The sequence below is a fragment of the Aeromonas enteropelogenes genome, from assembly GCF_000819845.1.
Classification (GTDB): domain Bacteria; phylum Pseudomonadota; class Gammaproteobacteria; order Enterobacterales; family Aeromonadaceae; genus Aeromonas; species Aeromonas enteropelogenes.
Genome location: NZ_CDCG01000040.1, coordinates 168,533 through 224,714, shown reverse-complemented (window position 1 = coordinate 224,714; position 56,182 = coordinate 168,533). Strand labels below are relative to the sequence as shown.

The following is a 56,182-nucleotide window of genomic DNA, read 5'->3' as shown; positions in this document are numbered from 1 at the left end:
TTTTGCCATACCAGAGTTGCTCCATCACTCCTTGTGACCCGCAGCCTGGTTGCCAAACTGGATGGCGCGCAGCTGGGCATAGGTGCCTTGCTGGGCCATCAGGGCATCGTGGTTGCCGCGCTCGACGATATGACCCTCGTCGATCACCAGGATCTCGTCCGCCTTCTCGATGGTGGAGAGGCGGTGGGCGATCACCAGGGAAGTACGCGCCTTGCATAGCTCGTCGATGGCGGCCTGGATATGGCGCTCGGATTCGGTATCCAGCGCCGAGGTCGCTTCGTCCAGCAGCAATACCGGAGCATCGCGCAACAGGGCGCGGGCGATGGCGATACGCTGACGCTGGCCGCCGGAGAGGGACGCACCGTTCTCACCGACCACAGTGTCGTAACCTTGCGGCATCTTGCTGACAAACTCGTCGGCGTGAGCGATGCGGGCCGCCTGGCGGATCTCGTCGCTGCTGTAGCGGTCCTCCGCCGCGTAGGCGATGTTGTTGGCCACCGAATCGTTGAACAGGTGGACATGCTGGGAGACCAGGGCGTACTGCTTGCGCAGCTCGCTCAGTTGGTACTCGCGGATGTTGATGCCGTCCAGCAGGATCTCCCCCTGCTCGATGTCATAGAAGCGGGTCAGCAGGCTGGCAATGGTGCTCTTGCCGGAGCCGGAGCGCCCCACCAGGGCCACGGATTTACCCGCCTCCACCTTGAAGCTGACGTTGTGCAGCGCCGGAGTGTCCTTGGTCGGATAGGTAAAGGTGACGTTGCGAAACTCGATTTCGCCGCGGGCACGCTCCAGAGTACGGGTGCCGGTATCCTGCTCCGGCTCGGTATCGAGCAGGCCAAACAGGCTGTGGCAGGCGGTGATGGCGCGCTGGAACTGGTTGTTGACGTCGGTCAGGCTTTTCAGCGGCTTGAGCAGCATCATCATGGAGGTGATCATGACGGTAAAGGTACCGGCAGTCAGCTCGCTGCGCACGCTGTCGATAGTCGCCACATAGAGGAAGGCGGCCAGGGCGATGGAGGCAACCATCTGGACGATGGGGCTGCCGATGGCATCCGCCGCCACCATCTTCATGGTCTGCTGGCGCATGTTGTTGCTGACCTGGAAGAAGCGTTTCTCCTCCACCTTCTGGCCACCGAACATCAGCACCTCTTTATGCCCCTTGAGCATCTGCTCGGTGGAGGTGGTGATGTCTCCGACCGCCTGCTGGATATGGCGGCTGATCTTGCGAAAACGACGGCTGATGAGGCCGATGATGATGCCCACCAGCGGCCCCACCACCAGGAAGATCACCGACAGCTGCCAGGAGTGATAGAACATCAGGCCGAGCAGGCCAATGACGGTCGCCCCTTCCCGCACCAGGGTCACCAAGGTGGTACTCGCGGCCGAGGAGACCTGGCTCGCATCATAGGTCACTTTGGAGAGCAGGTGACCGGTGTTCTGCCGGTCGAAGAAGCTCATCGGCATCGCCACCATGTGATTGAACACCTGCTGCTGCAGGCGCATTACCACGTGGTTGCCGACCCAGGCCATGCAGTAGTTGGAGAGAAAGTTGGCGAGACCGCGCAGGGCGACGATGCCGAGCACGAAGAAGGGCATCCATTTCAGCACGGTGGCATCGTTGCCATTAATCCCCTGATCGATAAGCGGCTTGATGGAGTAGACGAAGGTGGTATCGACCGCGGCATAACCCAGCATGCCGATGATGCCGCCAATGAGGCCCAGCTTGCGATCTCGAACATAGCCGAGCAGGCGTTTGAATACTGGCCAGCTCTCTTGTGAGGTTTCTTGTTGCATGAATAGCCGTTAGTAATGGAAATGACGGGCTATTCTAGCCAAAGCTTGGGCTTCCACCAAGCATCCCCATCTCGATAAAGGGCCTGGCACGATAAAAAGCGGATCAGGGCGCAGGCCAGAGCCCGGGTCGCCACCAGGCGCCATCACGCCGATACCAGGGGCCCCGGCTGCGCTCGGCACTGACCATCAAGCCTTCTCCCTCAGGCTGGATCAGGATGGCACCATGCAGCCCCGTAACCCACTGGCGGGCGGCCCGATAGCGCGCCACCACTTCGGGGCGGGGAAACCCCCACTGGTTCATGAAGCCTGCGCTGTGCACGACGTAGCGAGGAGCGACCACCGCGACAAAGGGCGGCGTGGAAGAGGTGCGGCTGCCATGGTGCGGACTCACCAGCAGGGTGCTGGCAAGCCCCTCCCCTTCCAGCGCTACCAGCCGCTGCTCCGCCTGGCGTTCAATGTCCGCGCTCAGCAGCACGCTGGCGTGCCCGTCGCGGATACGCACCACGCAGCCATCGTTGTTGCGCCCGCCCCCGGGATGTTCTGGCCAGAGCACAGAGAAATCGAGCCCCTGCCAGCGCCACTGCTGACCCCGCTGGCAAAGCGACGTTCGTTCGTCGAACCGATGGGAAGAGAGCTCGCCGCGTACCATCAGGGTGGTGAGCAATCGCTGGCGGTTACCGGCATGATCCCTGTCCTTGTGGCTGAGGATGAGGCGATCGATGACCCGGATCCCGAGCCGGCTCAGCTGGGGCAGGATCACCGCATCCGCCATGTTGTAACCGCCCGGGTAGCGATCGCCCGTGTCATAAAGGATGGCCCGATCCCCCTTGCTGATCAGCACCGCCAACCCCTGTCCCACGTCCAGCACCCGCAGCTGCCAACGCGCCTCGGTGGGCCAGAGTGTCAGCACCATGGCCAGTACGCCGGGCAACCAGAACCAGCGGGCCGGAGGCCATCGCCAACCCGCCCAGAGCAGCAGCAACAAGGTACACAGGGGCAGCCACCAGTGGGGCAGCGGCCACCACAGTTGCAACCGGGCCGCCAGCCAGGCCAGCAGACTCAGCACCCACTCGAGCCCAAGATCCGCCAGCCAGAACAGTCCGTAAGCCAATGGGGCAGCAAGCGGCGCAAGCAGCACCCCGATCAGGGCCAGCGGTATGATGGCGATGCAAAAGAGCGGCACCGCCAGCAGGTTGATCACCATGGCCAGCGGCGCTATGCCCTCGAACAGCGCCAACTGCAGGGGTAGCAGACCGAGCAGCAACCAGAGCTGGATCTGCCAAAGCCCGGGGCGGGCATGGCAATAGCCCATCAGTAGCAAGATGGCCACCGCCAGAAACGAGAGCCAGAACCCCGCCGAGTAGAGGGCGAACGGATCCCACAACACCAGCACCACGAAAGCCCACAACCAGATACGATAGGCGGGCCACTCCCGCCGGCACCAACGCAGCAGGCTCCACACCAGCACCATGATGAGTGCCCGCTCGGTCGCCACCGCAAAGCCCGCCAGCCAGCTGTAAGTCGCCGCAAACAGCAATGACGTGAGGATGGCGCCGCGCAGCCCGAACAGGCGGCCAAGCCACCAGCCCAGCACGGCCACCAGTGCGATATGCTGACCCGAAATAGCAATGATGTGAGTGATGCCGCTGCCGCGAAACAGGGTCCACTGCTCATCCGTAATCCCGCCTTGCTCGCCAAAGGTGAGCGCCGCCAGCAGAGGGCCATGGGTGAGCGGGCGCCAACTTGTCTCGGCCGCCGCCAGCCAGCGTTCGCGCCAACCAGGTGCCACCGGCTGAATGTCGATGATCCGTCGCAAATTGCCGGTGGCGGTGATCCCCTTGCCCAGCAGCAAGCGACGACCGTCCATCCCCGCCTCGTTGGCAAGCCCGTGTGCCGGTTTGAGGGAGCTGACCAGGGTCAGCCGGCTGCCCGCCGTCAACGCAGGCAGCGCCTGGTAGGCATTGACTCGCACCAGAGGCGCGGGCCAGAGCGGTTGGCCGTCGAGTTGTTCCACCTGCAGCTGCAGGCGCACAAATTTATCGCCCTCGGGCTCTGCACTTTTCAGCTGTGCGGTTATGATGTGGCTCGCCTGATCTCCCAGCAGGTTCAGCCAGGCCAGTCGACACGACAGATTGGCCTGCATCCAGAGGATGCCGAACAGGAGAAACAGCAGCCGCCAGGCACGATAATATGCAAGGGGAAGCAGCAGGGACAGCAAGAGTCCCCCCCATGCGAATGAAGGTAACCATGGCCAGAGCAGTGAGGAGCTTGCCCCCAGGGCAAACGACAACAGACGCAGATCCATGGAGCAAGTATTTAGCAAGGTTACGATATGCCCAAACGACTCATACAGCGCTGGATGCCCGATCAGCAAAGCCTGAAAGAACACAAGCACTTGCGCCTGTTTGGCAAGCTGCTGCTCGATGCCAACCTCTGGCATCTCAACCGGCGCTCCGCCGCGGGGGCCTTTGCGGTGGGCCTCTTCATGGCCTGGGTGCCCCTCCCTTGCCAGATGCTGCTGGCCGCCGGGGGCGCCATCCTGTTTCGGGTCAACCTGCCCCTTTCGGTGGCCCTGGTCTGGCTCTCCAATCCCATTACCATGCCGCCACTGTTTTATGGCGCCTACCTGACCGGCTGCCAACTGCTGGGCCAGCACGCCCAACCCATCGACATCGAATTCACCTGGGTCTGGCTGGTCTCGGTCTTTGAAACCGTGGCCCCGCCGCTGCTGCTGGGCTCCCTGGTGCTGGCACTGCTGAGTTCCCTGATTGGTTATGCCCTGATCCGCACCTTCTGGCGGATCAGCACGGTGCGTCAGTGGCAAAAACGCAAGGTGGCGCGGGCATGCTGAACGGCTGGTTTGAGCGCTTCAAGATAAACCCGGACACCCTGCGCCAGCAGAAGTGGTTTGCCCTGTTTGGTGAGCGCCTGCTCAACCCGGCGCTCTGGCAGACCCAACCCCGGGCACTCTGCGGTGCCGTGGCCGCAGGCATCTTTGCCTGCTGGTTTCCCATCCCCATGCATTCGCTGATCGCCGTCGCGCTGGCGCTGGCCTTTCGCCTCAATCTGCCGCTAGCCCTGCTGGCAGTCTGGTTCAACAATCCGTTGACTCTGCCCTTCATGTATCTTTACGCCTATCGCACCGGCTGTCTGGTGCTAAGCCAGCCGCCGGAGCCCTTCCATCTCACCTGGACGCTCCACTGGATGGAGCAGGAGGCGGCCACCCTGGTGCCTCCCTTCCTGCTCGGCAGCCTGCTGCTGGCCATCATCACCGCCCTGCTCGGGGGCCTGCTGACCCTGCTGGCACTGCAACTGAAACAGAAGTTGGCTCCGCGCTAACACCAGCCGCCGTCATTCCGTGCCGCAGACGGGCCGCCATGGCCCGTCTTGCCTTCATCTGACTCTCCCGCCACACTCCTTGTAAGCCGTTGTTTCCTGCACACAATCCGAAACAAGGAGGCCACCATGGCCGACCCGCTGATCCTGGCCTATGCCGATGGCAAGCCCCTCACCCTGCTGCCCTCCATGGCCAATCGCCACGGTCTCATCACGGGGGCAACCGGCACTGGCAAGACGGTCACCCTGCAAGTGCTGGCGGAGGGCTTCTCCCGCCTCGGGGTACCGGTGTTTCTCGCCGATGTGAAGGGGGATTTGAGCGGCCTTGGCGCCGCCGGTGCTGGCTCGGCCAAGCTGGATGCCAGGCTGGCCCAGCTCGGCATTTCAGCCCCCAACTTTGCCGCGAGCCCGACCCTGTTCTGGGATCTCTTTGCCGAGCAGGGGCATCCGGTGCGGGCCACCGTCTCCGACATGGGGCCTTTGCTGCTCTCCCGCCTGCTCGGTCTCAACGATACCCAGAGCGGGGTGCTGGAGCTGGTGTTCAAGGTGGCGGACGACGAGGGGCTGTTGCTGCTGGATCTCAAGGACTTGCGAGCCATGGTTCAGTTTGCCGGGGAGAATGCCAAATCCCTCACCACCCGTTACGGCAACGTCTCCACCGCCTCCATCGGGGCCATTTTGCGCAACCTGCTGACCCTGGAGAGCGCCGGTGGCGATCATTTCTTCGGCGAACCCATGCTGGACATTCAGGATCTGCTGCAGACCGACGAGGCGGGTCACGGTCATATCAATGTGCTGGCGGCGGGCAAGCTGACCCACTCCAGCCGCCTCTATGCCTGCTTCCTGCTCTGGCTGCTCTCGGAGCTGTTCGAGCAGTTGCCGGAAGTGGGCGATCCGGACAAGCCGGTGCTGGTCTTTTTCTTCGATGAGGCTCACCTCTTGTTCAACGATGCCCCCAGGGCGCTGCTGGAGAAGATCGAGCTGGTGGTACGGCTCATCCGCTCGAAAGGAGTGGGCGTCTACTTCGTCACCCAGAGTCCGGCCGACATTCCCGACAGCGTGCTGGGGCAACTCGGCAACCGGGTGCAGCACGCCCTGCGCGCCTTTACCCCGAGCGATCAGAAGGCGGTGCGGATCGCCGCCAATACCCTGCGCGCCAATCCGGCCTTCGATGCCGCCGGCGTCATCACCGAACTCGGGGTCGGCGAGGCACTCATCTCCCTGCTCGACGAGAAGGGCCGCCCCGGCGTGGTGGAGCGTGCCTTTATTGCCCCGCCGGCCAGCCGGATCGGGCCCCTGAGCGAGGCAGAGCGACAGCACCTGATCCAGGGCTCATTGCTGCATGGCCGCTACGAGACGCCGGAGGATCGCGAATCCGCCTTCGAGCGTCTCAACGGGGACAAGGTGACAACCACAAGCGAACAAGGCAGCGAGCCGTCATCCAGCAGGGAAGGCGGGCTGCTCGATGCCCTGAACGAGATGTTGTTTGGCCGCACCGGTCCCCGTGGTGGCCAGCATGACGGCGTGGTACAGACCGCCGCCAAGAGCGTGGCCCGCACCATAGGCAACGAAGTGGGACGCCAGCTGGTACGCGGGGTGCTCGGCTCTCTCTTGGGGGGCAGCAAACGGCGACGCTGACGCCACCAAAAGCGACGGATACAAAAAAGCCCGCCGGGTCTCCCCGGCGGGCTTTTGTCTGGCCTGGCGCCATCACGACTAATTTGTCACAGCACCTTGGCGATGGCATCGCACAGGGGATCGATGTTGGCACGGGTGATCCCGGCCACGCTGATCCGGCCGGAGCCAACGATGTAGATGGCGAACTCGCTCTTGAGGCGCTCAACCTGATCCTTGCTGAGGCCGGAGAAGGAGAACATGCCATTCTGCTCACGAATGAAACCGAAATCCTGGTTTACGCCACGGGCAGCCAGTTTTTCCACCAGCAGCTCGCGCATCTCGCGAATGCGCACCCGCATGGCGGCCACTTCTTCCACCCACTCGGCATAGAGGGCCGGATCGCTCACCACGGCGGTGACCACGGCCGCACCGTGTGACGGCGGGTTGGAGTAGTTGGCACGAATGACAGTCTTGACCTGGGTGAAGGCCACCTCGGCGATCTCCTTGGTCGCGCTGACCAGGGTGAAAGCGCCAACCCGCTCGTTGTAGAGGCCGAAGTTCTTGGAGAAAGAGCTCGCCACCAGCAGCTCGTCGTGGCACTCGGCGAAGATGCGCAGACCCTCGGCGTCCTCCTCGATACCACGGGCAAAACCCTGATAGGCAAAGTCAAACAGCGGCAGCCAGCCGGCGGCGGCACTTTGTTTGGCCAGGGCGCGCCACTGATCAGCTGTCGGGTCGATACCGGTCGGGTTGTGGCAGCAGCCGTGCAGCAACACCAGATCGCCGGCTTGTGCCTCGGCCAGCGACGCCTGCATGGCGGCAAAATCCAGCCCCTTGGTCGCTGCATCGTAGTACTTGTACCACTTGACGGTCAGGCCCGCTGCCTGGAACACGCTGACGTGGTTGGCCCAGGTGGGATCGGAGATCCAGACGGTCTTGGCGAGATTGTTGCGCACCACGAACTCGGCGGCGATGCGCAGGGCACCGGTACCACCCGGTGCCTGGGCAGTCTTGGCGCGGCCACTGTTGACCAGTGGGGAGTCCTGCCCGAACAGCAGCTGCTGCACGATGCGGCCGTACTCGATATTGCCTTCAATACCGAGGTAATTCTTGGTCTTCTCGTCGGTCAAGAGCTTCTGTTCGGCTCGCTTGACGCAATGAAGGATAGGGGTGGCACCGGTCTCATCCTTGTAGATCCCTACGCCCAGATTGATCTTGTGGCTGCGAGTGTCAGCGCGGAAGGCTTCGGTCAGGCCCAGGATCGGATCCGCTGGGGCGGCAACAACCTTTTCAAACATGGTATTCCCTGTATTCCGTTGATGGCTTGGATGGCAAAGCATGGTGGCAAACAAAAGCGCCCATCCTGCGAGCGCTTCGTCAGCTCTTTATATCACTGCGTTCAAGGAGGGAAAACCGCTTTTTAGCCCATCCGTGCGGCGATTTCAGCCGACGGCATGCCAGCTGGAGGCCAGCGCGCACACTTCGGCAGACAAACCACCATTGGATTCAACCAAAGCGCTACAAACTGCCAACAAAGATCTGGGCAGACGGCTCGTCTCCCAGGGCCGACTCTCCGTCAGCGGCTGGCCATAGGCAGCCATGATGGGAGAGAGGGAAACGGGCAACCACCAGCTGGCCGGACGCCCGAGACGCTGGGCCAGCGCCTGGACCCGATCCACCCCGGCGGGGTCGAGGGCGGTGAGATGGCTCCACTGCACATTGGGCGGCAGGGCCGCCACGATTTGTTGCAGGGCCGAATGTGCCATGGCCGGCGCCCACACCAGCAGAGTGCCATCCGCGAGGGGAAGTTCGGCAAAAGCGCCGATGCAATCCGTGCTGATCACCCGCAAGAGCTCTCCTTCCCCCCACAGGATCTTGCCAAGCCCGGCGAGGGTGCGCTCCGGCAGGGCCACCTCCCCCAGGGTCTGCAACCAGGGCGCGGCATCGAGCAGGGTACCGCCACTGAAAAACAGGCTGAAGGGGGCAGAGGCGCGCAGGCGCAGCAGCTGATCGCTGCAGAGCCGGATCCCCTTGTCCTCGAAGTCGATCTGCTCGACCGGACTGAACCCCGCCCCAGACTTGCGATATAGCGCTGCCAGCACCTGCTCGTTGACCAGCTCCCCCAGCTGCCACCCCTGGGCGTGCAGCCACTCCTCGGGGGCCGGTGGCGCCGTGGCGATCTCCGCCAGCATCAGCTCACGGGTCAGATAGCGTCGTCCCGCCGGCGTCAGCTCATAGTGGTGATTGCCTAGGGCCAGCAACAGCTGGTTGTCCCTGAGCAGGCCCACCAACGGCTGCCATTGGCGGCCCCGGATCGCCAAGGGCGAGTGTTCCAGCAGCTGCCGGGCCAGCTCCCGCCATTCGGGGTGACGAAAATCGATCACTTGCACTCCATCCCTGTGTCGCAACGAGAGCCGGAAATTAACTGATCTTGTGAGCCCCGGCCAAGCCCGGTCGGGGCAATCCGTGACTCAGCGCATGAACAAGGGAAGGCTGGCAGCAAGAATAGGCCCGACACCACCCTCCCCATCCAGGAAGCCGGCAACCCTTGCCCCAAACAAAAAACCCGCCTGCAGGCGGGTTTTTTATGAGTTCGACGGGCTTATTGAGGTTCGTTCAGGCGCAGATCGGCTTCATGCCAGCCAAGCGGCAGCGCCAGCAGCTGATCGATGAGCTCCCGCCGATCGGATTTTTCCAGGTAGGCGAGATAGAGGGGGCGGCTCAGGGGCTGCGCCTCTTCCACCAGATGCAGGGCCCCTTTCTCCAGATAGGGGCTCACCATCCGCCGCGGCAGATAGGCAGCGCCACCATTGGCCAGCACGAACTGCAGCGCCATGCTGGCGGAGCTCGAATGCAGCACAGGCGTCTTTTGCAGACTCTGCAGACGGCTCGGCTGCGGCTCGAAACTGGTGCCCCAATCCAGATGAATATGAGGCATCTGGATCAGGTTGTCGGCATTGGCCGCCGGCTCCCGGCTCACCAGCTCGAACACCAGCTCGCCGATGGGATGCAGGGCGATCTCGTCGATCTTGGTGGGCTCGGATAGCAGCGCCAGATCGAGGGAGCGCTCCAGCAGCTGCCGGCAGAGGTGCTCGCGCGAAGCCGTTTCCAGGCGCACTGCAAGCCCGGGGGCCAGAGCATAGATGTGGTTGAGCCAGTCGTTGAAGTCGAGCTCCCAGAACACCGCCGGCGCCCCGATAGCCAGCTGCTGGCTGAATCCGGGGGAGAGGGCCACATCCTGCTTGGCACGACCCAGGGTATGCAAGATGGCGTCTGCATAAGGCAGCAGACGCTCACCGGAAGCGGTCAGACGAATATTGTTGCGATGGCGGGCAAACAGGCTGACACCGAGTTGCTGTTCGAGTTGGCGGATCCTGAAACTCACCGCCGACTGGGTCAGGTAAAGATTTTCGGCAGCCCGGCCAAAGTGCCGGGTCTTGCTTACCTCAATGAAGGTCCGAAGCAGCTCGGTATCCATTAATCGATGGACTCGTCACTGCCACCGCCGCCGCCCACGTCAAAGCTGCCACCACCGCTGCTCTCTTCGCTGGCACCACCCACAACAGTGCAGAGACGATGAACACGCTTGGGACCGATCACCTTGAGGTACTTGAACCACACCTTGGCATGGGGGTTGGCACCGGCAGCGCCGGATTTGACCTGCTCGATGAAGGCAGACTCAACCTCGTCACGAGGGGCCAGGTTGCCCTGATAGAGTGCCAGCATGGCGGTACCGTACTTTTCCAGACTGTCCGCTTCGGCCACAGTGAATTCACCACTGCGACGCAGGCCACGGGGAAAATGTTTGAAGTCGTTGAAACGCTTGTCTGATTCGAAGCTCATAGTGCTCTTTTTTTCTGGTTAGTTTGACCTTTGCGGGCAAGTATCATCAGGCCATCGCCGAGTGCAAAATCAATTTTTTCACTATGTTAATAAAAAATTTTTATTGATGTCGATTTATCCCGACTCTATTGATGATTTCGTCTCAAAACAAGAAAAAATCATTGATAAATAACGGGCTTATGCCAAAACGATGTCATCCTGACAGGCCGATTTGTCACCGCGACAGATAAAAACAAAGCGCCATATGGCGCTTTGTTTTTATCGCGAGTCAACTCGTGTCGCAGGGCTGCAGAGCGAGTTACTCGATCATGGCCGGTTGAGCCAGGTTGTCGGCACGCCACAGACGATAGCGCACTTCATATTCCTGGGGCACATAGATGACGAATGGCAGCTTGGAGTTGTAGTTCACAAAGAAGCCCTGGCCATATACCTGAACGAAAGACTCCTTCTTCTGTCCATCCGGGCAGGCCATCAGGGTGCTGATGGGGTCGGATACCTTGCCCAGCACCAGGTAGTTGTAGCCCCAGCCCTTGACGCTGTGCTGTTCCAGATTGCCGGCAAAACGTGGCACGTTGCAATCCACCATCATCTTCTTGCCAACCTGCAGCTCGACCATCATGTCGGCTTCTTTTTCGACTTCGGGCAGGCGGATCACCACACGTTCCTGATTCACGTCAGCGGCCGGGAACATGCTGATATCAAATTTTTTCGGCTCGGCAGCGACGGCATGGCCGCCCAGCAACAAGGCGCCCAGCAGGCTAAAACGCAGTACGGTTTTCATCTGTACCTCTTGGGGTTGGTTCAACGCCGCTAGACTAACCGCTCTGCCGATTTCATGCCAGCGCTCTGCGCCGCAAATCTCGCAGGAACCGGCACACAATGACGCTATCTGGTTATTTTCTGACATGGTGCACACGCCCGTTGCGGGAATGTCATGAAAAAGGCGAGGCCAACTGACCTCGCCATGCACCAACTTACTCTTTTTTCACTATTTTTTAGCCGTCTCATGGGCCTGGATGACGGCCACCGCCTTGTCCGGGAAGTCGCTGAACACCCCGTCCACATCCGCCTGATAAAGGAAGATGTTCAGGAGATCGGTGAAGTCCTTGGCATAGGCGGGGATCTGTCCCTCATCCTGACGGAAGGTATAAGGATGCACCTTGAGACCGGCGGCATGGGCCTCTTTCACCATGTTGGTGAAGTCCGGCTTGCCAGGAGTACCCGGCTCGGTCACCACCATCGGCTTCCAGGGACCAATCCCTTCGGCATAGGAGGCGATGGTCTTCATGGCGCCCGGTTTGAACATCCAGTCGTAGTCATAGGGGGTAGCCTTGCCCTTGGCGTCATAGACCATGGTCTCGTTCCAGTCGGTCTCGGCCATCAGCTGCACCAGCTTGAGATCCATCCCCATGGCAGGCATCAGCTCGCTGTTGATGCGCTTGAGCTCGTTGGCATCGAAGCATTGCAGATAGACCTTGTCATCCTTGGTGGTGTAGCCGTACTCCTTGAGCACCTTCAGCACTGCCTTGGAGATGTCCTTGCCTTCGTGGCGAAACAGCCAGGGGGCCTTGATCTCCGGATAGATGCCGACGTTCTTGCCGGTGCTCTTGTTCATGCCCTGGATCATCTCGATCTCTTCCTGGAAGGTGTGGATCTTGAAGTTGGACTTCCAGAGCGGGAAGCGGGCGGGATAAACGGGGACCTGCTTGCCATCCACCAGCTGGAACGGCTCGGTCATGCGCAGGGAGCGCACCTCGTCCAGGGTGAAGTCCACTACATAGTAGCGGCCATCCGGGCGGGCCCGGCCGGGGAAGCGCTCGGCCACGTCAGTAATGCCGTCGAGGAAGTGATCGTGCATCACCACCAGCTGGTCATCCTTGGTCATCACCAGATCCTGCTCGAGGTAGTCCACTCCCATGGCGTAGGCCATGGCCTTGGACGCCAGGGTGTGTTCGGGCAGGTAACCGGAGGCGCCGCGGTGAGCGATCACCACCTTGCCTTCATCGACGGCCAGCGCAGGCAATGACAGGGAGGCCCCAAGGCCCAACGCAATGAGGGAAATAGCGAATTTTTTCATATGTGATGCTCTTTATTATTGTGTAGGTAGTTGTTCTATCAGAGGTTTATTGCAGTTTTAGGGCGGGCTGCCTGGCAGCAGCCCGCTTTTTCATCAGCTTGCCTTGGGCAAGGCGTGATGATGTTGCGCCAACCAGGCTTGCAGTTGCTGCTGTTCGGCGTCGGAGAGGCGCAGCCCCAGCTTGCTGCGGCGCCACAGGATATCTTCCAGGGTAAAGGCCCACTCGCGCTCGATGAGATAGCGCACCTCGGATTCATACAATCCGGCACCAAAGTGCTGGCCACGCTCCTCTTTCAGCCAGAGGCGGGCATGGCTGCCATAGGCTTCAGCGATGCGCAGGGCACTGCGATCATCGAGCCAGTCGAATTCGAGCGCATAGGCGCGCGCCAGTTCGCGTACCGTGCAGTCGAACTCGCCGCCGGGCAGGCGGCTGCTGGCGGTCCAGTCCTCGCCCATCTGGTTGAACCAGGGCTTGAGCTTGTTGCAAGCGGCCTGGGCCAGCTTGCGATAGGTGGTGAGCTTGCCACCAAACACCGAGAGCAGTGGCGCACCGTCGGACTCGCCGGAGAGCTCCAGCGTGTAGTCGCGGGTCACCGCCTGGGGCGAGTCGGATTCGTCATCGCACAGCGGGCGCACCCCGGCATAGGTCCAGAGGACATCTTTCGGGGCAATCTGGCGGGTGAAGTGGGCGTTGACCACTTTGCACAGGTAGTTGACTTCGGCGTCGCTGATCCTGGCCTCGCGCGGGCTGCCGTGGTGCTCCACGTCCGTGGTGCCGATGAGGGAGTAATCCTGCTGGTAGGGAATGACGAAGACGATGCGGTTGTCCTCGTTTTGCAGGATGTAGGCCTCTTCGCGCTCATGGATGCGCGGCACCACGATATGGCTGCCTTTGATGAGGCGAATACCGCGCGGGGATGCCTCGTGCAGGCTCTCGTCATAGAAGGTTTTGACCCAGGGGCCGGCCGCATTGACCAGACCGCGGCAGGAGACGGTGAACTGCTCGCCCCCTTCCCGCTCCAGGGTCAGGGTCCAGTGTTTGGATCCGCGCACCGCCTTGACGCAGCGGGTACGGGTCTGCACGTCGGCGCCCTTGTCCCGGGCCATCATGGCGTTGAGCACCACCAGGCGGGCGTCATCGACCCAGGCGTCGGAATATTCAAACCCCTTGCTGATGCCGGCGGTCAAGCCATCTTGCGGCAGGAAGCGCACGCCGCTGCTGCCCTTGAGCTTGTCGCGCTTGGCCAGATTGTCATAGAGAAAGAGGCCGGCACGGATCATCCAGGCCGGGCGCAGGTGCGGGCGATGGGGCAGGCGAAAACGCATGGGGCGCGCGATATGGGGCGCCATGCCGAGCAGCACCTCCCGCTCCGCCAGCGCCTCTTTCACCAGCCGGAATTCATAATGTTCGAGATAGCGCAGGCCGCCGTGGATCAGCTTGCTGGAGTTGGAGGAGGTGGCCGAGGCGAGATCCTGCGCTTCAAACAGCGCCACCTTCAGCCCACGCCCCGCCGCATCGGCCGCGATGCCGACGCCGTTGATGCCGCCGCCGACGACGACCAGATCATAATGTTCGCTCATGTTCACCTACTTTCATTTTTATGATTGCTATGGCAGCAATGTTTGATTTCGCTCATTTTAGAACATGAAAAACCAACAAACGAACATTTTATGGCGAAAGTGTGATCGCACCATCCCACGGAAAGTGGCAAATATGGCATGACACGCTCACCAATGATGCGCTGCCGGACAGGGAGTAGCGCAGCCCTGGTGAAAACTAGCCATTAAGGGATATAAAAATAGAAAAGCCGCCCGAATGGGCGGCTAATAGTGATATCTGCCGACGATGATCAGCAGATATGGCAGGCGATCTGGTGCTGCGCCATCAGCCGCACCAGCTTCTCCGGCGGCTCCTGATCGGTGAAGAGGGCGTGAACCTGGCTGAGGTTGCCGAGGTTGACCATGGCATTGCGACCGAACTTGGTGTGGTCGGCGGCCAGGAACACCTGACGGGAGTGGGCAATGATGGCCTGGGCAATCTTCACCTCGTGATAGTCGAAATCGAGCAGGGAGCCATCGCTGTCGATGCCCGAGATGCCGATGACGCCATAATCCATGCGAAACTGGCCGATGAAGTCGCGGGTCGCCTCCCCCACTATGCCGCCATCCCGGTTGCGGATCTCGCCCCCGGCGATGATGACGGTGAAGTCATCCTTGGCGGTCAGTATGCTGGCCACGTTGAGGTTGTTGGTGACGATGCGCAGCTCACGGTGATCGAGCAGGGCGCGGGCGATGGCCTCGGTGGTCGTGCCGATGTCGATAAAGAGGGAGGAGCCGTCGGGAATATTGGCCGCCACTTCCCGCGCGATACGCTCTTTCTCCTTGAGCTGCATCACCTTGCGGGCACTGTAGGCGGTATTGACCGTGCTCGAATGCAAAGAGGCACCACCGTGATGGCGCCGGATCTTGTTCTGTTCGGCGAGATCGTTCAGATCCCGGCGAATGGTCTGGGGACTGACGTCAAAATGGCTCACCAGATCGTCGGTCGAGACAAATCCCTGCCGCGTCAGGACCTCCAGGATCTCCAGATGTCGTTGGGTTTGTTTCACGCTTTCACTCCGATGATGAAACGAAAAAAGGCCCCGGCAGATGCGGGGCCTTCTGGCAGTTTACCTGATCCCCTTTGGGATCAATAAGCTGGGGATCACGTTTTATGCCTTATTGGCCGCCGCCTTGGCTGCAACGGCGATGTTCTCGTGCTTGAGGGTCATCGCCAGCAGGATGATGGAGAGCACGCAGGATGCAGTCAGCACCACGAAGCCGCCATCCCAGCCAAAGTGGTCAACGGTGTAGCCCAGCATGGCGTTGGCCGCGACCGCACCACCCAGGTAACCAAACAGACCGGTGAAGCCTGCCGCGGTACCGGCCGCCTTCTTCGGTGCCAACTCCAGGGCATAGAGACCGATCAGCATGACGGGGCCGTAGATGAGGAAGCCGATGGCCACCAGCGCCAGCATGTCGACGGTGGGGTTGCCCGCCGGGTTGAGCCAGTAGACCAGCACGAACAGGGTCACCAGCACCATGAACAGGATGCCGGCCGGGGCGCGGCGGCCTTGGAACATCTTGTCGGAGATCCAGCCACACAGCAGGGTGCCCGGGATACCCGCCCACTCATAGAGGAAGTAAGCCCAGGAGGATTTGTCGACGGAGAAGTCCTTGGCCTCTTTCAGATAGGTCGGGGCCCAGTCCAGCACGCCGTAACGAATGAGGTAAACGAAGGCGTTGGCGATGGCGATGTACCACAAGAGCTTGTTGTGCAACACGTACTTGACGAAGATCTCCTTGGCGGAAAACTCCTGCTCGTGGCTCTCGTTGTAATCCTTCGGATAGTCGTTCTTGTACTCCTCGATGGGGGGCAGACCAACCGATTGCGGGGTATCACGCATCACGAAGAAGGCGATGACCGCGATGGCAGCGGCGGCCGCAGCCGGCACATAGAAGGCACTGCGCCAGTCATTGAACCAGCCCATCCCCAGGATGAACAGCGGGCCTATCATGCCGCCACCCACGTTGTGAGCCACGTTCCAGACCGAAACGATCTCGCCCCGCTCTTTTTGTGACCACCAGTGCACCATGGTGCGACCACAGGGGGGCCAGCCCATGCCCTGCACCCAGCCGTTCAGGAACAGGAGCACGAACATGATGGCGATACTGGAGGTGGCCCAGTGCATGGTCCCCATCATGAACATGATGCCGGCCGACAGCAGCAGACCGGCGGAGAGGAAGTAACGGGCGTTGGAGCGATCCGACACGTTGCCCATCAAAAACTTGGAAAGGCCATAGGCGATGGAGACCCCGGACAGGGCAAAGCCGAGATCCCCGCGGGAGAAGCCCTGCTCCACCAGATAGGGCATGGCCAGACTGAAGTTTTTCCGAACCAGGTAGTAACCTGCGTAACCGAAAAAGATCCCGATGAAGACTTGCCAACGCATGCGTTTATAGAAGGGGTCGACCTTGTCAGCCGGAAGCCTGTCGATGTGCGGTGCAGGCCTGAAGAGACTAAGCATGTTCTGCTTCCTTATTGTTGTTATGGGCGGTTGAGGATGCCCTGACCAAGCTGACGAATCGAGTGAGTCCTCAAATTCGAAAGCGAGCCAATTGTGCGCATAAACGCTCACAAGTTCTGTGACACATGCTCAAATATTGCAGATTTATTACAAACAAAAAGCCTCAAATGAGAAATCAATCATCAAGCGCAACCCCTTGTACGGTAAGGGATAGAGACTACCACCTTGGGGGTAATTGGCCATTATCAGGTTGCTTTACGTCACATTTTCTTAGCAATGAGTGGGATCTTGCCCACATTTCCCATGGCGGGGGGATGGTGAATTCGGCGGGACGGGTTATTTTCTCACACGTCCGATAACGAACAAAAACGAGCATAACGTTTGCGTAAGGTGAGAAAAAACAGGGAAACGTTTCCGGACGCAACAGATAGATAGAAAAACGATAAAACGGAACATCGACAATAACAGAACATCAAACCTCTACTACGGGTGGATACGAGGAATACAGATATGAGCATACAAAGACCCAATACCCTGCTTGGTGAGTGCATCGCCGAGTTTATCGGCACCGGCCTGCTGATCTTCTTCGGCGTAGGATGTGTGGCCGCCCTGGTGCTGGCAGGCGCCAATTTTGGTCAGTGGGAAATATCCATTACCTGGGGCCTTGGCGTGGCCATTGCCATCTATGTGACCGGCGGTATTTCAGGTGCCCACCTGAACCCGGCCGTCACCCTGGCGCTGATGACCTTCGCCGGCTTTGACAAACGCAAGGTGGTGCCCTTCATCATCGCCCAGATGGCAGGCGCCTTCTGCTTCGCCGCCCTTGTCTACTTCCTGTATGGTAACCTTTTCACCCAGTGGGAAGTGACCCATAACGTGGCACGCGGCAGCATCGAGAGCCTCGGCACCGCCGGCATCTTCTCTACCTACCCCAATGCCCTGATCTCCAACCTGCAGGCCTTCGCGGTCGAGCTGGTGATCACCGCCGTGCTGATGCTGGGCATTCTGGCGCTGTGCGACAACAACAACGGTGCCCCCAAAGGTTTCGCCGCCGCCCTGCTGATCGGTATCCTGATCGCGGTGATCGGCGCCTCCCTTGGCCCGTTAACCGGTTTTGCCATGAACCCGGCCCGTGACTTCGGTCCCAAGCTGTTTGCCTTCGTCGCTGGCTGGGGTGATGTGGCCCTGACCGGTGGTCGTGACAACCCCTACTTCTGGGTACCCATCCTTGGCCCCATCGTCGGTGCCCAGATTGGTGCCGCCCTCTATGTGAAAGTATTGGCCCCCTGTGTGCCGGGCAACCGTGTTGCCACCACCGAGCAAGCCACCCAAACCGCCAAAGCCAAAGAAGAGGCCGCCGCGTAAGAGCGGCCCCATAAAACGTGGAGAACATCATGTCTGCTGAAAAGAAATATGTCGTCGCTCTGGACCAGGGTACCACCTCCTCCCGCGCCATCGTCTTCGATCAGGATGCCAACATCGTCGGCACCTCCCAGCGCGAATTCACCCAGCACTACCCGAAAGCGGGCTGGGTAGAGCACGACCCGATGGAGATCTGGGCGACCCAATCCTCCGTCTTTACCGAAGTACTGGCCAAGACCGGCCTGCGCAGCGAAGAGATCGCCGCCATCGGCATCACCAACCAGCGTGAAACCACAGTGGTATGGGAAAAGGCCACCGGCAAACCCATCTACAACGCCATCGTCTGGCAGTGCCGCCGTACCGCGGCCATCTGTGAAGAGCTCAAAGCCCGGGGCCTCGAAGAGTACGTGCGCGAAAACACCGGTCTGGTGCTGGATGCCTACTTCTCAGGCACCAAGGTGAAGTGGATCCTCGACAACGTGGAAGGGGCCCGCGAGAAGGCGATGAACGGCGAGCTCTTGTTCGGCACCATCGACACCTGGCTGGTGTGGAAGATGACCAACGGTGAAGTGCATGTCACCGACCCGACCAACGCCTCGCGCACCATGCTCTACAACATCCGCGATCTGAAGTGGGATCAGCGCATGCTGGACGAGCTGGGCATCCCCATGTCCATGCTGCCGGAAGTGAAACCCTCCTCCGAGGTCTATGGCTACACCACCCGTGGCGGCGGCTCCCGCATCCCCATCGCCGGTATCGCCGGTGACCAGCAGTCTGCCCTGTTCGGCCAGCTCTGCTTCGAAAAAGGGATGGCCAAGAACACCTACGGCACCGGCTGCTTCATGCTGATGAACACAGGCACCGAACCGGTTCGCTCCAATAACGGCCTGCTGACCACAGTCGCCATCGGTCCGAAAGGGGAAGTGAACTACGCACTGGAAGGGGCCGTGTTTATGGGCGGCGCCACCATCCAGTGGCTGCGTGACGAGCTCAAAATCATCCACGATGCCCGCGACACCGACTACTTCGCGAGCAAGGTGGGCGACACCAACGGCGTCTACCTGGTGCCGGCCTTCGTCGGTCTGGGTGCCCCCTACTGGGATCCGTATGCTCGCGGCACCATGGTCGGCCTGACCCGTGGCGCCAACCGCAACCACATCATCCGTGCGGCGCTCGAATCCATCGCCTACCAGAGCCGCGACGTGCTGGATGCGATGCAGCAGGACTCCGGCATCAAGCTGGCAGCCCTGAAGGTGGACGGTGGCGCAGTCGCCAACGACTTCCTGATGCAGTTCCAGTCCGACATGATGCACACCCCGGTAGTTCGTCCGACCCGTATCGAGACCACCGCCATGGGCGCCGCCTTCCTGGCAGGCCTCGCCGTCGGCTTCTGGAAGAGCTCGGACGAGCTGGAAGACAAGTTCAGCGTGGACAGAGAGTTTATCCCGCAGATGGACCGCGACGAACGCGCCAAACGCTACAACGGCTGGAAGAAAGCCGTCGAGCGTTCCCGCCGTTGGGCCGAAGAGGATTGATCGGCTAGCCGACATCTTTTTGGAAACAAACATGCCAAGAGGCCGACAGCGATGTCGGCCTCTTTTTTATCTCGCGCTCTGTGCGTGTTCTGCCTTGATGACCACCTGCGTCATTGAACCATGAAGCCAGCCATCCATGCTCACCTCTAGCCTGCCAGAGGCCGGGAATGGGTTGACACCTATATTCCTCCCAGCCCTGTTCAGCCCTTACAGGGTGTGGCTGCCTAATTGCTCCTTCAAAAAATCGAGCCAGACCCGCAGCCGGATATCCCGCTGGGCATCAGAGTAGAAGACCGCATTGATGGGGCGCGAGGCGCCGCTGTTGCTGCGGGCCAGCACCTCCACCAGGGCGCCACTCGCCCGATCCGGCCCGGTCATAAAGTCCGACAGGCAGACGATCCCCTCCCCCGCCAGCGCCAGCTGGCGCAAGGTCTCGCCACTGCTGGCGCGCAGGGTCGGGGTAATGGGAAAGCGATCCCCCTGCTCTTCACTCAGTAGCGGCCAGTGATTGAGGTGATCGGGATGCAAAAAGCCGAGCAGTTCGTGGCCCGTCAGCAGATCCGCCGGCTGGCGCGGGGTGCCGCGCGCCTTCAGATAGTCGGGAGAGGCCAGCAGCCGCAATCTGGATCGTCCGAGCGGCAGGGCGCGGAGGGAAGAGTCGCTCAGCTCGCCGATGCGAATGGCCATGTCCACCCGCCGCTCCATCAGGTTGATAAAGCCCTCGGAGCTGTGCAGTTGCAGCTCTATCCCCGGATAACGGCGGCGAAACTCGCCGATAATGGGCACCAGTCGATGCAGGATAAAGGGGGTAGCGGCATCGACCCGCAAGATCCCCTCCGGCTGTTCGCGCCGCATCAGCAGCAGCCCCTCCGCCTCGCTCATCTCGGTCAGGATCTTCACCGCCCGCTGATAGAACCAGCTCCCCTCCTCGGTCAGGCTGACCCGCCGGGTGGTGCGATTGAGCAGCACGGTAGCGAGCTTCTCTTCGAGCCGCTTGATGCCGCGGCTCACCACCGAGTTGTCCATGCCGAGGTTCTCCGCCGCCTGGCGAAAACTGCCCGCCTCCACCACGGCCACAAACAGGGTCAGTTCATCAGAATGGGTCTTCATTGATGTTATTCCGGCAAGAGTAATGGGCCTTTATAGGCGCATTGGCCATGCACTGGCAAGGCCAACGGGACGCCACCAGCCGCAAAATCCTCGCCAATAACGTGATGGCCAACCCATCTATCCATCGGGCTTATGGGTAGAATGCTCGCCATCAGGCATCGTATGGCGCCATGCATGCTCACAAGGAAATATCCCATGACATTCGAAGAGCGACTGGCCGCCGCCCATCAGGAGCTTGCCAGCAGGGGCGTATGGCAATCCCATTACGCTCCTCTCCTGTTCAGACTGCTGCGCAGGCTCGGTTATCCGGTCAAGCCACCCCACTATCAGAGCTGGCTTGCCAACCTGCTGGGATTTGGCATCAGCGCCGGGCTGATCTGGGGTCTGTTAATGTGGCTGTTCAGCTGGCATGGCACTGAAATAGAACCCGTTGACGCCCTGCGCCAGACAGCCCTGTTTGCTGCCCTCTTCGGTCTGCTGATGGCAAGCAGCATAGGAATAAGGCGCAAACAGCTGAAATTGACCCCGTGGGAGCAGCTGGCCCCCACGACAACGACCCCCACCATCCATGAGTGACCCCATGTTCAACCAATTTTGTCCCCGCTGCGGGGTTGAGACCGATCACCGCGAGCGGATCCTGCCCAAGATTCAGCACCACGAGGAGTCTCCCCGCGGGGTCCTCAAGGCCTTTCTCAGCGGTCTTTTTTCCGGCTCAAGCATGAGCGGCATCGCCGCCATGGATCAGGTCGACCGCTATCTGGTCTGCACCAGATGCGGGCTCGATACCCTGGCCAATCAGGGCGAAGAGTTTCAATAGGCAAGCTTTCTTCTGCCATCATCAACTCATCGACACCGCGCGGATAAGCCGGCGAACCATCGACCAGCAGGGAGCAACCCAGATGAAAGCCCATGAAAAACTGAACTATGTGGAGTTTGCCGCCAGGGATCTCGCCGCCACCAAGGCCTTCTTTCAGGCCGCCTTTGGCTGGCAGTTTGCCGATTACGGCCCTGACTACTGTGCCTTTGCCGGGGAAGGGCTCGACGGCGGTTTCTATCGCGCCGATCTCTGCAGCCAGAGCGCGCAAGGCGGGGCTCTCCTGGTGTTTTACAGCGCCAATATTGAAGCGACTCAGGCCAAGGTGGCCAGCGCTGGCGGCAGCATAGTACGGCCGCTCTTTGACTTTCCCGGTGGCCGCCGCTTTCACTTTACCGAGCCCAGCGGTAATGAATTTGCCGTCTGGTCGGAGCCGGCCAGCGCCTGATGGCAAGGGGGCGCCCTGCTGGTGTTCTACAGCCCCGATATTGCGGCGACCCAGAGCAAGGTAGCTAGCTCGGGGGCACCATAGTTCGTGCCCTTGTTCGATTTTCCCGCTGGCTGCAGCTTCCACTTTGTTGAGCCCCGAAACAATGAATTTGCAGTCTGGTCTGGGCCAGACTGCATCTAACCCCTATGGGGAAGCAAGTCAGCATTTTTCAGCTGCTTATTCTATGCGATATCATGCTATTATATTTCGGCGCTAAGACTATTACAGGATAACACTGAAAATGATGCTCCCGACAGAATTTGAGCGTTCTCATGAATTGTGTTTATATATTCACGATGTCATGGTGGAATTTATTAAGTCTGGGGAGATGCATGATGTTTTCAATCAGTCTATAAATATAAATGAAGAAGAAATTTCTTCTTTAGAAAAGACCGACCAACATATCTTGGATTGGCTTGAAGAAAACAACAGAAGTGAGCAAAGAAATTTAGTAATACGAACTGTTGTACTGCCAGCAGTCTTATCAGACATGTTACATTGTATTTTTGAAGGCCTATCTACATCCAAAAAAGGTAAAATGGCAGTTTCCTTTATGTTGTTGCGAAAACCATTACAGGAAAGCTTATATCTGCTTGAGTCAATGGCGATAGATAAAAACTCATTTGTAGAGCATTTATCTAAAGACCCATTATTTCTCAGGCCTAAAAATGGAGGTGGGCCAGTAGGCCATGCTCAACGAATAGACATTGTTTTAGATAAGATGGGTTTAAGGGAAATATTCAGCAGTCAATATATTTCTGAATTACGATATGACAAAAAGAGCTATGATAGCTTCGATAGAGTTTGTAATCATGCGATGCATCTTTTTACCGAACACTCATCGATAAAAACAGATTTATTGAACATAAATTTTATTTTTTCAGGTGTTGAGCAAATTTATAGTCAGCAACGATATTTATACACAAGGCTTCCATATTTACTCTATTATATTTACTGCCTTTTTGAATATATTGCTAGCGATATTGCACCAACGACTACAGAATATATGGAAAATATCAACCGTAGAATATCCGCATATTTTCTAATGGCCTATATCGATATGGATGATGAATTTATTACTGATGAGATACATAGACTAGCTAATCTTTTTAGGTATGCGTTAAAAATAGATCAGACACAATCATTGAATTCATCCTCAATTATCAAAAGACTGGTTCATATAGCAGAAACAGGGTCATTGACGACAAATTAAGATAATCAGTCATAAAAAATCTCACTACCGCGATTGCTGCTCTCCCTTCAATACTGTTTTGTGGCCAGCGCCCTGTTTCCTGTGATAGACGGCGGGCATACTGAACCTTCATTTTGCAAGGAGGTTCAGATGTCATCGCCCGTGATAGTGATTGCCCAGCTTGAGGCCAAACCCGAATTTGCCGCCCAGTTTCACGCCGCCTTGAGCCCCTTGATCGCGGCCACCTTGCAGGAGTCGGGCTGCCTGCGCTATCAACTGCATCAGGATCTGGACCATCCCCACAGCTGGATGCTCTATGAGGTGTGGGAGAGTGAAGCCGCCCTCACCACTCACCAGAGCCAACCCCACTTTATCGAGTTTCTCGCCAAAACCGGGCCCTGGTTTGCCGGCAGCACCATTCGCCGTTATCAGCCGCTGGGCGCCTGAATGGCCCATTCCCCTGACAACGACACAAAACACAGCCTTGCCCTTTCGCCCTGCCCTTTACTCTTTAAAGAGGGGCAACCAATTTGAGGAATAAGCATGATGAAGATGCCCAACCTGGGTCTTGGAACCTTCCGCCTGACCGGGCAACCCTTGCGTGACTCCCTGCTGCAGGGGCTTGAGCTTGGCTACCGCCATATCGACACCGCCCAGATCTACGCCAACGAGGCCGAAGTGGGCCAGCTGATGGCCGAGAGCGGCGTGCCCCGCCAGGATATCTACCTGACCACCAAGGTGTGGACCAGCGAGTTTGGCCAGGGCAAGGTGATCCCGAGCCTGGAGATGAGCCTGGAAAAACTGGGCACCGACTATCTGGATCTGGCGCTCATTCACTGGCCCTCCCCCAGGGATGAAGTGCCGATGGCGGTCTATCTGGAGCAGCTGGCCGAGGCCAAGGCCCGGGGGCTGACCCGCGAGATAGGGGTCTCCAACTTCACCGTGGCCCAGCTTAAAGAAGCCATCGACATTCTGGGGCCGGGCGCCATCGCCCACCAGCAGGTGGAGGTTCACCCCCTGCTGCAAAACCGCAAGGTGGTGGAGTTCTGCCAGGCACAGGGCATCGCCGTCACCGCCTATATGCCGCTTGCCTACGGCAAGGTGTTAAGCGAGCCGCTGCTGATGGAGATCGGCCAGCGCCACGGCGTCTCTGCGGCCCAAGTGTCGCTCGCCTGGCTGCTGGCGCAGGGCATGGCGGTGATCCCGAGCTCCACCAGGCGGGAAAACCTGACCGCCAATCTGGCCGCCCTCAAGGTGACGCTCAGTAGCGATGAGATGGCTGTCATCGCCACCCTGGATCGAGGCGAGCGCTGCGCCAACCCGGACTTTGCCCCCGCCTGGGATAACTAAGCCGGGATGCAACGCCCCTGGCAGCCAAAAACAAGCCGGGCGAAGGCGCTCCCGCCTTCGCCCGGATTTGCGGGATAGATCCCGCTTGCTGCTTTATCACGCCCCGTCAATCGCCTCCCGTCAGGGGGCATTTGGGCAGAGCGCAGGATCAAACACTTGGTTCCAGTCCGACTTCATGTCGACCACCACCCAGCCCCGCGCCTTCGCCTGAGCCAACCCATCGACCAGCTTGCCGCTGGCCGGAGGGTGACTGTCATAGGCATATTCCCGCTTGGCGTCCGTGTGGTGGACTAGCAGACCAAGGGTACGGTAGTCGGGGTTGGTCGAGGTGTACTGCAGCATGGGCACATCGCCATCGCTGTTGCCAAAGGCCGCCACCGGGCGCTGTCCCATAAAGAGGTGGATGGCCGCCGGTTTGGCCTTGCCATCGTCATAATAGGCCCCCTTCATGGTCTTGCGGATCGCTGCCCCATCCTCCGTCAGGGCAAACTCCCCTTGCGCAAACGACCCCACCACCTGCTGCGGCGGTATGCCATACATAGGCTCCGCCAGCTCCCGGATAAAGTCGGCGCCACCGCCGGAGACAATCCAGGTCTTGAAGCCGTTCTCCCGCAGATAGGTAAGCAGCTGCTTCATCGGCAGATAGCCAAGCTGGTTGTAGTGGCAGCCATAGCGGGGATCTTTTTTGCTGCTCACCCAGTTGTTCACTCGCTTGGCAAATTCCGTGGTGGTCATGCCGCTGTGCGTCAGGGCCACCAGTTGCACAAGCCCCTTCTCCCCCATCCTGGTCAGAGCCTTGAGATCATCGTTCAGCACAGCGGCGACGACGGGCTCTTTTTTCCACTCAGGGTGGTCTGGCGCCAGACGCTTAATCTCGTCTATCGCAAACTGCAGCTGAAACGTCAGGGGCGCCTCAGGCCACAGGGTGCCGTCATTATCAAACACTACAAAGCGCTTATCTTCCGGGATAAAGGTGGCTTTTTGCTGATCCGTGGCATCGGCCACCCATTTGATGATCGCCTGCTTGGTGGTTGTGTCATTCCAGGCGAAGAGGGGATCTTGCGGGGCGGCCTGGGCGGCAAAGGCACCGCACAGCAAAAGAAGGGAGGATAGTCCGGTCAGTTTCATCTTGTGTCCTGTTTTGCAAGGGAAAAGCCATGACTGGCAGCCCTGAGCGACATCCCCCGTCATGTATCCGGGCCACTCCTGCACCAGCACCTAAACCATCTACCGGAGCTTACCCCAACGCCCAACGAGTGCAATATGACACCACTGCCAATAGCCACAGCAAGCCAGGGGGAGAAGGCGATTAACGGCCAGATTGATGCGAATTGATCAAAAGTCATTTGAATATGCCGTCATTTTTGCCAACAAACTGCCTCGGCATACTGGCGCCATTCTCCCGTCGGGAGTCACCATCCAAGGAGTTGTTATGCCACTGGCGTTGTTTGCCCTCACCTTAAGTGCCTTTGCGATCGGCACCACCGAATTCGTGATCGTGGGGCTCATTCCCACCATCGCCGACCAGCTTCAGGTCTCGCTTCCCTCGGCGGGCCTCTTGGTCAGCCTCTATGCCCTTGGCGTGGCCATCGGCGCCCCTCTGCTCACGGCACTCACCGGCAAGGTGCCGCGCAAGTGGCTGCTGGTGGGGCTGATGGCGCTCTTTACCGCCGGCAACCTGCTGGCCTGGCAGGCCCCCGGTTACGAGAGCCTGATCCTGGCCCGCATCCTGACCGGGCTGGCCCACGGGGTCTTCTTCTCGGTGGGCAGCACCATCGCCACCGGCCTCGTGGCCAAAGAGAAAGCAGCCAGCGCCATCGCCATCATGTTCAGCGGCCTCACCATCGCGCTGGTGACCGGCGTACCGCTAGGCACCTGGATTGGTCAGGTCTTTGGCTGGCGCGACACCTTTCTGGTGGTGAGCCTGCTGGGGCTGGTCGCCATGGTGGGCAGCCTGCTGCTGATCCCCAATAACCTGCCCAAAGGAGCGGCCTCGACCATCCGCGATCAGCTCTCCGTGCTCACCAAAAAGCCCTTGCTGCTGGTCTACGCCAAGACCGCGCTGGGTTACGGCGGCGCCTTCACGGCCTTTACCTTCCTCGCCCCCATCCTGCAACAGGTAAGCGGCTTTAGCGCCGGTGCGGTGAGCCTCATCCTGCTGGTGTACGGGGTATCGGTCGCCGTCGGCAATATCTGGGGCGGTAAGCTGGCCGACCGTCTGGGCCCATTGCCGGCGCTGAAGCTGCTATTTGCAGGTCTCGCTATGGTGCTGCTGGTGCTCACCTTCACCGCCCCCCATCCGGTGCTAGCAGTGCTCACCGTGCTGGTGTGGGGCGCCTTTGCCTTTGGCAACGTACCCGGGCTGCAGGTGCTGGTGGTCAAACAGGCCGAGCAGCACACTCCAAGGGCGGTGGACGTAGCCTCCGGCCTCAATATCGCCGCCTTCAACGTCGGCATTACGCTGGGCTCCGTGGTCGGCGGCCTGGTGGTGGAGCACCTCGGCCTGATGCACACCCCCTGGATAGGCGCCCTTATTGTGCTGCTGGCCTATGGCCTCACCCATCTGAGTGAACGGCAAGCCGCTCGGATGGCACAGGCCTGCCCCCAGAATTGAAGCCGCAGGCTTTTCCTCTGCAAAATAAAAACGAGCGGCTGATGCCGCTCGTCTCGCTTTCACGCTCTGTTTACTTTGTTTTTGTTATGCCGCTTGCGGCCCGGCCTTGCCTGTCACGGCGCGTGTCAGCCAGTAGTCGAGGCTGACGTAGCGACCGCCGCCGTACACCAGCAGCACCAGCAGCATCACGAAGTAGGTGGCGGCAAACTCCATCCCGTTGTTGAGCATCACGGGATCCCCGAGCTCGGTGATGTAGTTGTAACGACCGGGGAAGTTGGCGGCCAACCACTCGATAAAGCCGTTGAGGCGCAATGTCGCCTCCATGCTGCCGGTGGCAATGGCATCCCAGCCGTGCTTCCAGTGCACCATGGCGCTCGCCACGCTCATCAGGAAGATGGTCGGAATGGCCATGATGCGGGTAAAGAGACCAAGGGCGATGCAGATACAGCCCAGCACCTCGGTACCCGCCGCCAGAAAGGCGAGCAGGGTCGGGAACGGCAGGTTTAGGCCTCCTTCCGATACCGGTGCGCCAAACCAGGCGACGGTGCCGGCAAAACCCACCACCTTGGAGTGGGCCCCCACATAGATGACCGGGATGAGGTAGAGACGAATCGCCAGCAGAGCAAGAAAATCGAGCCGCTTACACTGAGCCACAGCCCGCTCGTACCAATGGATAAGGGGATTGTTCATGAAATTCTCCTTGGAGTTTGTCAGATAAGAGCGCCTGATGGCCGATTACCGGGAGCTGCATGGTGAGCAAACCAAGCTGGTGAAAATGACGAGCCCATGCCAGCAGATCGAAACCGTTGTGAAAGCGTCGCAACTGCTGTTCGAACCTGACAACGCTCACCACTTCCTGTTGGTCAAGTCGCTGGATCAGGGCTACATCCTGTGTACGCAGCAGTTGGGTTACCACCTGATGATCGGGTGTGCGAAACAGGGCGTGGTAATGGCTCTCCTGCCGACTCGCGACTACGCCGTTGCTACGGATGACAAAGGGAAGATTAAGAAGCTGCAGAGTAGGATTGAGCCGCAGGCAACTCTCTGCCACGACTTTTTCCCCTATGACGGGGAGCGGCACCTGCGCCTCGTCAATCTCTACCCCGAGACAGGCCCACTCGTACTCCAGCAAGGCCAGCCACTGCCTTGGCCAATTAAGCGGCACCTCGCCGCCAGGTTGCGGAGCACTCTTGCAGCGCCGCTGCACATAGCGAACAAACTCGGTGGCAATATGATGAAAAGCAGGCTCAAGAGCACCATGGTGGGTGACGAAGCCTTCCACCAGCTTGCGGCACTCATCAGGCGACAGATAGCCAAGGGTGAGCCCAAAGCAGCTCTCCAGCACATACTCCACATTAGCCCGCACGCTGCGAACATAGTGGCAAGCGACGTTCTCTTTCGGTTGGCGTACTCGGCTGGCCAGCCACTCGATTTGCTGCTGCAACCACACAGGGGGTAGCTCTGCCGACGCAGACTCGTTCTGCGACAATAGCCATTTATCCATGGTTCACCTCCAGCATCGACTCCTGTGCCGGTGGCTTGTCAGCCACCTGACAACAAGCTTCATGGATCCAGGACAGCTCGGCCTCCAGCTCCGCCAACGGTGGCAAATAATGATCCCGCTCCAGCAGTAGGGGGCGCAACCCGTGGGTTTCCACCGTGTACCGAGCCAGTGCCACTACTGCATCACATACCGGCCTGCCATGGGTATCGAGCAGTGTGCCATCCCGTTCTTTGAGGTGACCGGCGATGTGAAAGTAGCGGATCGCCGAGCCCGGTAAGCCGGCGATCATCCGTTTGGGACAGTAGTCATGGTTACGGCTGTTGACGTAGACGTTGTTGATGTCGAGCAAGAGCTCGCAACCGCTGCGCGCCACCAGCTCGGCCAGAAAATCCTCCTCGGTCATCTCGTGGTCATAGTTGTAGTAGTAGGAGATATTCTCCAGCACCAGAGGGCGGGCCAGCACATCCTGTACCTGCGTGATCCGGGCAGCCAGATAGGGGATATTCTCCCACTGGCGCGGTATCGGCAGCAGCTCGTAAAGATACCCCTGTGCATCACGGGAAAAACTCAGGTGTTCGCTGTAAATATCGATGGCAAACTCGTCCAGAAAGGCACGGATCTGGCCGAGCAGTGTGTGGTTGAGTGGCTGGCAGTCGCCAAGAGAGAGGCTCAGACCATGAGCCACCAGCGGATAACGTTCGGCGATCTGGTGCAGCTGCTCCCGCTTGGCTCCACCGATAGCCATCCAGTTCTCTGGCGCCAGCTCGAGAAAGTCGATAGAGGGGTGCGCCGGCTCTTCGCAGAGCTGTGTCAAATGTTCCTGACGCAGCCCTATCCCCCGACTGTGGAAGCTTATTGACCGCATACTCCCTCCGTCATCTTGCTGTCACTCTCGACACGGGACTTGTCACCGTCCACTCCCTGCCCTGCCACTCCGCACTTGCCGTCACGAGCACGCACCAGTCGATCCTGTGGATCGCTATCGAGGGTCTGCTTCTCGAAACGCTTCTCGGTGCCGCACTTGCCTGCCGCACACTTGCCACCATGCTGTTCGCTCGGGGCGGCTTTCACCGGCGCATCGCTCGGCGCTGCCCCCAGTGCCAACTCCGGAGTCAAGGCGATGAGCCCCGTTATGGCGATGGAGAGGGTCAGTTTACTGGTTACGTTCTTCATCATGATTGGCCTCCTTGAGGGATGAGAGTGGATAGCTGGAGAGATCGCGAGCAGCCACCAGCTGACCGTGGAACTGCGATTTGACGATGGCGAGCGCTTCGGTCTTGTGACTGAGCCCAATCCCCATCCAGTGGTTAAGCACCAGCAGCTTCGGGTTCACCTCGTTGGCAATCCTGGCTACCACAGAAGGCTTGGCATGGAGTGTGGCGGAGACGGGATCGGCATCCTCGTGGATGGCAAGTGGCATCACCAGGATATCGGCTCCACGAGCAAAATCGAGGAAGGCTGGATTGGAACCATTCTGATCCGCCGAAATGACGATGGTCCCCTCCGCGCTCTCGATGCGATAGGCCAGACAGGGCACGTCCCCGTGGGGGATGCCGAGCGCCGTGATGGTCAAGCCATCCTGCTGATAAACCTGTTGCGGCCGTACGGTCTGGTAGGGCACATCGTGCAGGGTGATGGGGAAGAGGCCATCACTACCATCCTTGAACCCGCTCAGGTAGGCATAAGCCCCCTTGCTCGGGTTGAACAGGGCGTCAAAGTAGCCGCTCATGCTGGGGAAGGCCGAGCCGGCTTGCGGCCCCGCCAGATCGAGCGGATCGCTGCGCTTGAAGAAGTAGGCCCCTTTGAGCAGCGCGGGCAGATCGGTCACATGATCGGTGTGAAAGTGGGTGATGCCGATAAAGTCGACCTCTTCGAGCTTGGCGCCCGCCTGGCCAAAGCGCAGATAGACGCCACCGCCGGCATCGATCAGGATGCGCGATTTGCCCTTCCACCAGATCACCTCGCTCGAGGAGGCACGCAGATCGTCGGAGATGGGGCCGCCGCTGCCGAGCACCTGCAGGGTGAATGCCTTGTCCAGTGGCGTCAGTTGTACGGGCTCGGCCCAGGCTGGCGCAGTGACGAGCGCGCAGCCGATGGCCAGCGTCACCGCTTTGATTGTCTGTTTCATAACGGATTACCTGTCGGTTGGATGACAAGAAAAAGGGGTCGGGGCGAGGCAGTGCCTGCCCTCCCCGACCGGGGGGATCAGGGTTGAGAGCGGAACTCATCCCGTTCATCGGCTTCCCAGCGTGCCTCCAGCCAGAGCAGATTGCACAGGCCCAGCAGCAGGGCAAAGCCGAGCCCCAGCATCCAGGTGAAGTACCACATGATGTCCTCCTTACTTACTGTCAGTAGAGTTGATGGCTGTCGCGCTTGATGAGGGCACGGTCGAGCTTGCCCCGCACTACCCGATACACCCAGCCGGTATAACCCAGGTTGACCGGCATCATCACCAACACGATCCCGAGCATGATGGCCAACGTCCTGTAACTGGAGGTACCATCCCACAGGGTCAGGCTGCTTGCCGGATCCAGCGATGAGGGCAGCACGAAGGGGAACAGGGCGATAGCCACCGAGCAGAGCATGGCGGCGCAGGCCAGGCCACTGGCCAGCAGTGCCAACCGTCCCTTCTCCTGCCAGGCGGCAAGACCACTCACCAGCGGTGCAACGGCCCCGATGACGGGCACCAGCCAGAACAGCGGTTGTTCGTAGTAGTTGCGCAACCAACCAGCAGCGTGGACGCTCACCCCCTTCATCAGGGGACTCATGGCCGTATCGGGATCAAAGGGCTGGCCTGCAAGGCCGGTCAGTTGATAACCCTGTAGATCCACCAGATACCAGCCAGCCCGCAGATAGCAGAGGGTCACCAGTGGCGCCAGCAAGATAGCAAGCCCGCGTGCGCGCAGAGCTGGCGTTCCCGTCACCTTGGCCTGCAGAAAGCTGGCTCCGTGTAACAGCATCAGGCTGATGACAGTCGCCAGCACCGAAAGCAACCAACCCCAGTGAAAGATAAAGGCGCCATAGTGCAGACGCAGGGCACTGTCGAAGCGAAATGGCAACCCCTGCATCACGAGTCCGATGGCAGCACCGAGGATCAGGGTCGGCACCAAACCGCCTGCCACCAGCGCTCTGTCCCACCAGCGACGCCACACTGGGTCGGTCAGCTTGCTGCGATAGTCAAAACCGACCGGGCGCAGAAAAAGGCCGAGCAGCAGCACCACCATGGGGATATAAAGCACCGAGAAGGCGGCAGCGTAGACCAGCGGCCAGGCGGCAAACAGGGCGCCAGCCCCCGCGATCAGCCACACCTGGTTGCCCTCCCATACCGGCCCCACGCTGTTGATCACCATCCGTCTGTCCTCGTCATCCTCCGAGACCACGGGCAGTTGCATGGCCACGCCGAGATCGAAGCCATCCATCACGATAAAGCCGACCATCATGAAGAGCAGCAGCGCCCACCAGATGAGTTTCAGAGTTGCGTAATCCATCAGGCGATCCTCGCAAGTTCGGATTGTTCACCAGCGTCACGGCTGGCACGGATAATGACTGGCCCCTTGCGGATCACATGACGCAACAGGAAGAGCTCCACTACCAGCAAGAGGGTGTAGATAGAACAGATGGAGATGAGGCTGAACCAGAGCTGGCCTGGGGTCAGCAGCGACACCGAGGCCGACACCGGCAGCACGTCACTGATGGTCCAGGGCTGGCGACCAAACTCGGCCACGAACCAGCCCGCCTCGATGGCAATCCAGGGGAGCGGAATGCTCCACAGCAGCGCCTTGAGCAGGCGGGGCGAGGCGAGCAGCCGGTTACGACAGAGCTGGACAAAGCTCACCACCATCAGCCCCAGCATGACGACCCCGAGTCCTACCATCAGGCGAAAACTCCAAAACAGCGGTGCCACTTGCGGGATGGAGTCCTCTACCGCTTTGGCGATCTCTTCCTCACCCGCCTTGGCGATATTCCTGGCATAGGGTGTGAGCAGCAGCCCGTAGCCAAGATCCTGGCCGTGCTTGTCAAAGAGCGCCCTGTTTTCGGCTGAGTCGTTGCCAGCCCGGATCTGCTCGAGCGCCCCGGCGGCCACCATGCCACTGCGAATGCGCGCCTCGTGCTGCGCTTTCAGATCTTTGAGACCTGTCACCTGCTCATCGAGGGAGCGGGTGGCGATGATGCCCATCAGGTAGGGGATCTTGACCGCGGCATGGGTGGTCTCGGCGCCCTGATCCGGAAAACCAAACAGGGTAAAGGCGGCCGGCGCGGGCTCCGTCTCCCACTCCGCCTCGATGGCGGCCAGTTTGACCTTCTGTACCTCGCCGGTGCGATAACCCGACTCGTCACCGAGCACGATGACCGAGAGGATGGCCGCGAGACCAAAGCCCGAGGCGATGGCAAAGGAGCGCAGGGCAAACTGCACTTCGGTCTTGCGCAGCAGATACCAGCTGCTCACCCCCATCACGAACAGGGAGGCGGCCACATATCCCGCCGCCACCGTGTGGACGAACTTGACCTGCGCCACCGGATTGAGCAATACGGCGGCGATATCCACCAGCTCCATCCGCTGGGTAAGCAGGTTAAACTCGGCCCCTACCGGGTTTTGCATCCAGCCGTTGCCGATGAGGATCCAGAGTGCCGATAGGTTGGAGCCGAGCGCCACCAACATGGTCACCAACAGGTGTTGACCGCGGGAGAGCTTGTCCCAGCCAAAGAAGAAAAGCCCCACCAGAGTGGATTCGAGGAAGAAGGCCATCAGCCCCTCAATGGCAAGCGGGGTACCGAAGATGTCCCCCACGTACTGGGAGTAGTAAGCCCAATTGGTACCAAACTGAAACTCCATGGTGATCCCCGTAGTGACCCCCATCACGAAGTTGATGCCAAACAGCTTGCCCCAGAAGCGGGTAATGTCCTGATAAATCGCCTTGCCGGTCATCACGTAGGCCGATTCGGCGATCACCAGGATCCAGGACAGTCCCAAGGTAAGGGGGACAAACAGAAAGTGGAACAGAGCGGTGGCGCCAAATTGCAGGCGCGACAGGCTGACCACGTCATCCGGATTGATCATGTATCACTCTCTTTTGTTGTATTTGTCTTGCGCGTTTAATGCGTAACAAGTACACCACGAGCCATGACACCTATAACAGATGCAGTTATAGTAAATAACACCTATAACAGTTGGATCAGTTCATGCCCCTTTACCAACAGTTGGCAGAACGTCTGAGCTGCGAGATCGATGACGGCATTTGGCAACCGGGGGAACGCATCCCCTCCATCCGCCAGAGCTGCAAAAACCACAATCTGAGCCCCATGACGGTGCTGCAGGCCTATCAGTTGCTGGAGAGTCAGGGGCGGATCCTCGCTCGCCCCCAGTCCGGCTACTACGTCAAGGCAGCCTCACCAAAGGTGGCGCACCATCCCCCTCGCCAGACCCACTACAGCGGTTCGGTGGACATCAACGATCTGGTATTCGAGGTGTTGCAGGCGAGCAAGTCGCGAGAGCTGGTGCCGCTGGGCATGTCGGTGGCAGATCCCACCCTCTTTCCCCACCCCCAACTCGGCCGGGCACTGGCCAGCTGCATGCGTCGGCTCGATCCCTTCAGCACGGTGGCAGACCTGCCCCCCGGCAACGAGGCGCTGCGTCGCGCCATCGCCCAGCGCTACGCCAGCGAGGGGCTGGCGGTCGATCCCGGGGAGATCATCATCACCACCGGCGCCATGGAGGCGCTCTCCCTCAGCCTGCAAGTGCTGACCGAACCAGGTGACTGGGTGGTGGTGGAGTCCCCTACCTTCTATGGCGCCCTGCAGACCATCGAGCGACTCAAGCTCAAGGCGGTGGAGATCCCGGTGATCCCGGGGGTGGGTATCGATCTGGCACAGCTGGAAGATGCCCTCATCTGCATGCCCGTCAAGGCGTGCTGGTTGATGGGCAATGTCCAGCACCCGCTCGGTCATACCATGCCCGACGAGCACAAGCAGGCGCTGATGACGCTGCTCAACGAACATGGAGTGCCGCTGGTGGAGGACGACGTCTATGCCGAGGTCTATTTCGGCCGCGAGCGGCCAAGGCCCATCAAGTATTGGGACAAGCGTGATGACAGCCTGCTGTGCAGCTCCTTTTCAAAATGCCTGGCACCCGGGTTTCGGGTCGGCTGGGTGGTGGCGGGTCGCCACGCCGAACGGGTGCAGCGGCTGCAACTGATGTCGACCCTCTCCACCAATGTGCCAAGCCAATTGGCGCTGGCCGAGATGCTGCGCCAGGGCGGGGTGGATGCCCACTTTCGCCGGTTGCGCCACACCCTGGCCCAGCGCCAGCAGCAGATGCGGGCCGCCCTGCTACGCCTGTTGCCGGGGGAAGTGAGCATCTCCTCCCCCGATGGCGGCTACTTTCTCTGGCTCGAGTTTGACCCGCGCCTCGACAGCCGCTCCCTGCACGCCCGGGCGCTGGCCAGCGGTTTCTCACTGGCGCCCGGCGCGCTCTTTTCCAGCAAGGGGCTGCACAACCACTGCCTGCGGCTCAACAGCTCCCATCCTTGGAGCGAGCAGTTGGAGGGGGCTCTCACCCGGCTGGCCGAGCTTATCCACCAGCAGCTGGACGCCATTCCTCCAAAAAACAACAAGGCCCCGTAACGAGGCCTTATCGACATTCCATGTACTAACCGGGGATCAGGCTGGGGCATCCAGCTGGGCCACCTGGCGCTCAATGCTGCCTTTGAGGTTGTCATCGAGCTTGAGGGCGCGCGCCAGCTCGTCGAGATAACCGCGCTCCATAAAGTGATCCACGTCGATGGCAAGCAGGGAGGCAAGATAGACCTCGGTCGCCAGCTCCATGTCGGTCACTTCCCGCGCCAGGGCATGGGGATCGAGCGGGCGGGCCAGTTCATCATCAATCCAGCGCGCCGCATCGCTCTGGCCCTGTTCGGTCAGATATTGCTGGATCTTCTGGCGCTCGTCGTTATCGATATGGCCATCGGCTCGGGCCGCCGCCACCATGGCCCGCACCAAGAGAGCTGCGCGGGCATCGAGAGCGTTGCCCTGCAAGGTGCCGATGGGCTGGGTCGGCTGCGCCGGGGCAGACTGCTGAGCCTGCCAGTCCTGATAGAGTTTGTAGGCCAGACCGCCGAGGGCCGCCGCCCCACCGACCGCCGCCACCTTGCCACCATATTTGCGCATCTTCTTGTTGCCAAGCAGCAGGGCCATGGCACCGGCCGCCAGGCCCCCTTGCGCCATCCCCTTCATCTGCGCCTTGCGGCTGTCGCCACCTTCGTTGAGCCAGCCCTTGCCAGCTCCCATCAATTGCTCCAGCATTTGTTTCATGGGACCTCCTCGTTGGATGGTGAACCATGCTGAACCTGCCCCACTGAACTCAAGGTGAATGGATGCCACTGCCCCGCCTGCTGTTACTGACTCTGCTGACCCTGATGGCGTTCGCCGCCAACTCGGTGCTCTGTCGGCTGGCCCTGTTTGAAGAGCGGATGGATCCCGCCCTCTTCACCCTGCTGCGCCTGACCAGCGGCGCCCTGGTACTGGTGTTGCTGTGCGGCGCGCGCAAAAAATCGCCTCGCCAGGGGGATTGGGGTGGTGCCCTGGCCCTTATCACCTATGGCGCTACCTTCTCGTTCTCCTACCTCACCCTGACCGCGGGCACCGGCGCCCTGTTGCTGTTTGCCGCCGTCCAGCTCAGCATGCTGGTACCGCCCCTGCTGCGCGGGGAGTCCCTGCCCCGGTGTCAGTGGCTCGGCCTGCTGCTCGCCATGGCGGGTCTGGTGGTCTTGTTGCTCCCCGGCCTCAGCGCGCCGGATCCGCTGGGGGCAGCCCTGATGATAGTGGCCGGCATCGCCTGGGCCGGTTATACCCTGCGGGCCTCGCGCTTTGCCGATCCGGTCGCTGCCAACGCCGGCCACTTTCTGCGCGCCAGCCTGCCGGCCGCCCTGCTCTATCTGTTGCTCGGACAGTTGCAGACCAGCCCCGTCGCCATCGGTTATGCCCTGGCCTCGGGGGCGCTGGCATCCGGCCTTGGTTATGCACTCTGGTATCTGGTGTTGCCCCATCTTGGCCGCACCCTGGCCGCCAGCGTCCAGCTGCTGGTGCCTCTGCTCGCCGCCCTGGCTGGGCTCATCTGGTTGGATGAGTCCTGGTCGCTGCGCTTGGTATTGTCGACCCTGGGCATCTTGGGGGGGATTGCCCTGGTGATTGCCGGACGCCCCCCTTCAGGAGAAAAATCATCATGAAGATGCTCGTATTGCTGCTCGGTTGTGCCCTCTCGCTCCCCCTGCTGGCCGCAGTGGAGGACAGGGATGCCAAACAGGCCAAACTGGACGCCGCCTGCCAGCAAGCCCAGCAGCAATTGATTGAACAGGGCAAGCAGCAGCGGATCGACGCCTGCATCAAGGAAGGCGGCAAGGCCGCCAAGTGTCAGCAGGAGTTCGCCAGCTTCGGCCAGCGCGAGGGCAACAAGCGCCCTGCCCTTGGCGACCTGCCCCCCTGCCAGCAGGCTGAAACCTACCGCAAGAGTTACCGGCAATGAACCCGGATCAAGGAGAGTACATGACCCCACCCCGCGAGCTGACCCTGCAATTTCTGGCCGAGCCTGCCGACGTGAATTTCGGCGGCAAGGTGCACGGCGGCATGGTGATGAAGTGGATCGATCAGGCGGGCTACGCCTGCGCCGCCGGCTGGTGCAGCGGCTATGCGGTCACCGTCTATGTGGGGGGGATCCGCTTTTTGCGCCCCATCCAGATAGGTCAGCTGGTGGAGGTACACGCCCGGGTGATCCACACAGGCACCACCAGCATGCACCTGGCGGTAGATGTCTACAGCCGCCACCCCACTGAGGCCCAGCGTCACAAGACCACCCACTGCATCATCATCTTCGTTGCCATGGACGAGCAAGGCAAACCGACCCCGGTACCCCAGTGGCAGCCGGTCTCGGCCGCCGATCTGCAGTTGCAGCTCTATGCCAAAAAATTGATGGCCCTGCGCGAGGAGATAGACAAGGAGATGCGCCAGCACCTCTAACCCCAGTCAGTCGGGACGGCGCCCCGTGTATAATGGCGCTTTCCCCTTACCGGAGCCCCCCATGTCACTGGAAAATGCCCCCCCCGAAGTCCAGCTCGCGGTGGATCTTATCGAACTGCTGGAGACCAACCGGATCGATCCGGCCCTGGCTCTCGCGGCGCTCGCCATCGTCCAGCAGGATTACCAGCGCAAGCTGGAAGAGGGACGGGATCACTGACCCCAGCCTCTTTCCCAAAGCAATACACCGGCCTGATGGCCGGTGTATATGCGAGTCGATGACAACAACGCGAGCAGACAAGGCGCCCTAGCGCCCCTTCTTCTGCCGCCCACCCTGACCGGCGCGCGGCTTGCCCGCGGCGGGTTTGCCTCCCTTGTTCGGGGCTCCTTTGCCGGCACCGCCTTTGCCTGCGGCAGCTTTCCCTGCACCTTTACCGCCACCGCCCTTGCCGACCGGGGTTTTCTTCTCGAATGCTTCCGGGCCCGGCACATTGGGGCGTCCACCAATTTCGTGGGCATCATCCCGGCGCGGTTTTTTGCCCTGTACAGGCTTGCCCCCCTGCCCCTGATTGCCAGCCCCCTTGTTGCCCTGCGGAGTTGCGTTCTGCTTGCCCTTGGCCGGTTTCACCTCGGAGAAGGAGTCCTCAATCAGCTTGAACAGCTCAATGAGCTCGTCACCGTCAAGGTCGCGCCACTCACCCACCGGCAGCCCCTTGAGGCTGACGTTCATGATGCGAATACGCTCAAGCTTGGTTACCTCGAAGCCGAAGTGCTCACACATGCGGCGGATCTGGCGGTTCAGCCCCTGCACCAGGGTGATGCGAAACACGAACGGCGCCTCTTTTTTCACCTTGCACTTCTTGGTGACGGTGCCGAGGATCGGCACCCCGGCCGCCATCCCTTTGATAAAGTCGTCGGTCACCGGTTTGTCGACGGTCACCAGATACTCTTTCTCGTGATCGTTGCCCGCCCGCAGGATCTTGTTGACCAGATCGCCGTGGTTGGTGAGAAAAATAAGGCCCTGGGAGTCCTTGTCGAGCCGGCCGATGGGAAAGATGCGGGTGCTGTGGTTGACGAAGTCGACGATGTTGTCCTTCTCACCCGCCTCCGTGGTGCTGACAATGCCCACCGGCTTGTTCAGCGCGATAAACACCAGGCTGTCGGCCTCGCGCGGCTCGATCACCTGACCGTTGACCTTGACCAGATCCCCGGCAAACACCTGATCCCCCACCCCGGCACGCTTGCCGTTGATAAAGACGTGGCCCTGCTCGATAAAGCGGTCGGCCTCGCGGCGCGAACAGATGCCGCTCTCGCTGATGTACTTGTTCAGGCGCATGGATTCATCGGCCAGCATGGGTCACCTGCCTGCGGGCAGAAGCCTCGCCTCGTTGAACTCTGGTATTGTTTGCCAGCGCAGGCTCGGCCAGCGGCATCAACCGCGTCACCGCGTCAAGTTTTTGCATAGTTTTCCATCTTAAAAAGGGCAAAGGCCAGCTTATCCGTCAAAAATGCCGACACAGTAGCATATTGCCAGCTTTAACACGCCGGATACTTGCTCGCGGCGCCCCCCTACCAGCCAAAATGCGCCAGGGGTCACGCCTCTCCCTCTCGTTACACTCGTTTATCGTTATTTGGTTGTTATGCACAGGCGCCGTCTCTGCGCCATACGGAGCTAATATTTTCTTGCTATTTATTAATCAAAAATGCATAAAAAGATTTTCATCAACACGAATTATCTTGTGCCCGTCGCCCTGACTCTCGGTAGTTTTCAACGATTGGCACAATAATCGGCGGCAAGCCCATCATTAAGTCGGATCTTTGTCTGCGTCCAAGTGACTTATAACCTCAAAAATTTGGATGCAGGGCATGTGCTTTTCTCTGGCAAGAGGCCAATTTCACCCTTCACTACAGGAGTTACAGATGAGTCATTCCCTATCCCGGGCGGACTTCCTGGCGCAGGTCGCCAGCCGCAATCCCCACCAGCCGGAATTTATCCAGGCCGTCAGCGAGGTGCTTGCCTCTATCTGGCCCTATGTCGAGCGCCATCCCCGCTACCTGCAACATGGCCTGCTGGAGCGACTGGTGGAGCCGGAGCGGCTGATCCAGTTTCGCATCAGCTGGGTGGACGATCAGGGCCAGGTACAGGTAAACCGCGGCTACCGCGTCCAGCACAGCTCCGCCATAGGTCCCTTCAAGGGGGGGATGCGCTTTCACCCCTCGGTGGATCTCTCTGTGCTCAAGTTCCTCGCCTTCGAGCAGACCTTCAAGAATGCCCTCACCACTCTGCCCATGGGCGGTGGCAAGGGGGGCAGCGATTTCGACCCCAAGGGCAAGAGCGAAGGAGAGGTGATGCGTTTTTGCCAGGCGTTGATGCTGGAGCTTCATCGCCATCTGGGGGCCAACACCGACGTGCCGGCCGGTGACATCGGCGTCGGCGGGCGCGAGGTGAGCTACATGACCGGCATGATGAAGAAGCTCACCAACAGCGCCGAGTGCGTCTTTACCGGCAAAGGGCTCTCCTTTGGCGGCAGTCTCATTCGCCCTGAGGCCACCGGCTACGGCCTGCTCTATTTCGCCCAGGCCATGCTGGCCCATCGCGGTCAGTCGCTGGCTGGCATGACAATGTCGGTGTCTGGCTCGGGCAACGTGGCCCAGTACGCCATCGAGAAGGCGATGGAGCTAGGGGCCCGCGTCATCACCGCCTCCGACTCCGGTGGTACCGTGTACGATCCCGACGGCTTCACCCCCGAGAAGCTGGCCCGGTTGATGGAACTCAAGAACGAGCAGCGCAAGCGCATCGCCGATTACGCCTATGAACTGGGGCTCGAGTATTACAGCGGCCGCACCCCCTGGCATATCGCCACCCAGGTCGCCCTGCCCTGCGCCACCCAGAACGAACTGCTGGAGGAAGATGCCCGCGAGCTTATCGCCCATGGGGTGCAACTGGTCGCCGAGGGCGCCAATATGCCGAGCAGCGCCGAGGCCATCGCGCTGTTTCACGAGGCCAAGGTGCTGTTTGCCCCGGGCAAGGCGGCCAATGCCGGCGGGGTGGCCACCTCGGGCCTTGAAATGAGCCAGAATGCCCAGCGCCTTGGCTGGAGCCGGGAAGAGGTGGATGCCCGCCTCCAGGGGATCATGACCAGCATCCACGCCACCTGCGTGCGTTACGGCCAGGATGAGGAGGGTCATGTGAACTACGAAAGCGGCGCCAATATCGCCGGTTTCGTCAAGGTGGCTGATGCCATGTTGGCGCAGGGGGTCTGCTAACTCCGCCCGTCCCATCTCGAGGGGGTGGCTTGAACGAGCGCCCTCTCCCGCCAATAATAACGGCAGCCCATGGCTGCCGTTATTGTCTCTCTGCTCCACTTCACCGTTACTTCACCCAAGCATGGCAGGCTGCGCACTCCCCCTTTCTCACCGCATGTCGCGAACAAGGAGCACCCCATGACAAGACTCGGCATTCTGCTCATTCTGGCAGGGCTCGGCTGTTTTCTGGCCTTTCATCAGATAGGCGCCACTCTGGATACTCAAGGAGTCCTCCATGAGCCGTTCGCCCTGATCCCTCTGGGCTATCTATTGCTCTTCGCAGGCGCTGTGTTAGCCCTGCTTGTTCCGCTGCACTCGGTACTGCGCAGACGCGCCGCCAAGGGAGAATGAGGCAAGGCGCCAAAAGGTCAGCGATAACGGCTTATTTCGATGAGGTTCCGATCCGGGTCGAGGAGATAGACCGACTCGATGGGTCCGCAGGCACCGCTCTTTATCACGGGCCCCTCCACGACCTCGACATCCAGGCTCGCAAGCCGGGCCAGCACCTGATCCAGAGGCCAGTGGGTAATGAGGCAGAGATCCCCCGAGCCTACCCGCGCCCGGTTGCGCGGCTCCTGCCCGAGCAGCTGCAAATTGATCTTCTGGTTGCCAAAGCGCAGGGCGCGGCGCCCCTCGCCAAAGGTAACGGCCTCCATATTGAGCACTGTGCTGTAAAACCCCACCGAGCGTTCGATATCGCTGACTGTCAGTACCAGATGGTCGATATGGCTGATCATGCATCCTCCCTGTGATTATCGCTGTCATGGCTATCAAGATGATGGCGGCTCCCGCGATATACCTACCCTACTCAACTGACGTAAACAGCGAGTAAGCAAAACGGCTCAAACGTGCGGCAAACAGCCTCTTTTTGAGAATATCGGTAGACAGCCTCACTGCACCTTGGCACACGCCTTGTCACGCTGGGCCTGCAGGGCTTCATCCTCGCTATCCATGGCCGCCAGAATGGCCTGATTGCAGGCCCGTTCTGCCAATTGGGCCGGGTTCTGTCTGGCCTCCCCTATCTCGGCGATCATGGGGCGGTAGCTGACCGCCGCCTGGCAATACATGGCGCGAAACCTGGGCTGCTGCAAACTGCTGTCGTCTTGGCGATTCAGATCGTCGCAGAGCCGGTGAAACAGCGCCGATGCCTTGACCGTACACTGGCTAAAGCGCCGAACATCCTGCTCGTAAGGTCGGCAAACACTCTGTGGCTGGATCCGCCACAGCTGAAAAGAGTAGGGCACCTGCTCCCCCTCATACTGCACCACCAGCGTCTTAAGCTCGGTGCCATAAATATCCGACACCTGCTGCTGCACCAGGTTGAGATAGGCCGAGAAAAGATAGGATACCGGATCCATCACCACCTCCTTGTGGTTGCTATTGCCGAGCTGTATTACGGAAAACCGTGAGCGATTTTCAAACGAGTAACAGACGACAGCAGCTTACTGATTTGGTTGGAAAAAATGATACTATTCTTGCCACCCTCATGTACAACGTTCAAGGCCAGTATGCGATGCAACAATGCGGTATTTATGAACAGCTCATTACTCAACTGCTGACATCTAGACTCGACCGCGAGCGCTTTTACGTAGGGGAACGCCAACTTGAGCCTGCTGAAGCGGCTGTCTGGTTATCGCGATTTCTGAGCAGGGTTTTGGAATATGCGGTGGGCTCGGTCACTGGAGAGGATCAGTTGCAACGGCAGATTGAGCTGGCTAACCAGTTATTGCTTTGGCTAAAGGATCGCACGCAAGACTCAGACTTTATTGGCGAGAACCTCATCGATAGTCAGGGAAAAATCCTGACAGCTCTGTACCAGTTGGATAACCCCATCTCCGCCAATCTGAAACAATATGCGGAGGATATTTTCCCCCTGACTGGTCTCACTCAAAGTGAACTGTTTTGTGGCAGCAATGCAGGTTTGTCGATGGAGTCGGAGATTAAACGGGAGATATTATCGGCAGATAGCATCTGCTGGCTGGTCTCATTTATCAAATGGGCAGGTATCCGTATTTTCCGTCATGAGTTAGAGGAGTTCACCCGCAGCGGCCGCCAATTAAAAGTGATTACAACCTCTTATATGGGGGCAACCGATGCCAAAGCGGTCGAATTTTTAGCCAGCCTGCCCAACACAGAAGTCAAACTCAGCTACAACACCCAGCGTGAGCGGTTGCATGCCAAGAGTTATCTCTTTTGCCGAAATACCGGCTTTCATACCGGCTATATAGGTTCATCGAACCTCTCTCATTCGGCCCTCACCAGTGGCTTGGAGTGGAACCTAAAAATCACCTCGCAAGAGATCCCTCATATTATCGAGAAATCCCTGAGTACCTTTGAAACCTATTGGGAGTCCGATGACTTTGAGCTGTTCGATGGCAAGCTCGAAAGCCATACAAAATTGCAGCATGCGCTGCAAGAGGCCCGTGGATATGGTGACAGAAATAGCCCCAACTATTTCTTTGATATCACGCCATTTCCCCATCAACAGGAGATCCTTGAGCAATTGGCGATGGAGCGTGCTTTACACCAGCGCTTCCGTAACTTGGTGGTGGCAGCCACCGGTACAGGGAAAACCCTGATCTCCGCCTTTGATTTTGCGCGTTTTCTGAAAACCAAACCTGACGCCAAGTTCCTGTTTGTCGCCCACAAAGAGGAGATCTTGCGCCAAGCATTGGCCTCGTACCGCGGAGTGCTCAAGCAATCCAATTTTGGCGAACTCTTGGTCGGTGGTGCCATGCCTACCCACTACCGTCAGCTATTTGCCTCGGTGCAATCTTTGAATAACCAGCGGGCTAATTTGCGTCTTAGCCCAAATTATTTCGATTACATCGTCATCGATGAGGTTCACCATATTGCAGCGGCCAGTTATCGTAGTTTGCTCGCCGCCTTTGAACCTCACATTTTGCTGGGATTAACCGCAACGCCAGAGCGCCATGATGGCGGTGATATTCTCGCTGACTTTTGTGGTGTGATCGCGGCAGAGATCCGCTTGCCAGAGGCCATCAATCGTCGCCATCTCTGTCCGTTCCAATATTTTGGTATCGATGATGATACTGACTTGCGCCAAGTTGCTTGGAAAAATGGCCGTTATGACATTAGTGAGCTCACCAATATCTATACTCACAATCAGCAGCGGGTACAGAAGATAGTCCAAAGCCTCAATGAGATCGTCACCGATATTACCAAGATCAAAGCGCTGGCATTTTGTGTGAGCCGTGAACATGCCGATTTTATGTGCAAGGCATTTTTATTGAAGGGCATCAAGGCTGACATCCTCACTAGCGATAATCGAGACGAGCGCCATAGCAAACAACAGGGTTTGCGTACTGGGGTTATCAATATTCTTTGCGTAGTAGACATCTTCAACGAAGGTGTCGATATCCCGGAAGTCGATACGTTGCTGTTTTTACGACCAACGGAAAGCCTCACCATCTTCTTGCAGCAATTAGGGCGGGGCCTGCGGCTGGCGAGCGATAAAGAGTGCTGTACCGTGTTGGATTTTGTTGGCAATGCTCGCGCGGAGTATGACTTTGCCCAGAAATTCCGGGCTCTGGTGGGTAAAACCAATAAGGCGATCAGCCACGAAATCAAACAGGGCTTCCCTCACGCCCCATTGGGTTGCCGCATAGAGCTCTCAAAACAGACCCAAGAGTTAATTCTTAGCAATATCAAGAAGGCGACCCTCAATACCTCGCGCCTCATGGGCTTGATCCGCCGTTTCTCACAGGATTGTGATTTACCGCTGACACTGGCGAACTTTTTGAAGTTTTACCCTCATATCAGCCTTGAGGAGATCTACAAGCGCGGCAATTGGAGTACCTTGGTCAAACAGGCCCGCAACCATACCATTTCTGAAATGAGCGATGAGAAGCTATCCACCCTCTACACCCGGGCTATCAGAACCCGGCTATTGGGCTGCGATGCGCTTAATTACTTGAACTTCTTACAAACCTTGGTGGAAAGCGCCTTTACCTTAACGGCCGAGCATGATGAACGGATGGCCTTGATGTGCCACTACGACTTCTGGCAACAGAGTGGCCCCAACGCAGGCTTTAGCTCCTTGGCGCACAGCCTGAAACAACTCAATCAACCAGAGTTAAGGGCCGAGCTGGCAGATCTGCTGCCCATGCTGATCAACCGGGTGCAACATGAGCAACGGGCCATGCCTCACCTTCCCGGCAATCCACTGCAACTGCATGCCCGTTATGCCAGAGAGCAGGTGCTGGTTGGCTTTGGCGCAACCACCTTCGGGCAACAACCCACGGCTCGAGAAGGGGTCTATGTCATCGCGGAGCAAAATATCGAGTTGCTGTTTGTGACTCTGAATAAAACTGAGCAGCACTTCTCCCCCACCACCCGTTATCACGACTACGCCATCAACGAGTCGCTGTTTCATTGGCAGAGCCAAAACAGCGCTCGCCCTGAGCGGGGTAAGGGTCTGAGTTACATACACCACAGAGCAGAAGGTAAGCGCTTGTTTCTGTTCGTCCGCGAGCAGAGCAAAGATGAATTTGGCCGCACCCTTGGCTTCGTGAACTTTGGCGAGGTGGAGTACGTATCTCATAGCGGCAGCCAACCGATGAACATCAAATGGCGCCTAATGACCCCAATGCCGCCATTTATGTGGAAAGAAGCCGCCAAACTGGCGGTTGGTTAGTGAACATCTTCGTCCTGAAGGAATATGGAGCAAAACCTGCCGCCATCTTGAGCAAAACCGCGGGCAAATTATCCGGTTGCATAATAACCCTGTCCCCTTGCGGTTGTTTAACGTGCCCTAAAATCAGATAATACCGCCCGCCTTCAAACCGGATAACCCGACATTCGATGACTGAGTACCTGCTTTTATTGATCGGCACCGTGCTGGTTAACAACTTCGTGCTGGTGAAATTCCTCGGCCTGTGCCCCTTCATGGGGGTCTCCGGCAAGCTGGAAACCGCCATCGGCATGGGGTTGGCCACCACCTTCGTGATGACCCTCGCCAGTGCCAGCTCCTATCTGGTGGAGCACTATATCCTGCTGCCGCTGGATATCGTTTACTTGCGCACCCTCGCCTTTATCCTGGTGATCGCCGTGGTGGTGCAATTTACCGAGATGGTGGTACGCAAGAGCAGCCCCACCCTCTATCGCCTGCTGGGGATCTTCCTGCCCCTCATCACCACCAACTGCGCCGTACTCGGGGTGGCGCTGCTGAGCATCAATGAGCGTCACAATTTTATCCAGAGCGTGATTTACGGCTTTGGCGCCGCGCTTGGCTTCTCGCTGGTGCTGATCCTGTTTGCCGCCATGCGCGAGCGACTGGTGGCCGCCGATGTGCCCGCCCCCTTTCGCGGGGTTTCGATTGCCATGATCACTGCCGGCCTGATGTCGCTGGCCTTTATGGGCTTTACCGGCCTAATCAAGATATAACCATGATCCATATTCTCTTTGCCATTCTGGTGCTCACCCTGCTGGCGCTGGCGTTCGGGATTATCCTGGGCTTTGCCGCCGTCAAGTTTCATGTGGAGGAGGATCCCGTCGTCGATCAGCTCGACGCCCTGCTTCCCCAGACCCAGTGCGGCCAGTGCGGCTACCCGGGCTGCAAACCCTACGCCGAGGCGGTTGCAGGTGGCGACGCCATCAACAAGTGCGTGCCCGGTGGTGACGCCACCATGCGCAAGATTGCCGATCTGATGGGGGTCGAACCCCAGCCGCTCGGCGGGGGGGACGAGGCCGCCGTGCCGGTCAAGAAGGTCGCCTTTATCCACGAAGATCAGTGCATCGGTTGCACCAAGTGCATCCAGGCCTGCCCGGTAGACGCCATCGTCGGCGCCACCAAGGCGATGCACACCGTGATCGCCAGCGAATGTACCGGCTGCGATCTCTGTGTCGACCCCTGCCCCACCGATTGCATCGAGATGATCCCGGTGCCGACCACGGTCGATAACTGGAAGTGGGATCTCAACAACGTCATCATCCCGGTCAAGGTAGTGGAGTAACCATGCAGTCCTTACTCGAACATATCAAAGCCGGCACCTTGTGGGATTTTCACGGCGGCATTCATCCGGCCGACAACAAACGTCAATCGAGCCAGACCCCGGTAGTAGACGCAGGTCTGCCGCCACAACTCATCATTCCGGTACGCCAGCACGCAGGCCTGGCCGGCGATCTGCTGGTGCAGGTGGGTGATCGGGTCAAGAAGGGCCAGCCCCTGACCCGTTACGCCAAGGGGCGAATCGTGCCGGTCCATGCCCCCACCTCGGGCACCGTTACCGAGATTGGCAACCACACGGTTGCCCATCCCTCCGGTCTCGACGATCTTTGCATCACCCTCACCCCGGATGGCGAGGATACCTGGGGCGAGCGCAATGGCAAACCCGACTACTGGAATCTGGAACGGGGCGAGCTGCTCGAGCGCATCCAGCAGGCGGGCATCGCAGGCCTTGGGGGCGCCGTCTTCCCCACCCACAGCAAGCTTGATGGCCGTGGCCAGCTCACCGAGATCCTGATCGTCAACGGGCTGGAGTGCGAGCCCTACATTACCACCGACGATCGGCTGATGCAGCAATACGCCGACGAAATCATGGATGGCATCCGGGTACTCAAGCACCTGCTCAAACCCAAGCTCACCCTGATCGGGGTGGAAGACAACAAGCCGGAAGCCATCGACCAGCTGACCCGCCACGCCACCGACGAGGACGTGCTGGTCAAGACGGTGCCCACCAAGTACCCCTCGGGCGGTGCCAAGCAGACCATTGAGCTGCTCACCGGTCGTCAGGTGCCCAAGGGGGGCCGGGCGGTCGATATTGGCATCATGGTGCTCAACGTCGCCACCGTGTTTGCCATCAAGCGCGCCATCATCGACGGCGAGCCGCTGATCGAGCGGATCGTCACCCTCACCGGCGACAGCTTCAAACAGCCCGGCAACGCCTGGGTGCGCCTGGGCACGCCGGTGCGCTGGCTGCTGCAACGCTTTGAGTTGCAGCCCGAGGCGGATCAGCGAGTCATCATGGGGGGCCCCATGATGGGCTTTACCCTGCCCCACGCCATGGTGCCCGTGGTCAAGGCGACCAACTGCCTGCTGGCCCCAACCCGTGCCGAACTGCCCTTCCCCGGTCCGGAACAGGCCTGCATCCGTTGCAGCGCCTGTGCCGATGCTTGTCCGGCCACCCTGCTGCCCCAAGAGCTCTACTGGTACAGCCGGGCCAGGGAATACGACAAGGCAGAAGGGCTCAACCTGTTCGACTGCATCGAATGTGGCGCCTGCGCCTGGGTCTGCCCGAGCGAGATCCCGCTGGTGCAGTACTACAAGATTGCCAAGGATGACATTCGCGAAGCCCGTGCCGAAGCCGAGAAGGCCGAGCGTGCCAAGCAACGCTTCGAGGCCAAGCAGGCCCGTTTCGAGCGGGAAAAAGCGGCCCGCGAGGCTCGCCACGCCGAAGCCGCCGCCCAGCGCCGTCAGGCCATGACGGCCGCCGGGGGTGAAGACCCGGTGGCTGCGGCCCTTGCCCGCATCAAGGCCAAGCAGGAGGCCCCTGTCACGGCCGTTGCCGCCACCGCACAAGGCTTGCCCGACAACAGCGCGGTGATCGCCGCCCGCGAGGCTCGCAAACGGGAGGCAGAAGCGCGCCGCGCAGCCAAGGCGGCCGAAGCGTCGGTTGCCGCAGCGAGTGACACCACAGCCACGGCCGAGGCGGATCCGAAAAAAGCGGCCATCGCCGCTGCACTGGCGCGGGCCAAGGCCAGGAAAGCCGCCCAGAGCGGTGATGCCGAGGCAGCACAGACCGCTACATCAGATGCACCAGTGAGCTCCGCGGCCGATAGCGATCCGAAAAAAGCCGCCATCGCGGCAGCCATTGCCCGTGCCAAGGCCAAGAAAGCCCAGGCAGGCGATAAGGCTGATGCCACCGAGCCAACCGTTGACAACAAAGTGGCTCAGGCTGAACCGGCAAGCCCCGAGGTCGATCCCAAAAAGGCAGCCATTGCCGCTGCCATCGCTCGCGCCAAGGCCAAAAAGCTGGCTCAAAGCGGTGAAGACAATCAGGTAAAGGCTGCACCGGCCCCAGAAGCAAGCGAGGCCCCAGCCGAACCGGCAAGCCCCGAGGTCGACCCCAAAAAGGCAGCCATTGCCGCCGCCATTGCTCGTGCCAAGGCCAAAAAGCTGGCCCAAAGTGGTGAAGGCAATAAGCTAGAGGCTGCTCCAGCCTCTGAGGCAAGCGACGCCCCAGCCGAACCGGCCTGCACCGAGGTTGACCCCAAAAAGGCCGCCATTGCCGTGGCCATCGCTCGCGCCAAGGCAAAAAAGCTGGCGCAGCAGCAGGGAGAAACGGATCAATCTGAGGCTACTCCAGCCTCTGAGGCAAACGGGGCCCCGACAGAGCCGGCCAGCACCGAGGTCGATCCCAAGAAGGCAGCCATTGCCGCCGCCATCGCTCGGGCCAAGGCCAAGAAGCTGGCCCAAAGCGGCGAAGGCAATCAGGTAGAGGCAGCACCAGCCCCTGAAGCAAGCGAGACCCCAGCCGAGCCGGCCAGCACCGAGGTCGATCCCAAGAAAGCCGCTATTGCCGCCGCCATCGCTCGTGCCAAAGCCAAGAAGCTGGCGGCACAAGCCGCGGCCAATACCGGTGCAAATGCCAATGAAACGTCGCCGAGCGAAGGCTCATCGCCACACTGATCGTTACAACAGAGGTAACCGACTTCTCCATGTTCAATATCGCGACTGCGCCGTTTGCCCATAACCGCAAACAGACCCGAACCCTGATGCTGCTGGTGATCCTCGCCTGCGTGCCGGGTTTTCTGGCCCAGACCTGGTTCTTCGGCTGGGGCACCCTTATCCAGATCCTGCTGGCGCTGGTGACCGCGCTGGGCTGCGAGGCGCTGGTGCTCAAGCTGCGTGGCCGGGCCATCAAGCCCGCCCTGCTGGATGGCAGCGCGGCGCTGACCGCCGTGCTGATCGGCCTCTCCCTGCCGCCACTGCTACCTTGGTGGATGCTGGTGGTGGGCACGGCGTTTGCCGTCATCATCGCCAAGCACCTCTATGGTGGCCTTGGTCAGAACCTGTTCAACCCGGCCATGGTGGCCTATGTGCTGCTGCTGGTCTCCTTCCCGGTGCAGATGACCAGCTGGTTGCCGCCAGAGAGCGTGCGGGCCTATGACTTGGGGCTTGGCGACGCCCTGTCGGTGATTTTCACCGGTTTTAGCCTCGACGGCTACAGCATGGCCCAGCTCAAGCAGGGGGTGGACGGCCTCACCATGGCCACCCCGCTCGATACCCTGAAGACGGGCCTGACCCAGGGGCTGACCACCAGCGAGATCCTGAGCGGCCCGCTGTTTGAAGGCTGGGGCGGTATCGGCTGGAGCTGGGTGAACCTGGGCTACCTGCTGGGAGGCCTGTTCCTGCTGCAGCAGAAGGTGATCAACTGGCGCATTCCGGTGGCTGTGCTCGGCGCCCTGCTGGTCTCTGCCACCCTCGGCTATCTGCTGAGCCCGGATGCCACCGGCACCCCCATCTTCCATCTGTTCAGCGGCGCCACCATGCTGGGGGCCTTCTTTATCGCCACCGACCCGGTGACGGCCAGCACCACGCCCCGTGGCCGCTTGGCTTACGGGGTGCTTATCGGCGTGCTGGTCTATATTATTCGCCGCTTTGGCGGCTACCCGGATGCCTTTGCCTTTGCCGTGCTGCTGGCCAACCTCTGCGTCCCGCTGATCGATAGCCTGACTCGCCCGAAAGTGTATGGAGCCCGTCGCAAATGATCTCTCTTCGTCCTCTTGTCACCGCCGCCGGAGCCCTGTCATGTTAAAAAGCATGGGAAAAAACGGCCTGATCCTGGCCCTGTTCGCGCTGGGTTGCACCGCACTGGTGGTGCTGACCCACGAATTGACCAAAGAGAAAGTGGCCCAGCAGCAGCAGCGGGAAAAGTTGCAAACCCTCTCGGCCCTGCTGCCGGAGGGAAGTTATGACAACGATCTGGTGGCCAGTTGCAAGCTGGTGACCAGCCGCAAATACCTGGGCAGCGATCAGCCCCAGGCCCTCTACACCGCCACCAAGGGGGGCGTCGCCACCGGCTATGCACTGGAGACCATAGCGCCGGACGGTTACAGTGGAGCCATCCGCCTGATTGTCGGCATCGATGCCAAAGGCACGATCAGCGCGGTGCGGGTACTCGAGCACAAGGAGACCCCTGGCCTTGGCGACAAGATTGAGCTGAAAAAATCGGGCTGGATCAACAGCTTCGCCGGCAAGTTCCTGAGTGCGGACAACGAGGCCAGCTGGGCGGTGACCAAGGATGGCGGCGAGTTCGACGCCTTCACCGGCGCCACCATCACGCCGCGCGCCGTGGTCAAGGCAGTGAAGAACCTGCTGACACTGCAGCAAAAGCATCCCGAATGGCTAAGCAACGCCCCGGCCTGTCCGGCGGCCCAATAACCGGAGTCGATCCCGTCATGACACAGATGGAACAGATTGAAACGGGCACAGTCCCGACAGCCGAGCCGGACAACCGCAAACGCGAATTCAAGGAGCTGATGGTACAGGGGCTGTGGAAGAACAACCCCTCCCTGGTGCAGGTGCTGGGCTTGTGCCCGACACTCGCCGTCTCCTCCACCTTCACCAACGCCCTGGGGCTGGGTCTGGCCACCATGGCGGTATTGATCGGCTCAAACCTCGCCGTCTCCCTGGTACGCAACTGGGTGCCGAAAGATATCCGCATCCCGGTCTACGTGATGATCATCGCCTCCCTGGTGACCAGCGTGCAGCTGCTGATGAACGCCTACACCTATGGGCTCTATCAGGCGCTCGGCATCTTCATCGCGCTCATCGTCACCAACTGCGTCATCATAGGTCGGGCCGAGGCCTATGCCTCCAAGAACCCGCCGCTGCTGGCCGTCATCGACGGCTTCATGATGGGGCTGGGCTTTACCCTGGTGCTGCTGCTGCTGGGGGCGATGCGTGAGATCATCGGCATGGGCACCCTGTTTGACGGTGCCGAGCTGCTGCTCGGCGACTGGGCCAAATCCCTGCGAATCGAGCTGTTCCACGCCGATGCCAGCCTGCTGCTGGCCATTTTGCCACCGGGCGGCTTCATCGGTCTGGGGCTGCTTATCGCCGCCAAGAATGCCATCAACGACTGGCGCCACGAAAAGCAGTCGGCCACCATAGCCCACTGCAGCGTGCCCCCCGCCAGAGCGCGGGCAACCCAGCTCTGAGACAAGAGGGAGCCATGAACAACCAGAAACGCCGCCAGATCCTGGAGCGGCTGCGGGAGCACAATCCCCACCCCACGACCGAGCTCAACTTCAACTCGCCGTTCGAGCTCCTGATCGCCGTGCTGCTCTCGGCCCAGGCGACCGATGTGAGCGTCAACAAGGCGACCGACAAGCTCTATGCCGTGGCCAATACCCCGGCGGCCATGCTGGCCCTCGGGGTGGACGGGGTGAAGGAGTACATCAAGACTATAGGCCTCTTTAACACCAAGGCCGAAAACGTCATCAAGACCTGCACCATACTGCTCGATCGCCACGGCGGCGAGGTGCCGAAAAATCGCGAGGCGCTGGAGGCCCTGCCAGGGGTGGGTCGCAAGACTGCCAATGTGGTGCTCAATACCGCCTTTGGCTGGCCCACCATCGCCGTCGACACCCATATCTTTCGCGTGTCGAACCGCACCGGTTTTGCGGTGGGCAAAAACGTGGATCAGGTGGAGGAGAAGCTGCTCAAGGTGGTCCCTGCCGAGTTCAAGCTGGACGTGCACCATTGGCTGATCCTGCACGGACGCTACACCTGTCTGGCTCGCAAACCGCGCTGCGGCTCCTGTATCATCGAAGACTTGTGCGAGTACAAAGAAAAGGTCTACCCGGAGAGCTGAGCCCGGTGACCTGAACAAGGTGGTTTGAACCGCAGGGCCCCTGCGCTCTTAAGCCATACCGGCGGCCTCGCTCGCGAACATCTGCGGCAGCGGCTTCTCGCGTATCGAAGCGCTGTGTGAATACAAAGAGAAAACTACCCGGAGAACTGAGCAATGAGAATTCTGCATACCATGTTGCGTGTGGGCGATCTGCAACGCTCCATCGACTTCTACACCCGCGTGCTTGGCATGAAGCTGCTGCGCCAGAGCGAGAACAGCGAGTACAAGTACACCCTGGCCTTTGTCGGTTACGGTGACGAGAAGGATGAAGCCGTCATCGAGCTCACCTACAACTGGGGGGTGAGCGAGTATGAACTGGGCACTGCCTATGGCCACATCGCCCTGGAAGCGGACGACATCTATGCCACTTGTGACGCCCTGCGCGCCGCCGGCGCCAAGATCACCCGCGAGCCGGGCCCTGTCAAGGGCGGCACCACCGTCATCGCCTTCGTCGAAGATCCGGACGGTTACAAGATTGAGTTGATCGCCAAGAAAGATGCCGGCATGGGCCTGGGCGATAGCCACTGATCCCCTGACCGCAGAAGATAAAAAAAGAGCGCTCTGGCGCTCTTTTTTATGTCTGTGGCAGTGCTCAAATCTCGCCGTTGCGGCCCATGCTGATCACCACCCGCCGGTTCTTGGCGCGGCCCTGCTCGGTTTCGTTGGAGGCGACGTGCTGCTTCTCGCCGTGCCCCTCTACCGAGATCTTGCCGGGATCCAGCCCCAGATCGACAAACACCTTCTTGATGGCGTCGGCCCGCTTCTCCGAGAGCTTCTGGTTCGGCCAGCGACCGCCGTAGCTGTCGCTGTAGGCGTCGATCACCACCACGTCGATGCTCTTGTCCGCCTTGATGAACTCGCTGATCATCGCCAACCGCCGCTTGGAGGAGATGGAGAGCTGATCGCTGTTCTTGTCGTAAGTGAGCACGCTAAAGGCGATGTCGTTGAAGCTGTAGGGCAGCAAGCCGCTCAGGCAGTCGAGGAATGCCTGGTACTTGACCCGGAAGTTGACTGAAGAGAGGGAGACCCGTACCGCCCGGTTCTGACGATACCAGTCCCGATATTGAAAGGTCGGCATGCGCCCCCCTTCCAACTCGTCCAGCATGGTCCAGGCGGTCTGCCCGTCGACCAGGCCATCGAACTGCTTGAAGAAACGCAGCTGGCTCACTTCCCGCCCGGCGATGCCGGGGCGCCACATGGGCGGCATGATGCCGAGACTCACCGTCTGGGTCTGGGCTTGGGGACGCTTTCCTTTTAGCTCGAAATCGAGGTTGATCTTGCGGCCGGCACGGCTAACGAAGGCCCCCGTGCCCCAGTTGGGAATGGGATGTTCGAGACGGCATTCGATCTGGCTGTCGGAGGTCAAACGCCAGACGGATTGATCCAGGCCGGCACCGAATTCGGTGACCCCCGCCTGCAACTGCATACTCACTGATATGCTGACCAACCCTAACACCCAAGCGTTCAATTGCCTGCCCTCCACGCGATCTCTTTTCAGATATCGGCAAGGGCAGGCCAAGCTTTAGGTATTAATGGCTCAGTGGGAAGCGGGGGGCTCCATCAGCCGGAAACAGGCGATACGCCCCGCCAGCTCGCGGGCCAACTGATCCAGCTCTGTGCTGTTTTTTTGCAGAGTAACGGAGTGCTGGCGGTGCGCCTCGTACACCTCGCGAATGGTCAGCATGTTGTTCTGGATATCGTCGGTGACGTAGCGCTGCTCCTCGGTGGCAGTGGCCACCTGGGCGGTCATCTCGCTTACCTTGCGCACCTCGTCCACTATATCGGTCAGCTCGCTGCCAGCCCGTTTCGCCTCGGTGACGCTGAGCGCCGCCTGTTCGCTGCCCGACTGCATGGCCACTACCGCCTGACTGGCACCAGAACGCAGGCGGGAGAGCATCTGTTCGATATCATCGGCCGCCTGTTGGGTACGGTTGGCCAGGGTGCGCACCTCGTCGGCCACCACTGCAAAGCCCCGCCCGGACTCCCCGGCCCGCGCTGCCTCGATGGCCGCATTGAGAGCCAGCAAATTGGTGCGATCGGAGATCTGCTTGATAAGGCTCAGGGCCTCCACTGCCGACTCGGTATCCTGATGCAGGTTGTTGACCAGCTGGCGGGTCTGGGTGAGGGTATCGGCCACCTGGGCGATGGCGGCGATGGTCTGATCCACCTCCTTGTCCCCCTGGCGGGCACGGCCGATGGCCTGCTGGGTTGCCTGGGAGGTCTGGGTGGCATTGCGGGCGATCTCGGCCACGGTGGACGCCATCTCGGTGGCGGCGGTTGCCACCAGATCTACCTGCCCCACCCCGCGCTCGACCCCCTCGTTGACTTCGGCGATCACCTCGTTGGAGGCAAAAGCACTGCGCGTCAGCACATCGCAGGAGCGGCGCACTTCGCACAGCAAGCCTTCGAGGTGTTGCAGGAACTGGTTCAGATCCCGGGAAAGCGCCCCCAGCTCGTCGCCGGACTGCCAGTTCACCCGCACCGTCAGATCATTCTCATTGACCAGACGGGAGAAGGTGCGGTGCAGGGCGACAAAGCCCAGATGCAGATCCCGCAGTACCTTCCAGCTGATGAGACAGGTCAACAGCAAACAGACCAGCACCGCCAGGGTACCCCACCAGAAGTTGTGCTGGCTGCTGATCTGCATCTGCGCTACCCGCTCAAAGAGCTGCTGGTAGAGCTGATCTTCACCCTGTTTGAGCAGATCGATCTTCTTGGTACTGACCGCAAACCACTGTTCGGGATCAACGCCAAAGCTCCCTTGCGCCATCTTGTCGAGGGCAACCTGCTCCAGCTTGCTGACCTCCCCCATCACGGGAGACTGAAGCAGGGTATCAAGCAGCCCTATCTGTTCATCCGTGGCAACCGCCCGAAAACGCTCGAGATAGCTCTGCTGGGAAGCGAGCAGCGACATGAACTGCTGCAGGGTGGCGGGCGTGAAGCTGTCTTTGGCAAACACGTTGCTCAGGGTTGCCCGCTCCATCCCCATGCGCTCCTTGTTTTGCAGGAAGGCGGCATAGGCGTTGGTCTGCAGGGCGATGCCTGCATCCCGGCTGCGCAGGCTGATCTCGTCAACCACCCCCAGCAGGGAAGCGATCAACTGGCTATAGAAGGCCACCTGACGAGGCGCTTCTATGGTCAGCTGACTGACCTGATCGCGGATCCCGGCCAGCTGGGCCAGCCCCTGATCCGCCTGCTCATGGGCGATCCCCTGATCCTCGGCCCGAAATCTGGCGATGGCCTCATCCACCGCCGCCCGCTGTTGTGGCAGGGCATCGGCAAACTT

General features: G+C 59.9%; 56 protein-coding genes and 1 pseudogene (1 of these 57 only partly in view). 29 read left to right on the top strand and 28 right to left on the bottom strand.

Translation table 11 applies throughout. The features are described 5' to 3' along the window. The 3 genes from lpxK to BN1123_RS17775 form a co-directional block, all read right to left on the bottom strand. Window positions 1-28, bottom strand: the beginning of a protein-coding gene (gene lpxK / locus BN1123_RS17785; RefSeq protein WP_042028668.1) for a tetraacyldisaccharide 4'-kinase. It extends 977 nt beyond the left edge of the window; 28 of the gene's 1,005 nt are visible here — the first part of the coding sequence; it begins with the start codon at window positions 26-28; the stop codon falls past the left edge of the window. Further along, complete coding sequence (msbA, locus tag BN1123_RS17780) at window positions 25-1,794, bottom strand: lipid A ABC transporter ATP-binding protein/permease MsbA (RefSeq protein ID WP_042028667.1); 1,770 nt, start codon at window positions 1,792-1,794, stop codon at window positions 25-27. Before msbA ends, lpxK begins: the two co-directional genes overlap by 4 nt. Before the next feature lie 103 nt (window positions 1,795-1,897). Further along, a complete protein-coding gene (locus BN1123_RS17775) occupies window positions 1,898-4,099 on the bottom strand; it encodes a DNA internalization-related competence protein ComEC/Rec2 (RefSeq protein ID WP_042028666.1) in 2,202 nt (733 codons plus the stop codon). A gap of 27 nt (window positions 4,100-4,126) precedes the next feature. Between BN1123_RS17775 and BN1123_RS17770 the strand changes: the two genes are divergently transcribed. From BN1123_RS17770 to BN1123_RS17760, 3 genes are all read left to right on the top strand, one after another. After that, a complete protein-coding gene (locus BN1123_RS17770) occupies window positions 4,127-4,645 on the top strand; it encodes a DUF2062 domain-containing protein (protein ID WP_042028664.1) in 519 nt (172 codons plus the stop codon). Next, window positions 4,639-5,133 carry a DUF2062 domain-containing protein gene (locus tag BN1123_RS17765; RefSeq protein WP_042028662.1) on the top strand — a complete coding sequence of 165 codons (495 nt, stop codon included), beginning with the start codon at window positions 4,639-4,641 and terminating at the stop codon, window positions 5,131-5,133. The genes BN1123_RS17770 and BN1123_RS17765 overlap by 7 nt, the downstream gene beginning before the upstream one ends. 126 nt (window positions 5,134-5,259) lie before the next feature. After that, the gene (locus BN1123_RS17760; protein ID WP_042028661.1) at window positions 5,260-6,768 is read left to right on the top strand and encodes a helicase HerA-like domain-containing protein; all 1,509 of its coding nucleotides are present in this window, start codon (window positions 5,260-5,262) and stop codon (window positions 6,766-6,768) included. 86 nt (window positions 6,769-6,854) lie between these two features. On the opposite strand, the gene BN1123_RS17755 is transcribed toward BN1123_RS17760, so the two are convergent. From BN1123_RS17755 to glpT, 9 genes are all read right to left on the bottom strand, one after another. Then, window positions 6,855-8,045, bottom strand: coding sequence for an amino acid aminotransferase (locus tag BN1123_RS17755; RefSeq protein ID WP_042028660.1), 1,191 nt, complete (start codon window positions 8,043-8,045; stop codon window positions 6,855-6,857). 144 nt (window positions 8,046-8,189) lie between these two features. Further along, on the bottom strand, window positions 8,190-9,131 hold the full coding sequence (locus BN1123_RS17750) for a hypothetical protein (RefSeq protein WP_042028659.1): 942 nt from the start codon (window positions 9,129-9,131) through the stop codon (window positions 8,190-8,192). A gap of 218 nt (window positions 9,132-9,349) precedes the next feature. Continuing rightward, entirely contained in the window at window positions 9,350-10,225 is an 876-nt protein-coding gene (hdfR, locus tag BN1123_RS17745) for an HTH-type transcriptional regulator HdfR (protein ID WP_026457942.1), read from the bottom strand. Continuing rightward, on the bottom strand, window positions 10,225-10,590 hold the full coding sequence (locus BN1123_RS17740) for a MaoP family protein (protein WP_042028657.1): 366 nt from the start codon (window positions 10,588-10,590) through the stop codon (window positions 10,225-10,227). The genes hdfR and BN1123_RS17740 overlap by 1 nt, the downstream gene beginning before the upstream one ends. A 298-nt stretch (window positions 10,591-10,888) precedes the next feature. Then, window positions 10,889-11,371: a serine protease inhibitor ecotin gene (eco, locus tag BN1123_RS17735; protein WP_026457944.1), complete on the bottom strand. Its 483-nt coding sequence runs from the start codon at window positions 11,369-11,371 to the stop codon at window positions 10,889-10,891. A 207-nt stretch (window positions 11,372-11,578) separates the two neighbouring features. Then, window positions 11,579-12,667, bottom strand: a complete 1,089-nt coding sequence (gene glpQ, locus BN1123_RS17730; RefSeq protein ID WP_042028656.1) for a glycerophosphodiester phosphodiesterase — start codon at window positions 12,665-12,667, stop codon at window positions 11,579-11,581. A gap of 93 nt (window positions 12,668-12,760) precedes the next feature. Next, the gene (gene glpD / locus BN1123_RS17725; protein WP_042028654.1) at window positions 12,761-14,248 is read right to left on the bottom strand and encodes a glycerol-3-phosphate dehydrogenase; all 1,488 of its coding nucleotides are present in this window, start codon (window positions 14,246-14,248) and stop codon (window positions 12,761-12,763) included. Window positions 14,249-14,517: 269 nt separating this feature from the next. Then, window positions 14,518-15,276 carry a DeoR/GlpR family transcriptional regulator gene (locus tag BN1123_RS17720; RefSeq protein ID WP_026456932.1) on the bottom strand — a complete coding sequence of 253 codons (759 nt, stop codon included), beginning with the start codon at window positions 15,274-15,276 and terminating at the stop codon, window positions 14,518-14,520. A 102-nt stretch (window positions 15,277-15,378) separates the two neighbouring features. After that, window positions 15,379-16,734, bottom strand: a complete 1,356-nt coding sequence (gene glpT / locus BN1123_RS17715; protein ID WP_042028653.1) for a glycerol-3-phosphate transporter — start codon at window positions 16,732-16,734, stop codon at window positions 15,379-15,381. A 510-nt stretch (window positions 16,735-17,244) separates the two neighbouring features. On the opposite strand from glpT, the gene BN1123_RS17710 reads away from it, so the two are divergent. Next, on the top strand, window positions 17,245-18,099 hold the full coding sequence (locus BN1123_RS17710; RefSeq protein ID WP_042028652.1) for an MIP/aquaporin family protein: 855 nt from the start codon (window positions 17,245-17,247) through the stop codon (window positions 18,097-18,099). A gap of 29 nt (window positions 18,100-18,128) precedes the next feature. After that, window positions 18,129-19,631, top strand: coding sequence for a glycerol kinase GlpK (gene glpK / locus BN1123_RS17705; protein ID WP_042028651.1), 1,503 nt, complete (start codon window positions 18,129-18,131; stop codon window positions 19,629-19,631). A gap of 207 nt (window positions 19,632-19,838) precedes the next feature. Here the strand turns inward: glpK and BN1123_RS17700 are convergent, their stop codons facing one another. Beyond that, window positions 19,839-20,741, bottom strand: coding sequence for a LysR family transcriptional regulator (locus tag BN1123_RS17700; RefSeq protein ID WP_042028650.1), 903 nt, complete (start codon window positions 20,739-20,741; stop codon window positions 19,839-19,841). A gap of 195 nt (window positions 20,742-20,936) precedes the next feature. On the opposite strand from BN1123_RS17700, the gene BN1123_RS17695 reads away from it, so the two are divergent. From BN1123_RS17695 to dkgB, 7 genes and pseudogenes are all read left to right on the top strand, one after another. Next, entirely contained in the window at window positions 20,937-21,317 is a 381-nt protein-coding gene (locus tag BN1123_RS17695) for a DUF6404 family protein (RefSeq protein WP_042028649.1), read from the top strand. Between the two features lie 4 nt (window positions 21,318-21,321). After that, window positions 21,322-21,558, top strand: coding sequence for a hypothetical protein (locus tag BN1123_RS17690; RefSeq protein WP_042028648.1), 237 nt, complete (start codon window positions 21,322-21,324; stop codon window positions 21,556-21,558). Window positions 21,559-21,640: 82 nt separating this feature from the next. Then, window positions 21,641-22,003 (top strand): VOC family protein, encoded by a 363-nt coding sequence (locus tag BN1123_RS17685; RefSeq protein WP_042028646.1) that lies wholly within the window; start codon window positions 21,641-21,643, stop codon window positions 22,001-22,003. Between the two features lie 3 nt (window positions 22,004-22,006). After that, a pseudogene (locus tag BN1123_RS21860) lies at window positions 22,007-22,186 on the top strand (VOC family protein); the annotation flags it as partial. Window positions 22,187-22,286: 100 nt separating this feature from the next. Next, window positions 22,287-23,258, top strand: coding sequence for a hypothetical protein (locus BN1123_RS21510; protein ID WP_156130689.1), 972 nt, complete (start codon window positions 22,287-22,289; stop codon window positions 23,256-23,258). A gap of 129 nt (window positions 23,259-23,387) precedes the next feature. After that, complete coding sequence (locus tag BN1123_RS17680) at window positions 23,388-23,684, top strand: putative quinol monooxygenase (RefSeq protein ID WP_042028644.1); 297 nt, start codon at window positions 23,388-23,390, stop codon at window positions 23,682-23,684. A 96-nt stretch (window positions 23,685-23,780) separates the two neighbouring features. Next, window positions 23,781-24,587, top strand: coding sequence for a 2,5-didehydrogluconate reductase DkgB (gene dkgB / locus BN1123_RS17675; RefSeq protein WP_042028643.1), 807 nt, complete (start codon window positions 23,781-23,783; stop codon window positions 24,585-24,587). A 120-nt stretch (window positions 24,588-24,707) separates the two neighbouring features. Here dkgB and BN1123_RS17670 read toward each other — a convergent pair whose 3' ends face one another. Then, window positions 24,708-25,715: an HAD family hydrolase gene (locus tag BN1123_RS17670; protein ID WP_042028641.1), complete on the bottom strand. Its 1,008-nt coding sequence runs from the start codon at window positions 25,713-25,715 to the stop codon at window positions 24,708-24,710. 304 nt (window positions 25,716-26,019) lie between these two features. On the opposite strand from BN1123_RS17670, the gene BN1123_RS17665 reads away from it, so the two are divergent. Next, window positions 26,020-27,201, top strand: coding sequence for an MFS transporter (locus BN1123_RS17665; protein WP_042028640.1), 1,182 nt, complete (start codon window positions 26,020-26,022; stop codon window positions 27,199-27,201). 84 nt (window positions 27,202-27,285) lie between these two features. On the opposite strand, the gene BN1123_RS17660 is transcribed toward BN1123_RS17665, so the two are convergent. The 8 genes from BN1123_RS17660 to BN1123_RS17625 all read right to left on the bottom strand — a co-directional run bounded on the left by BN1123_RS17660 (window position 27,286) and on the right by BN1123_RS17625 (window position 33,764). Beyond that, window positions 27,286-27,891 carry an HvfX family Cu-binding RiPP maturation protein gene (locus tag BN1123_RS17660; protein WP_042028638.1) on the bottom strand — a complete coding sequence of 202 codons (606 nt, stop codon included), beginning with the start codon at window positions 27,889-27,891 and terminating at the stop codon, window positions 27,286-27,288. Continuing rightward, complete coding sequence (locus BN1123_RS21050; protein ID WP_082037566.1) at window positions 27,842-28,705, bottom strand: HvfC/BufC family peptide modification chaperone; 864 nt, start codon at window positions 28,703-28,705, stop codon at window positions 27,842-27,844. Before BN1123_RS21050 ends, BN1123_RS17660 begins: the two co-directional genes overlap by 50 nt. Further along, complete coding sequence (locus BN1123_RS17650; protein WP_042028635.1) at window positions 28,698-29,570, bottom strand: MbnB/TglH/ChrH family RiPP precursor modification enzyme; 873 nt, start codon at window positions 29,568-29,570, stop codon at window positions 28,698-28,700. The genes BN1123_RS21050 and BN1123_RS17650 overlap by 8 nt, the downstream gene beginning before the upstream one ends. After that, window positions 29,558-29,881 (bottom strand): hypothetical protein, encoded by a 324-nt coding sequence (locus tag BN1123_RS17645; protein WP_156130687.1) that lies wholly within the window; start codon window positions 29,879-29,881, stop codon window positions 29,558-29,560. The genes BN1123_RS17650 and BN1123_RS17645 overlap by 13 nt, the downstream gene beginning before the upstream one ends. Beyond that, entirely contained in the window at window positions 29,859-30,833 is a 975-nt protein-coding gene (locus BN1123_RS17640; RefSeq protein ID WP_042028633.1) for an MBL fold metallo-hydrolase, read from the bottom strand. The genes BN1123_RS17645 and BN1123_RS17640 overlap by 23 nt, the downstream gene beginning before the upstream one ends. A 77-nt stretch (window positions 30,834-30,910) precedes the next feature. Next, complete coding sequence (locus BN1123_RS17635; RefSeq protein ID WP_042028632.1) at window positions 30,911-31,033, bottom strand: cytochrome bd oxidase small subunit, CydX/CbdX family; 123 nt, start codon at window positions 31,031-31,033, stop codon at window positions 30,911-30,913. Between the two features lie 20 nt (window positions 31,034-31,053). Further along, window positions 31,054-32,193: a cytochrome d ubiquinol oxidase subunit II gene (gene cydB, locus BN1123_RS17630; protein ID WP_042028629.1), complete on the bottom strand. Its 1,140-nt coding sequence runs from the start codon at window positions 32,191-32,193 to the stop codon at window positions 31,054-31,056. Beyond that, window positions 32,193-33,764: a cytochrome ubiquinol oxidase subunit I gene (locus BN1123_RS17625; RefSeq protein WP_042028628.1), complete on the bottom strand. Its 1,572-nt coding sequence runs from the start codon at window positions 33,762-33,764 to the stop codon at window positions 32,193-32,195. The genes cydB and BN1123_RS17625 overlap by 1 nt, the downstream gene beginning before the upstream one ends. 122 nt (window positions 33,765-33,886) lie before the next feature. Here BN1123_RS17625 and BN1123_RS17620 point away from each other — a divergent pair, with 122 nt between their 5' ends. Next, window positions 33,887-35,326: an aminotransferase-like domain-containing protein gene (locus BN1123_RS17620; RefSeq protein ID WP_042028627.1), complete on the top strand. Its 1,440-nt coding sequence runs from the start codon at window positions 33,887-33,889 to the stop codon at window positions 35,324-35,326. Between the two features lie 36 nt (window positions 35,327-35,362). On the opposite strand, the gene BN1123_RS17615 is transcribed toward BN1123_RS17620, so the two are convergent. Next, window positions 35,363-36,013: a tellurite resistance TerB family protein gene (locus BN1123_RS17615; RefSeq protein ID WP_042028626.1), complete on the bottom strand. Its 651-nt coding sequence runs from the start codon at window positions 36,011-36,013 to the stop codon at window positions 35,363-35,365. Window positions 36,014-36,075: 62 nt separating this feature from the next. Here BN1123_RS17615 and BN1123_RS17610 point away from each other — a divergent pair, with 62 nt between their 5' ends. The 4 genes from BN1123_RS17610 to rsmS all read left to right on the top strand — a co-directional run bounded on the left by BN1123_RS17610 (window position 36,076) and on the right by rsmS (window position 37,931). Then, window positions 36,076-36,927 carry a DMT family transporter gene (locus BN1123_RS17610; RefSeq protein ID WP_042028625.1) on the top strand — a complete coding sequence of 284 codons (852 nt, stop codon included), beginning with the start codon at window positions 36,076-36,078 and terminating at the stop codon, window positions 36,925-36,927. Next, on the top strand, window positions 36,924-37,223 hold the full coding sequence (locus tag BN1123_RS17605) for a hypothetical protein (RefSeq protein ID WP_042028624.1): 300 nt from the start codon (window positions 36,924-36,926) through the stop codon (window positions 37,221-37,223). The genes BN1123_RS17610 and BN1123_RS17605 overlap by 4 nt, the downstream gene beginning before the upstream one ends. 20 nt (window positions 37,224-37,243) lie before the next feature. Continuing rightward, window positions 37,244-37,714 carry an acyl-CoA thioesterase gene (locus BN1123_RS17600; RefSeq protein ID WP_042028622.1) on the top strand — a complete coding sequence of 157 codons (471 nt, stop codon included), beginning with the start codon at window positions 37,244-37,246 and terminating at the stop codon, window positions 37,712-37,714. A 61-nt stretch (window positions 37,715-37,775) separates the two neighbouring features. Further along, window positions 37,776-37,931: a pleiotropic regulatory protein RsmS gene (rsmS, locus tag BN1123_RS21045; protein ID WP_082037565.1), complete on the top strand. Its 156-nt coding sequence runs from the start codon at window positions 37,776-37,778 to the stop codon at window positions 37,929-37,931. Between the two features lie 87 nt (window positions 37,932-38,018). On the opposite strand, the gene rluF is transcribed toward rsmS, so the two are convergent. Then, complete coding sequence (gene rluF, locus BN1123_RS17595; RefSeq protein WP_042028621.1) at window positions 38,019-39,065, bottom strand: 23S rRNA pseudouridine(2604) synthase RluF; 1,047 nt, start codon at window positions 39,063-39,065, stop codon at window positions 38,019-38,021. 566 nt (window positions 39,066-39,631) lie between these two features. On the opposite strand from rluF, the gene gdhA reads away from it, so the two are divergent. After that, window positions 39,632-40,978, top strand: a complete 1,347-nt coding sequence (gene gdhA / locus BN1123_RS17590; protein WP_042028618.1) for an NADP-specific glutamate dehydrogenase — start codon at window positions 39,632-39,634, stop codon at window positions 40,976-40,978. 177 nt (window positions 40,979-41,155) lie between these two features. After that, window positions 41,156-41,368, top strand: a complete 213-nt coding sequence (locus BN1123_RS17585; RefSeq protein WP_042028617.1) for a DUF3955 domain-containing protein — start codon at window positions 41,156-41,158, stop codon at window positions 41,366-41,368. Window positions 41,369-41,385: 17 nt separating this feature from the next. Here BN1123_RS17585 and BN1123_RS17580 read toward each other — a convergent pair whose 3' ends face one another. Then, window positions 41,386-41,754 (bottom strand): VOC family protein, encoded by a 369-nt coding sequence (locus tag BN1123_RS17580; protein ID WP_042028616.1) that lies wholly within the window; start codon window positions 41,752-41,754, stop codon window positions 41,386-41,388. A 153-nt stretch (window positions 41,755-41,907) separates the two neighbouring features. Continuing rightward, window positions 41,908-42,375, bottom strand: coding sequence for a hypothetical protein (locus BN1123_RS17575; protein WP_042028614.1), 468 nt, complete (start codon window positions 42,373-42,375; stop codon window positions 41,908-41,910). 155 nt (window positions 42,376-42,530) lie between these two features. Here BN1123_RS17575 and BN1123_RS17570 point away from each other — a divergent pair, with 155 nt between their 5' ends. From BN1123_RS17570 to gloA, 9 genes are all read left to right on the top strand, one after another. Next, window positions 42,531-45,674 (top strand): DEAD/DEAH box helicase, encoded by a 3,144-nt coding sequence (locus BN1123_RS17570; RefSeq protein WP_042028703.1) that lies wholly within the window; start codon window positions 42,531-42,533, stop codon window positions 45,672-45,674. Between the two features lie 167 nt (window positions 45,675-45,841). After that, on the top strand, window positions 45,842-46,423 hold the full coding sequence (gene rsxA, locus BN1123_RS17565; RefSeq protein ID WP_042028612.1) for an electron transport complex subunit RsxA: 582 nt from the start codon (window positions 45,842-45,844) through the stop codon (window positions 46,421-46,423). Window positions 46,424-46,425: 2 nt separating this feature from the next. Beyond that, entirely contained in the window at window positions 46,426-46,992 is a 567-nt protein-coding gene (gene rsxB / locus BN1123_RS17560; RefSeq protein ID WP_026458166.1) for an electron transport complex subunit RsxB, read from the top strand. Between the two features lie 2 nt (window positions 46,993-46,994). Then, window positions 46,995-49,667, top strand: a complete 2,673-nt coding sequence (rsxC, locus tag BN1123_RS17555; RefSeq protein WP_042028611.1) for an electron transport complex subunit RsxC — start codon at window positions 46,995-46,997, stop codon at window positions 49,665-49,667. Between the two features lie 29 nt (window positions 49,668-49,696). Next, window positions 49,697-50,749 carry an electron transport complex subunit RsxD gene (rsxD, locus tag BN1123_RS17550; protein WP_042028609.1) on the top strand — a complete coding sequence of 351 codons (1,053 nt, stop codon included), beginning with the start codon at window positions 49,697-49,699 and terminating at the stop codon, window positions 50,747-50,749. Window positions 50,750-50,789: 40 nt separating this feature from the next. After that, window positions 50,790-51,422 carry an electron transport complex subunit RsxG gene (gene rsxG / locus BN1123_RS17545; RefSeq protein ID WP_042028608.1) on the top strand — a complete coding sequence of 211 codons (633 nt, stop codon included), beginning with the start codon at window positions 50,790-50,792 and terminating at the stop codon, window positions 51,420-51,422. Between the two features lie 26 nt (window positions 51,423-51,448). Next, window positions 51,449-52,201 (top strand): electron transport complex subunit E, encoded by a 753-nt coding sequence (locus BN1123_RS17540; protein ID WP_042028701.1) that lies wholly within the window; start codon window positions 51,449-51,451, stop codon window positions 52,199-52,201. Window positions 52,202-52,215: 14 nt separating this feature from the next. Then, window positions 52,216-52,857 carry an endonuclease III gene (gene nth, locus BN1123_RS17535; RefSeq protein ID WP_042028606.1) on the top strand — a complete coding sequence of 214 codons (642 nt, stop codon included), beginning with the start codon at window positions 52,216-52,218 and terminating at the stop codon, window positions 52,855-52,857. A gap of 153 nt (window positions 52,858-53,010) precedes the next feature. Then, window positions 53,011-53,424: a lactoylglutathione lyase gene (gene gloA / locus BN1123_RS17530; protein WP_026458785.1), complete on the top strand. Its 414-nt coding sequence runs from the start codon at window positions 53,011-53,013 to the stop codon at window positions 53,422-53,424. Between the two features lie 64 nt (window positions 53,425-53,488). On the opposite strand, the gene BN1123_RS17525 is transcribed toward gloA, so the two are convergent. Beyond that, window positions 53,489-54,364 (bottom strand): flagellar protein MotY, encoded by an 876-nt coding sequence (locus BN1123_RS17525; RefSeq protein WP_185377951.1) that lies wholly within the window; start codon window positions 54,362-54,364, stop codon window positions 53,489-53,491. Between the two features lie 69 nt (window positions 54,365-54,433). Beyond that, window positions 54,434-56,182, bottom strand: a 1,749-nt coding sequence (locus BN1123_RS17520) for a methyl-accepting chemotaxis protein (RefSeq protein WP_082037564.1), incomplete at its 5' end; no start/stop codon positions are given.

Coding starts and splice junctions, on each gene's coding strand:
- msbA (WP_042028667.1), bottom strand. CDS start 1,794: ATGCAACAAGAAACCTCACAAGAGAGCTGGCCAGTATTCAAACGCCTG.
- BN1123_RS17775 (WP_042028666.1), bottom strand. CDS start 4,099: ATGGATCTGCGTCTGTTGTCGTTTGCCCTGGGGGCAAGCTCCTCACTG.
- BN1123_RS17770 (WP_042028664.1), top strand. CDS start 4,127: ATGCCCAAACGACTCATACAGCGCTGGATGCCCGATCAGCAAAGCCTG.
- BN1123_RS17765 (WP_042028662.1), top strand. CDS start 4,639: ATGCTGAACGGCTGGTTTGAGCGCTTCAAGATAAACCCGGACACCCTG.
- BN1123_RS17760 (WP_042028661.1), top strand. CDS start 5,260: ATGGCCGACCCGCTGATCCTGGCCTATGCCGATGGCAAGCCCCTCACC.
- BN1123_RS17755 (WP_042028660.1), bottom strand. CDS start 8,045: ATGTTTGAAAAGGTTGTTGCCGCCCCAGCGGATCCGATCCTGGGCCTG.
- hdfR (WP_026457942.1), bottom strand. CDS start 10,225: ATGGATACCGAGCTGCTTCGGACCTTCATTGAGGTAAGCAAGACCCGG.
- BN1123_RS17740 (WP_042028657.1), bottom strand. CDS start 10,590: ATGAGCTTCGAATCAGACAAGCGTTTCAACGACTTCAAACATTTTCCC.
- eco (WP_026457944.1), bottom strand. CDS start 11,371: ATGAAAACCGTACTGCGTTTTAGCCTGCTGGGCGCCTTGTTGCTGGGC.
- glpQ (WP_042028656.1), bottom strand. CDS start 12,667: ATGAAAAAATTCGCTATTTCCCTCATTGCGTTGGGCCTTGGGGCCTCC.
- glpD (WP_042028654.1), bottom strand. CDS start 14,248: ATGAGCGAACATTATGATCTGGTCGTCGTCGGCGGCGGCATCAACGGC.
- glpT (WP_042028653.1), bottom strand. CDS start 16,734: ATGCTTAGTCTCTTCAGGCCTGCACCGCACATCGACAGGCTTCCGGCT.
- BN1123_RS17710 (WP_042028652.1), top strand. CDS start 17,245: ATGAGCATACAAAGACCCAATACCCTGCTTGGTGAGTGCATCGCCGAG.
- glpK (WP_042028651.1), top strand. CDS start 18,129: ATGTCTGCTGAAAAGAAATATGTCGTCGCTCTGGACCAGGGTACCACC.
- BN1123_RS17700 (WP_042028650.1), bottom strand. CDS start 20,741: ATGAAGACCCATTCTGATGAACTGACCCTGTTTGTGGCCGTGGTGGAG.
- BN1123_RS17695 (WP_042028649.1), top strand. CDS start 20,937: ATGACATTCGAAGAGCGACTGGCCGCCGCCCATCAGGAGCTTGCCAGC.
- BN1123_RS17690 (WP_042028648.1), top strand. CDS start 21,322: ATGTTCAACCAATTTTGTCCCCGCTGCGGGGTTGAGACCGATCACCGC.
- BN1123_RS17685 (WP_042028646.1), top strand. CDS start 21,641: ATGAAAGCCCATGAAAAACTGAACTATGTGGAGTTTGCCGCCAGGGAT.
- BN1123_RS21510 (WP_156130689.1), top strand. CDS start 22,287: ATGATGCTCCCGACAGAATTTGAGCGTTCTCATGAATTGTGTTTATAT.
- BN1123_RS17680 (WP_042028644.1), top strand. CDS start 23,388: ATGTCATCGCCCGTGATAGTGATTGCCCAGCTTGAGGCCAAACCCGAA.
- dkgB (WP_042028643.1), top strand. CDS start 23,781: ATGATGAAGATGCCCAACCTGGGTCTTGGAACCTTCCGCCTGACCGGG.
- BN1123_RS17670 (WP_042028641.1), bottom strand. CDS start 25,715: ATGAAACTGACCGGACTATCCTCCCTTCTTTTGCTGTGCGGTGCCTTT.
- BN1123_RS17665 (WP_042028640.1), top strand. CDS start 26,020: ATGCCACTGGCGTTGTTTGCCCTCACCTTAAGTGCCTTTGCGATCGGC.
- BN1123_RS17660 (WP_042028638.1), bottom strand. CDS start 27,891: ATGAACAATCCCCTTATCCATTGGTACGAGCGGGCTGTGGCTCAGTGT.
- BN1123_RS21050 (WP_082037566.1), bottom strand. CDS start 28,705: ATGGATAAATGGCTATTGTCGCAGAACGAGTCTGCGTCGGCAGAGCTA.
- BN1123_RS17650 (WP_042028635.1), bottom strand. CDS start 29,570: ATGCGGTCAATAAGCTTCCACAGTCGGGGGATAGGGCTGCGTCAGGAA.
- BN1123_RS17645 (WP_156130687.1), bottom strand. CDS start 29,881: ATGATGAAGAACGTAACCAGTAAACTGACCCTCTCCATCGCCATAACG.
- BN1123_RS17640 (WP_042028633.1), bottom strand. CDS start 30,833: ATGAAACAGACAATCAAAGCGGTGACGCTGGCCATCGGCTGCGCGCTC.
- BN1123_RS17635 (WP_042028632.1), bottom strand. CDS start 31,033: ATGTGGTACTTCACCTGGATGCTGGGGCTCGGCTTTGCCCTGCTGCTG.
- cydB (WP_042028629.1), bottom strand. CDS start 32,193: ATGGATTACGCAACTCTGAAACTCATCTGGTGGGCGCTGCTGCTCTTC.
- BN1123_RS17625 (WP_042028628.1), bottom strand. CDS start 33,764: ATGATCAATCCGGATGACGTGGTCAGCCTGTCGCGCCTGCAATTTGGC.
- BN1123_RS17620 (WP_042028627.1), top strand. CDS start 33,887: ATGCCCCTTTACCAACAGTTGGCAGAACGTCTGAGCTGCGAGATCGAT.
- BN1123_RS17615 (WP_042028626.1), bottom strand. CDS start 36,013: ATGAAACAAATGCTGGAGCAATTGATGGGAGCTGGCAAGGGCTGGCTC.
- BN1123_RS17610 (WP_042028625.1), top strand. CDS start 36,076: ATGCCACTGCCCCGCCTGCTGTTACTGACTCTGCTGACCCTGATGGCG.
- BN1123_RS17605 (WP_042028624.1), top strand. CDS start 36,924: ATGAAGATGCTCGTATTGCTGCTCGGTTGTGCCCTCTCGCTCCCCCTG.
- BN1123_RS17600 (WP_042028622.1), top strand. CDS start 37,244: ATGACCCCACCCCGCGAGCTGACCCTGCAATTTCTGGCCGAGCCTGCC.
- rsmS (WP_082037565.1), top strand. CDS start 37,776: ATGTCACTGGAAAATGCCCCCCCCGAAGTCCAGCTCGCGGTGGATCTT.
- rluF (WP_042028621.1), bottom strand. CDS start 39,065: ATGCTGGCCGATGAATCCATGCGCCTGAACAAGTACATCAGCGAGAGC.
- gdhA (WP_042028618.1), top strand. CDS start 39,632: ATGAGTCATTCCCTATCCCGGGCGGACTTCCTGGCGCAGGTCGCCAGC.
- BN1123_RS17585 (WP_042028617.1), top strand. CDS start 41,156: ATGACAAGACTCGGCATTCTGCTCATTCTGGCAGGGCTCGGCTGTTTT.
- BN1123_RS17580 (WP_042028616.1), bottom strand. CDS start 41,754: ATGATCAGCCATATCGACCATCTGGTACTGACAGTCAGCGATATCGAA.
- BN1123_RS17575 (WP_042028614.1), bottom strand. CDS start 42,375: ATGGATCCGGTATCCTATCTTTTCTCGGCCTATCTCAACCTGGTGCAG.
- BN1123_RS17570 (WP_042028703.1), top strand. CDS start 42,531: ATGCAACAATGCGGTATTTATGAACAGCTCATTACTCAACTGCTGACA.
- rsxA (WP_042028612.1), top strand. CDS start 45,842: ATGACTGAGTACCTGCTTTTATTGATCGGCACCGTGCTGGTTAACAAC.
- rsxB (WP_026458166.1), top strand. CDS start 46,426: ATGATCCATATTCTCTTTGCCATTCTGGTGCTCACCCTGCTGGCGCTG.
- rsxC (WP_042028611.1), top strand. CDS start 46,995: ATGCAGTCCTTACTCGAACATATCAAAGCCGGCACCTTGTGGGATTTT.
- rsxD (WP_042028609.1), top strand. CDS start 49,697: ATGTTCAATATCGCGACTGCGCCGTTTGCCCATAACCGCAAACAGACC.
- rsxG (WP_042028608.1), top strand. CDS start 50,790: ATGTTAAAAAGCATGGGAAAAAACGGCCTGATCCTGGCCCTGTTCGCG.
- BN1123_RS17540 (WP_042028701.1), top strand. CDS start 51,449: ATGGAACAGATTGAAACGGGCACAGTCCCGACAGCCGAGCCGGACAAC.
- nth (WP_042028606.1), top strand. CDS start 52,216: ATGAACAACCAGAAACGCCGCCAGATCCTGGAGCGGCTGCGGGAGCAC.
- gloA (WP_026458785.1), top strand. CDS start 53,011: ATGAGAATTCTGCATACCATGTTGCGTGTGGGCGATCTGCAACGCTCC.